The sequence below is a fragment of the Helicobacter sp. MIT 05-5294 genome (assembly GCF_000765675.1).
In the GTDB taxonomy this organism is placed as follows: Bacteria; Campylobacterota; Campylobacteria; order Campylobacterales; family Helicobacteraceae; genus Helicobacter_D.
Genome location: NZ_JRPA02000001.1, coordinates 1 through 57,444 on the forward strand (window position 1 = coordinate 1; position 57,444 = coordinate 57,444).

Sequence of the window (57,444 nt, forward strand, 5' to 3'; positions counted from 1 at the left end):
GCGAATATTTGCATATTTGCGATTCTTTTTCTTTGAAGTGCCAAAGCTAAAAAGAGAATTTAAAAATAAGAAACGAGAGAAATAGCAATCCATAATGTAAGGATTCAGAAAATTTTACAATCGTCATGGATTGCCGCGTTTGTTTCAATCACTCGCAATGGTGTAGTAGTAGAATCCCAAATGCAAATCTAGGCAAACTCCATTGGGTCTATGTCAATTTCGCAAGGAAGATTGCGCAAAGGTGAAAGTGCCAAATGCAAGTCTTTCGCGCTATGGCTACGCAACATTATCAAATAACGCCATTTGCTAGAAATGCGCATAATAGGAGCGATTCCGCTTCCGACAATCTCCACTTGCAAGGATTCTGTGTGGATTTGTGTTTGCAAACTAACAAGCCCATTTTGCATTAGGCTTTGCGCCTTTTCTTGATTTTTGTGGCTAAAATGCACCAAAGCAAGGCGCATAAAGGGAGGATATAAAGAGGCGGTGCGTAGCGTAAGTTCTTCTTGTAAAAACTCTTCATAATCGCCCAAAAATCTTTCAAAAAAGTCTTGGTGCAGGGTTTGCACTAGCACCTTGCCATTTTCTTTGCGTCCGCTTCTGCCAGATAGCTGAAACATCAGCGACAAAGCCTTTTCGCGCGCCCGATAATCACTGCTATATAGCAAATAATCCAAGCCCAACACCACACTTAAAGCGACATTGTGGTAATCATGTCCTTTGGAGAGCATTTGTGTGCCAACTAAAATATCAATTTTATGCGCATTAAACGCTTCTAGTGTGCGTTTAAGTTGGGTGTGCGTTGTGATAGAATCACGGTCAAAACACGCGATATTGCTTTGTGGCAAAACAGCTTTTAAATGCTCGGAAAATTCTTGTGTTCCCATACGCAAACTTTGCAATGCACCTCCGCACTTGGGGCATTCGTTTGGAATCGTTCTTGTGAAATGGCAATAATGGCATTTGAGACTGGAATCTTTCTTATGCAAACTTAAGCTAATGCTGCAATTTGGGCATTCTATGCTTTCTCCGCATTGATAGCAGAGTAAATGTTTGAAATTAGCGCGTGTAGGCAAAAACACAATGGCTTGTTTGGAAGCGCAAAAATTTTCTTTAAGCGCATCAAAAATATGAGAATCCAAAACCTCGCTACTCGTGCAGAAAGAAAAGCTTTTCTTGCCGCCAAAATATGTGCCTTTGAGGCGGAAGAGCGCGTTTTGTGCCTTTGCTTTATGATAAGTGCTAACAAGGGGCGTGGCTGAACCTAGCACGATTTTAATTTTTGCAATTTTGGCGAGATATAGGGCGACATCACGCGCGTGATAGCGCGGGTTTGCATTGGACTTGTAAGCGTCATCGTGTTCTTCATCAATGAGAATCAAATCCAACTTTGCAAGAGGCAAAAAGAGTGCCGAACGCGCACCGGCTAGGATTCGGACTTTGCCGTCTTTTAGGTCTCGTAGAATCTGCTTTTTGGCTTTTTGGGAGATTTTAGAATGCCAAAATGCAAGACAATCCCCAAAAACCGCGCACAAACGCTTTTCCATTTGGGGTGTGAGAGAAATTTCGGGCATTAAAAAAAGGGCGTTTTTGCCAAGACTTAGAGTTTGGTTTAGCAAATGAATGTAAATCTCTGTCTTGCCACTTCCTGTATCGCCAAAAAGCAAGGAAGTTTGCCGTGCATTGATAAACTCTAAGGCTTGGTTTTGTTGTGCATTTAGGGGTTGGAGTGTGAAATTTAGGCGTGGGAAATCTTGAATGGAATCGTTTGCAAAAGGAGTAAAAATGCTAAAACTAAGCGAATGTGGGGCGCAATAATAACTTGCGATAAAGCTTGCAACTTGACATTGCAAAGGCGAGAAGTAAAATCCCAAATCCAAAGCTTCCTTGCATTCAAACTCGGGCTTTTCGCATGGTTTTAGCACGATTCCTTGAATCTGTTTAGTTTTTAATGGAATCTCTACTAATGTGCCAATTTCTAGCGGTTTTTGGCTACAATAAGTGAGGATTGGGGAATTGTGCTTTAGTGTAGCAATATGATAAAAAAAGGGGGGTGGATTGTGCAAATTAATTGGATTGTGTTTGGATTGGATTGGAATCCTGCGCGGATTCTTGCGATATTTTTTGTGTTTGTGATTCTATATTTTCTAGTTTTTGGTTTGCGTTTGCAATTTCGTTTTTGAGTAGATTGTTGATTTCAGAGTATTCTAAAAATACGCGCAAAAGGTCGCGTGGGTTGATATTGTTGGATTCATCAACTAGACTTTGCAAACCTTGCAATGTCGCATTTGAAATTTCGCTTGTAGGAATGTCGTAATAGCGACCCATAATGCAAACGCGAAAAATATCAGCCATTAGCGACCAAGAACATTTTGGATTTTGCTAAGCACATTTTCTAGCTCACGCTCTTTTGTGCCGATTTCATCATAAAGCGAACTGATTTCGCTGTTTTTTGCTTCATTTTCTGCTTTTAAAAGCACGATTTGCTGACGCAATGATTGGTTTTCATCGCGTAAATTTTGTAACTGCTCTATCAGGGAGTCAATGCCTTCTTGTAGTTTGTTTGAGAGATTTTTTGCTTCTTCCATTCCTTACTTCCTTGCCATTTAAAAATAGATTTTAATTTTAGCATTATTTTAAGCATTTTAACAAAAAAACGCAAGATTTCTAAGGAATCTTATGTTAAATTTAGTTTTAATTTAGCTTTGAGGTGTGATTTATGTTTCAACTACACTCTTCTTTTAAACCCTCTGGCGACCAACCAGAAGCTATTAAAGCATTAAGCGGATTCATCAAAAGTGGCAACCAATACCAAACGCTTATTGGCGTAACCGGTAGTGGCAAGACATTTTCTATGGCACATATCATAGAAACTCTGCAAATGCCAACTTTGATTATGACGCACAACAAAACCCTAGCTGCGCAACTTTATAGTGAGTTTAAGGGATTTTTCCCAAAAAATCATGTGGAATACTTCATCTCGCACTTTGATTATTACCAGCCTGAAGCCTATATTCCGCGCCAAGATTTGTTTATAGAAAAAGATTCTAGCATTAATGAGGAGCTAGAAAGGCTACGACTTAGTGCGACAACTTCGCTTTTGGCTTATGATGATAGCATTGTGGTGGCTTCTGTTTCGGCAAACTATGGTTTGGGGAATCCTAAAGAATATTTGGAAATGATTGAGAAGTTTGAACAAGGAAAGCAATATCATCAAAAATCGCTTTTGTTGCGCCTTGTAGAAATGGGATATAAGCGCAATGACAATTTTTTTGATAGAGGGGATTTTCGCGTTAATGGTGAAGTAGTAGATATTTATCCTGCTTATAGTGAAGATGAGGTGTTGCGTTTGGAGTTTTTTGGCGATGAGTTGGAATCCATAAGTCTTTTGGATTCTGTGGATAAGAAGCTAATTAAAAATTTAGAATCTTTTGTGCTGTATGCGGCAAATCCCTTTATTGTAGGAGAAGAAAGGCTTAAAAGTGCGATTAAAAGCATTGAAGAAGAGCTTAGCCAAAGATTGGCATTTTTTAAAGCACAGGGCAAAATGGTAGAATATGAGCGTTTAAAGTCGCGCACGGAGTTTGATTTGGAGATGATAAGTGCGACTGGAATCTGCAAGGGAATTGAAAATTATGCGCGACATTTAACAGGCAAAAAACCCGGTGAAACGCCTTATTCTCTGCTAGATTATTTCGCACAAAAAAACCAACCCTATTTGCTTATCGTTGATGAAAGCCATGTGAGTTTGCCACAATTTGGCGGAATGTATGCAGGAGATAGAAGCCGCAAAGAAGTGTTGGTAGAATATGGATTCCGACTTCCTAGTGCGCTAGATAATCGTCCGCTAAAATATGAGGAATTTATCACAAAAGCCCCGCATTTTCTCTTCGTCTCTGCGACACCTGCACAAAAAGAGCTAGATTTGAGTGGTGCACACACTGCTGAACAGCTTATTCGCCCCACAGGCTTACTAGACCCAACTTATGAAGTGCTTGAAGTTGATAGACAAGTAGAGATTCTGCACGATAGAGCTAAAGAAGTCATTGCTAAAGGTGAGCGCGTGTTGGTAACTGCATTGACTAAAAAAATGGCAGAGGAACTCACGAAATATTATGGTGATTTGGGGCTAAAAGTGCGCTATATGCACTCTGATATTGATGCAATTGAACGCAACCAAATCATTCGTGCTTTAAGGGCGGGGGAGTTTGATATTTTGGTAGGAATCAATCTTTTGCGTGAGGGATTGGATTTGCCCGAAGTTTCTTTGATTGCGATTCTTGACGCGGATAAGGAGGGATTCTTGCGTAGTGAGACAAGTTTGATTCAAACCATGGGACGCGCCGCTAGGAATCTCAATGGGCATGTTTTGCTTTTTGCCGATAAAATCACGCCTTCAATGAAAAAAGCAATGGAGATTACGGATTATCGTAGAGCCAAACAAGCTGCTTACAACCAAGAACACCATATCACGCCACAAAGCGTTTCAAGAAAGCTTGATGAGGATTTGAAGAATCAAGATTTAGGAGTCCTCTATGAAAAAGCCAAAAAAAGCAAGGATAAAATGCCAAAAAGCGAAAGAGAAAAACTCACCAAAGAGTTAAGCAAAAAAATGCACGAAGCCGCGAAAAAGCTAGAGTTTGAAGAAGCGGCAAGGTTGCGTGATGAGATTGCGCGGTTAAGGAGTTTGTGAGGCAATGGATTCCGCTTTTGTTAAAGTGAAAGTTGGAATCCATTTTGTAAGATTGATTAATATTTTTTCTTGCTAATATCCTCTAAGATTGCGTCTGCGAGTTTGGCAACATCTTGGCTAATGGAGCTAACATCTTTGGCAGTTTGGTTGTTTTGTTGGGTGATTTTCTCCACTTCAGCGATAGACTGCGTAATTTCTTCTATCGCACTTGCTTGGTGGTTAATGTTTTCTCCTGTTTGGTTGATGGATTGCACAAGAGTATTGGTATAAGCTTCAATCTCGCTTAGGCTTTTTCCTGTGCGTTCGGCTAGTTTTCTTACTTCATCGGCAACCACAGCGAATCCTCTTCCATGTTCCCCCGCTCTCGCTGCTTCAATAGCGGCATTTAATGCCAACAAATTGGTTTGGTCAGCGATTTCTTGAATAATCTTTAAGATATTTTTGATTTCATCGCTTTGCCTTGCGACTTCTTTAATCATCGTATTGCTTTCTTGCATATCTTGAGAGATTTTGGACATAGTTTGTGTGCTAGTTTGCAAAGATTGTGCTTGTAAATCAGATTGCTTGGCAAGGTTTGCTAAAAAGTCCTTTAAATCATTGCTTTTTTCGTGCAAAGTATTAGAACATTGTGCGTTAAAGCGAAGCATATTGGAAACTTCCTCGCCTAATTTGTTGGTGATGATTTCCACTTCGCCTTGAGGATTTTCTAAAGACTTTGTGAAGTCTAGTTTGGCAAAGGATTGATGCACTTGTGCGATTTTTTCAAGGCTAGAACCAATGTGGTATTGCAAAGAATCTAGCATTGTATTTAAAACCCCTTTTAATTCCAAAAGATTTGGATTGTTTGGATTTGCTTCAATGCGCACACAAAGGTCTCCTTGCTCGACTTTTGCAGCAACAGATAAAGAATCTTTGATAGCGATTTGGTCTTGCTCTAAGCCAAATTTGATATTTTGGGCATTTTGGTTGATGACTTTGCCCATCATTCCTAGCTCATCATTGCAAATTATTGGAATGTCTTGGAAGTTTTCGCTTTTGTTGTTGAGATAATCAAAAAATCCCTGTAAGCCTAGCTTGATGAGATTTAGTCGTTTGTAAATAATATGCCCGACAAAATACATTGTTACACAAATCAACACTAAAACCAACAAAGAGATAGTCGCAGCAAAGGCGCGATTTTCTTTCGCGGTTTTTAGCATTTCATCTAATGGGATATTGGCAAAAACCGCCCAACGAATCGCATTATTGCCCGTGCCAAGCGTAAGGGATTCCATAATCGTTGTAATAGGTGCTTTGGTGTTGGGACTAATGCGGTCAAAAATCACTTCTTTGCCCTTTAAGACTTCTTGTAAATGTCTGTTTGCGCCCTTATCTACATTTTCCATTTCTCGGTTAAATAAATGAAAAAATTTGTGGTGCAAAACAACGCTATCTTGGGAAAGCATAACAATAAAACCACTTTCTAAAATTTTAATTTGCTTGATTTCTTTCCCTAACTTTTTCAAGTCAAATAGGATTCCGCTAACGCCGATAGTTTTGGAATCATAGACGATTTTGTTGAGCAGATAGACAGGCGCATAAAGAGGAGTTTTGTCTGCGCTATCTTTTGGTTTTGGTTGTAGTTTTGGGATAAAAATCGCTTGTGTGTTGTTGCCTTGAAACAAGGATTGGATTTCATCGTCTTTTGGTAGCGCAAAAGTTTCTTTGGCGGTTTCTGATAATGCTATGTGAGTTTCGCCATTATAAAATCTCACAAATGCGGATTGGTAGAGGCTGCTTTGACTGATGATAGATTGCAAGTAGCCATCAAGAATCGCAGAACATCTAAAATCACAAAGAGAATCTGGGCTTGAATTTTTTAGGTTTTGTAGGCTTTTATTTGCCAAAGTAGCGATATTTGCAGCATTTTCAAAGCCTAAATTGATTTTCCCCTCTATTGTCCTTGCTTGATTTTTGAGGATAGCTTGTGCGTATTTTGTTGTGGTTTCTTTGGCGAAATCAAAATTTTTGTTTCCGACCAATATAACAACCAAGGCAAGTCCAATAAGCGCAACCGCAAAACTTGCAAAAATGATTTTAAACTTCAAGCTCACATCTTGAATCTGCGATATAAACTTCTTCAATAGTGCCTCCTTGATTATAATCAATATATTATAACCTAGAATATTCTAAAGAAATGTAACTTTATCACTTTAGAATACAACTTATCTTTGGTTAATTTTTGCTATAATAATAAATCTTAAACTTTAGGAGTGAATTATGAAAAAGTTGTTTTTCGGAATTTTGCTTGTGTTAGGAGTGAGTGTGGCAGCTTATGCGAAGCCAAATATCGTAATTTTAGCGACAGGTGGGACGATTGCCGGGGAGGCGAAAAGCGATTTAGCGACCACAGGATACAAAGCGGGAAGTCTTGGGATTGAAGTGCTAATTAACGCAGTGCCGGAGTTAAAAAATATCGCAAATATTAGTGGTGAGCAAGTGGCAAACATTGATAGCTCTAATATGACAGATGAGGTTTGGCTAACTCTTGCGAATAAAGTCAATGTGTTGCTTGGGGATTCTAAAGTTGATGGAATCGTAATCACACACGGAACAGATACAATGGAAGAAACTGCGTATTTCTTGAATCTTGTAACTAAAAGCAACAAGCCCGTAGTGCTTACAGGTGCGATGAGACCAGCGACTGCAATCAGTGCTGATGGACCAAAGAATCTTTACAATGCAGTAGCACTTGCCGGAGATAAAAACGCTAGAAATAAAGGCGTAATGGTGGCAATCAATGACAAAATCTACTCCGCTAGAGAAGTGAGCAAAACACATACTTTAAATGTAGAGACTTTCAAAGCACCCAATAGCGGAGAAATCGGCTATATCGTAGATGGCAAGGCGTTTTTTAATTCTGTGAGCGTCAAACCACATACTAAAGACGCGCCTTTTAATGTTAGGAATCTTAAGAGTTTGCCAAAAGTAGATATTGTTTATACTTATTCTAATGATGGCTCAAAAGTCGCTGTGGAGGCATTTGTAAATGCAGGAGCAAAAGGCTTAGTTGTCGCAGGAAGTGGCGCGGGAAGCATTCATGAAAATCAGAAAAACTATTTGATTGATTTGTTAGAAGCGAAAAAACTCGTAGTTGCCAAAAGCTCACGCGTTGGTTCAGGATTAGTTCCGCTTAGCGAGGAAGAAGTGCAACAAGGATTTGTGAGCGCAAATAATCTCAATCCACAAAAAGCAAGAGTGCTTTTAATGTTGGCTTTAACCAAAACAAACAACCCAAAAGAGATTCAAAAATATTTTGACCTCTATTAGTTGGATTCCGCGCAATGGCACATTGCCATTGTAGGCGGTTTTTCCTCCTCTTCTTTTTAATGCAGAATCCTTAATTTACATTCATCTTTGCAAAGCGTTTAGAATGTGATTTTATCACACTGCAAATCTTGACTTTAGGCTATAATTTTGCCATTGAATCTTATGATTTAAAGGGCTGAAAAATGGAGATTCCACACCAAAATATAGAATCAGAAAATACGCATTCGTGGCTTTTGCACTTCCCTGTGATGTTCTTTGCCGCGGTTATGGGGATTGGCGGATTTACGCTTGTGGTTGGGAAAGCATTAAGGGTTTTTGAGTTATCTCGTTATGTTTGGATTTTTGACGCACTTACGATTCTAAGCGTTGCGTTGTTTTGTGGAATCGTCTTGATTTATTTAGCAAAAATAATACGGCATTATTCTGCTTTTTTACAGGAATTAAAACACCCGGTGCGGATTAACTTTTTTGCCGCGATTTCTGTATCTACCTTGATTGTGCTTATGTTGTCGCGCTCACTTCCGCTAGGATTTGCGCTTGGCTTGTTTTATTTTGGCGCATTTTTGCAACTTGTTTTTAGCTTGTATGTCGTGCGGTTTTGGTTTGTCAATGAAATGCAGCAAAAAATGGCGAATCCCGCGTGGTTTATCCCTATCGTCGGCAATCTCATCGTGCCACTTGCGGGAATGAGTTTGAATCTACAAAATCAAAATGAATCCTTGATTCCTCTTGAAATCTTGATTTTTTATTTTGGAATGGGAAGTTTCTTTTGGATTCTGCTCAATGCAGCTTTGCTGATTCGGCTTGTCTTTGGTGAGAATCTCCCGCAGAAGTTTTTGCCGACCTTATTTATCTTTATCGCGCCTCCTAGCGTGTTTGGGCTAGATATTTTGGTTTTATTTGAAGGATATGCTAGATTTGCCCCTATCTATGGAATCGTAGAGGAAAGCGTTTATTTTGGTTTTGCTTATTTTTATGGAATCGCGAGTGCGAGTTTTAGCGTCGCGTTGTTTTTTATGCTTTTGATGATAAGCCTTTTTAGGGTATTTACGAAGCTCAAATTCGCACTTTCTTGGTGGGCTTTTACTTTCCCAACCTCTGCCTTTACGCTTTGTGCTTTGGAGCTTTTTGTGCAAGGAGGTTCGGCATTTTATATGTATTTGGGATTCTTTGGCGTTGTGTTAAATGCAATCATCGTAACTATCGTGGCTTGGCATACTTTCCTTGCGATGAAACGAAAGGAAATTTGCGTATTAGAGCAATGATTTTGCATTAGGAATCTTAAAGGGATTCTGCTTCTGCGTCATTGCAAGAATTGCAACGCAATTCGTGGCAATCTATAATTTTAACAACCTGCGATTCTTCTTTTGTCCTTGCAATGACGCTATGCAAGGGAAGCGTTGGAGATGCGTCGCTCTTGCTAGAGTTTTATCCAACCAAATTTACAAAAGGTAGAATCGTAGGGTATCGTTTGGTTTTTCTAAACATTAGCTTTCTAAGCGAGTTTCTTATCTCGTTTTCCATAGCTTTTTGGCTGTTATACAATTCTTTTTTACAAGTTTTGACAAACAGAGTGAAAAACTCCTCAATCTCTTTATTAAAACTCATCGTGTCTTTGTTGGCAACAATCCCCATACTTTGGATACGCGGTTTAGAAGTCAATGTGTTTTTTGACTTACTAAGTTCTATATGCACGACAAGGATTCCGTTTTCTGCGAGATTTTGTCTATCCAAAATCACATCATTAGCGATTGTGGAATTGACTTGATTATCAATGTAGGTTTTGCCTGTTTTCACACTGCGCACTTTGCGTAAGTAGTTGTGCGCAATCTCCATTTGGTCGCCATCTTCCATAAGATAGATATTACGCTCCTCTACGCCACAGCTAATTGCGGTCTCTTTGTGCTTTAAGATGTGGTTGTATTCTCCATGCACAGGCAAAAAGAATTTTGGCTTCACAAGGCGCAACATTAGCTTTTGTTCCTCTTGGGCTGCGTGTCCGCTCGTATGAATCTCGCTAAAGTCTTGGTAATAAACTTTCGCACCTGCTTTGTTAAGGAAGTTTAGGATATTAGACACAGAGCCTTCGTTGCCCGGAATCGCTTTAGCAGAGAGGATAATCGTATCGCTTGGCTTGATTTTGATATGGCGGTGTTCGTCTGTCGCCATACGATAGAGTGCGCTCATTGTCTCGCCTTGACTTCCTGTGGTTACGATTAGCACTTCTTCATCAGCGTATTTTGCGACTTCGTGGGCTTCAATGAAGATGTTTTGGGGCAAATCAATATAGCCCAAAGTCCTCGCAATTTCTAGGTTTTTTTCCATAGAACGCCCGATAACTGCGACTTTACGCCCATATTTAAGCCCGTGATTGATGGCTTGATAAACGCGGTGGATATTGGAGCTAAAAGTGCTCATAATCACACGCCCTTTAGCGCGAGAAAAAAGTAAATCAAATGCCGGTCCTACACTTGCTTCGCTTGGAGTGTAGCCACTTTTGTGCGAGTTGGTGGAATCGCTAAGGAGCAACAAAACGCCTTGCTCACCATAATGCGCAATTCGGTTTAAGTCTGTGGGATAGCCATCTATTGGCGTGTGGTCAATCTTAAAATCCCCGGTGTGGAAAATCAATCCCGCTTCTGTTTTAATCGCTAGTGCGCTAGAATCCACGATAGAATGTGTGATATGTATCCATTCAATTTCAAATTCCCCGATTTGAATGGGTTTGCGCTTCTCTACCGCGCGGAAAAGGGAGCGGAATTTTTTAAGCCCGTGTTCGTCAAACTTTGAGCCAATCAATCCTAAAGGCAAAGGTGTGCCATAGATTGGGAATTGGTATTTTTTAAATAAATAAGGCATTGCGCCGATATGGTCTTCGTGCGCGTGTGTGATGAGGATTCCGGCGATTTTGTCTTTGATGACTTCAAGATAGCTAAAGTCTGGCACTAAAATATCCACGCCGTGCATACTATCATCAGGGAAGCTCATTCCCGCATCAATAATAATCGCGCTATTTTGCGTTTCAATAATCGTCATATTTCCGCCAATTTCTCCTAAGCCTCCCAAAGGAGTAATGCGCACCTTGCCATTGGGATTGACTTCCACTTGCGAATGCAAAGTTAGTGCGTTTTCATGCACTTTTGCGTTGAGTTTTACGGCTTTGCGCAATTCCAAATTAGACGCATTGACTTCTTTGTTTCCATAGTTTTTATCAAATTTATTGTGGTTGCTTCTAGCGTTTCCTCTTGGATTCTCCCTTGTTTCGCCATTTGGTTTATTTTGGGGATTTTCTTGTTTTTTGAATCTTGGATTATGTGTTTTGCGATTCTGTGGTTTTTGGGCATTTCTTGGTTTGTCTGCCCCATTGTTTTCGCTAGTTTCTTTAGGCTGACGCGGTCTAAAATGGCGTCTATTAGGTTCGCGATTCTCTCTTTTTTCTCCCCTTGCTTGGGATTCGTTGCTTCTTTCTGAAGCCCCCTCTGCGCTTTTGGCTGTGGGATTTGCTACGCGCTTTTGGCTCGTTGGGTTTTGGTTTTCATTGATTTCTTTTTTTTCCATAAGAATTTCCGCCTTTTATAAAATTTTCAAAAGTCGGTGATAATTAGTCGTATCAATCTCATGAGGTCGTTTAGTTGGAGACATTTCCAACAATGCTAAGGCGTTTTGCGCCCTTTCTTTGCCATAGACTTTGCTTAAATTGTTTAAAATCGTCTTTCTTGGCGCACTAAACGCAGCCTTTAGCAACTCCTCCAAAGCGTCCCAATCTATGGTTGTTTGGGAGGAGGCAACAGATTTTTCTAGCAAAAATACGGCGGAAGTTACTTTAGGTGGTGGGATAAATGCGCTTGGAGGCACACAAAAGAGCAGTTTTGCCTCTCCGACGCTTTGCGCCAACACACTTAAAGCACTAAAATCACTTTGTCCGCATTGCGCACAAAATTTGAGTGCCACTTCCTTTTGCGTCATCACGACGCAACCAAGAGCTAGAGGGTCTTTAATGGCTTTGATTACCAATAAAGTCGCAATATAATAAGGCAAATTAGACACAAGAAAATAAGGCTTTTCTCGCAGACTAATGCCTTCCCACCTCTCTAGCACATCTCCTATTTCAAGATTTAATTGCCCACAATCTAGTGCGGTCTTGAAATGCTTTTGCAAATAAGGAATCAAATCCTTATCAACCTCATAAGTAGTGATATTCCCTAAGCTTAGTAGCTTATTTGTTAGATCACCTAAGCCAGTCCCAATCTCTACGAGTTCTACTTCTTTGTCTCTTTTGGGAATGGATTGGATAATCCTCTCTAGCACACTTTCGTCGCTTAAGAAATTCTGCCCGAAGTGTTTTTTGGCTAGATTCTGCTTTTGTTCTACTTTAATTTTGCGCCCCGAAAATAAAATGCCAAATTGTAACACAATTTGAAATTTTTTTCAGTATTTTTTAGTGATATTGCGAGATTTTCAAAAAGTATATGCAAGATTGTCGCAGAATCCTTTTATGCAAAGCCATAAACCAACACAAACGCGCTAACATTTTAACGACAAATAAAATCCCACAACCCCATTAAGAAGATTTGCGATTCCACAAAAGCGCAAGAGTGAAGCAATAAAATCACAAAACAATGTTTTAAATTTTTGTTGTTCTAATCGCATTTTTTGATGATTCCGCTTTCTAAAATGCAAATCCCGACGCTTTTTCCGCTACTGCCTCGCAACTCCAAACGCACCGCCCCATTTGGCAAACTCACTTGTTCGTAGGGTTTCTTGCAGCGCAAAAATCCCGATTCGTCAAACATAATCCTGCCACCCTCGCTTTCTCCGCAGCCCCCGCTCATTTTAACTTCTTGGATTCCATAGCGTTTGGCTATTGCCAAATCTCCCGCACGTAAGGCATTGGCAAATTTGGAGTTGTCGTAGTTGTAGCTGTTGAGGTATTTGTTATCCAAAGGGTCGCGCGCAATTTCGTGCGCATCGCGTGGGCGGTCGTCAAAGTGCTTTGTGCTAACCGCACGCGCGGAATCGCTAAAAATATAATACGCATAGCCGACATCTTGGAGTTTGGAAAATTGTAATCTCCAAAGCGATTCGCTCCATCTTTCGCGTTCAGACTTGCAATGATCGCTTTGACAAAATGCTCCTTGCGTGATTTGTTTGACGCTATTTAAGCTTAAAAAGCGTGTGTAGTTTAAATGCGCGATAATTTGCTCTTGTGCTAAATGGAGTTTGGAATCAGGAAACCAAACAAAACCAAGTGTTGCTAATGCGCTAAGGATTCCAAGCGTGAGCAAAACTTCTAGCAGACTAAAAGCGCGTTGCATTAATGGAGTTTAGAATCTTGGAGATAAAACGCCATAATGGGTTTGTCGTAATAAAGAATAGGAATCTTTGAGGCGTTTGGAAGTGGATTACTTGTAAGCAAAGGAGTGCCTTTAGAGATTCCATAGAATCTTAAACGCTCTTGTAGTCTTTCTGTGGTTTGCACCTTATCAATCCCTTTAGCTTTGAGAGAAAGGGCGAGTTCTTTGGCGATAAAATGCCGAAAGGCAAAATGCTCGTTTGCTTGAGGAAAGAGAACAAAAAGGGGCTTGGATAAAAACAAGATTCCATTACAGCTTAGCAAAATCAAAAAGGTCGCTAAAAATGGAATCGTATAACGCGCCCTAAATTGAGGCAAACGCACACGAAGCCCGGAAAAATAGAGATTCACCATTAAAGGAAGTGCCAAGATTAGCAAAGGAGCGAAAGATTCCGTCTGCACGCGTTGGCGCATAGAAAGTAGCCAAATAAAGCCAAGAGTTGTGCTTGTGATATACCACGCTAGAGGCTTTTTGTTTGTGTTGAAATAACGATAAAGCGTATAGAGAAAATACAAAAACAAAAGCGGAGAAAAAATCAACAGCAAATGCCCATTGCTATCCAAAAAATAACCGCTTGGGTGTCCGCCAACTTCTAGCCCAAAGCAATACATATTTAGCGCAAAAAGCCCCAAAGATACGAGGATAAGAAATGTTTGTTTGCGCTCCATTCCATAAAAAATCAAGGCGACAAATACGAGCGCGAAACTTTCATCTGCAAATGCCATAACCAAAAGAAGGAGATAAGGAATCTTGCTGCGTTTTTGCACCCAAATGCACAAAATAAGGCTTAGCGCAATCACGATTCCACTATTTGAAACAAGAAGTGCGGCGGCATTAACACCCGGAATTAGGAGAAACAAAAAGGCGCACATTAGCGCATCACTAGGACGCTTTAAAAAGCCTTGCGCGAAAAAAAACATCAAAAACGCATTTAAAAGGTGCAAGAGCAAAAAAGGCACACGTAATCCCCAATCGTTTTGCCCGAAGATTTGTGTGCTAAAATATCCTGCAAACCCGCCAAAACTGCGCGGGTTGAAAAACTCCTTTGCCTCATTATAGCTAATGCTAAGTGTGTTGAGCAAATAAGATAACGCGCCCAAACTTAGGCAAAGAAGCAAACAAAGCCAAAGCAGGTTGCGCGTTTGTGGTTTCATTTTGGGATTCCTTAAAGTTCTGCGAAAACATAACCTTGTTTTTGTAGTTGCGAACGAATCGCATTTTGGTGTTCTTTGCCTTTGGTTTCTAGCACCATTGTGATATTGGTATCGCCAAACGCGGCAGAAGTGCGGTCAAAGTCTATTTTGACGATATTTGCACCACCAGAAGAGAGCAAATCACTAAGCTTTTGTAGGCTTCCGGGTTTGTCAATGAGTGTTACGCAGATTCGCATTTTGCGGTGGGAGCGCACCAAGCCTTTTTCAATGATATTGCCAAGCATCGTTACATCAATATTTCCTCCACTAAGCACCAATCCTAAAGATTCGTTTTCTCCAATGGCAAATTTGTGATGCAAAACCGCCGCGACAACACTTGCCCCTGCGCCCTCCACAACTAATTTTTGGTTCTCCAACAAATACAAAACCGCGTTGGCAATCTCTTCATCATCTACCATAACAACTTCATCAACGGATTCCAAAATATATTCAAAATTCTTAGGATTCACATCACGCACTGCAATGCCATCAGCGATTGTGCGGACAGATTGTGTGCTTTGAATCTCTTTTTTGTGGTAGGAGTGATACATACCCGGCGCACCCTCTGCGACAACGCCGATGATTCGCACTTGGGGCAACATTTGTTTGTAAGCTGCTGCGATTCCAGAAATCAGCCCACCCCCGCCAATAGGCACGACAATCGTCGTAAGATGGCTTTGGTCTTCAATCATCTCTAAAGCCACTGTGCCTTGCCCTGCGATGACTTCTTCATCTGCGAAAGGGTGGATAAATTGTAAATTATGAGTTTTAGCGTATTCTAAAGCATAGGAATAAGCCTCATCGTAGTTGTTGCCCTTTAAAATCGCTTCTGCGCCGAGTTCTTTGACTCCCATAACTTTAAGCAAAGGCGTTGCTTCAGGCATTACAATCACGCCTTTGATTCCATAATGCTTTGCGCTGTATGCGACGCCTTGCGCGTGGTTTCCAGCACTTGAAGCAATCACTCCACAAGCGCGTTCATCGGGATTAAGTGAGGAGATTTTATTGAACGCCCCGCGCAATTTAAACGAACCTGTGTTTTGTAGGTTTTCTTGTTTGACATAGACTTTTGCTCCGCTAATTTGGCTAAGTTTGGGGGCAAATGCTAATTTTGTGTGTTGCACAATCCCCTCCAATCGCGCTTTGGCGTCCATAATTTTAGAGAGTGGAATCATTTAATAGCCTTTCATATTCAAGTTTGATACATAAATCTTCAACATACATTATATTGGCTTTGCGGATTGTTTGCTTTGCCTGTGCGCTTGTCAATCCTAACTGCACCCAAACGCATTTGGGTGGGTTTTTGAGTTGGAGAATTTCCTCTGCAATTTGAGGCAGAGCTTCGCTTTTGCGGAAAATATTTAAAATATCTATTTTTACTCCCGCTTTGCTTTGGGATTCAAAGGCAGCTTGTAGGGTTTGGTGGGCAATCTCTCCTAAAATTTCTCCGCCTTTGGGATAAATAGGGAGGATTTTATAGCCTTTAGACTGCAAAAATTGCGCGACTTTAAAGCTTGGTTTGTCGGGATTTGGAGAAAGCCCAACGATTGCGATGACTTTAGAATCTTGCAGGAGGTTTTTTAAGGTAGAATCTTGCACTTTTGCCCTTTTGTTTTATTTTGGATTTGGGAATTTTAACAAACTTTTAGAGGATTTTACCATAAAGTTCCCTTGCTTTGTGGCGAGATTTTAAATGCGGAATCTAAAATCCCACTACCATTGTAAGCAACAAGCGTAAGTAAGACGCAACTCAAACTACTAACGCAATGTGCGCCACGAGATTCTAGCGAATCTCTCGCAATGACGACTTGCTAATCCAAGATTCTACTATTTCTGTCATTGCGAGGCAATGCTAAAGCAATCCACGCATGAAATCTCGCCCTAAAGGATTCTGCTTTATTATTTGGGATTCCGCGTTCAACCGCAATCCTAACCAAAGACTAATGCAAAACTCACAGACAAGAAAAAAGCAACCTTGATTTTCTCTAAAACAAGTTTTAGGAAAATCTTTCCTTATTGCCTGTTTGTCTTGCATTAGTCTTTGCCTTTTCTCGCAATGACGACTTGCCAACCTACGATTCTACAATTGCGCAATTTCGCATTTAAAACAAGTGATTTGTTGGTGCGCATTTTGGCGCATTAATAAAAATTAAACATTAAAAAGTTACAATACAGCTTAAAGGAGCTAAAATGATTGCTTTGCTAAGAGATAGCGATTTGGATTTTGAGACGAAATTTAAAGCCTTGCTTGAGCGTGGTGCAATGGATATTCAAAGCGTTGAAGAGCGCGTAAGAGAGTTATTAGAGGGCATTAAACAGCAAGGACAAAATGCGATTATAGAGCAAGTTGCGCGGTTTGATAATTGGAATCCTAAGAGTTTTGAGGATTTAAAAATCACCCAAGAACAAATGCAAAAAGCCTATGAAAGCTTGGATAAATCCTTGAAGGATTCCTTGCAACTCGCTTATGAGCGCATTTATGCTTTTCATTCCAAACAAAAGCCTAAAACTTGGTTGGATTTTGAGGAAAACGGGAATATTCTAGGACAAAAAGTAACCCCTATGGATAGGGCAGGATTGTATATTCCCGGTGGCAAGGCGGCTTATCCAAGTTCTTTGCTGATGAATGCGATTCCAGCACTTGTTGCAGGAGTGAAAGAAATCGTGGTTTGCACCCCCACTCCACAAAACGAACCCAATTCTTTGTTGCTTGCGGCAATGCACTTGTGTGGCGTTAAAGAAGCTTATAAAATTGGAGGTGCGAGTGCCATTGGCGCGTTGGCTTTTGGCGCGTTGGATTCTAAAGGCAATGGAATCGCTAAGGTTGATGTGATTACAGGTCCGGGAAATATTTATGTCGCAACTGCGAAAAAGCTTGTATTTGGCGAAGTCAATATTGATATGATTGCAGGACCTAGTGAGATTGGAATCTTAAATGACGGAGAAGCAAAGGCAGATTATCTTGCGTGGGATTTGCTTTCTCAAGCTGAACACGATGAAATGGCAAGTTCTATTTTAATCACGACAAGCCAAAGCCTAGCATTAGAAGTTTCTCGCAAGATTGAAGAGTTTTTGGATACTTTAGAACGCAAAGAAATCACGGCAAAATCCATCAATGAACGCGGAGCAATTATTGTTACAAGCAGCCTTGAAAAAGGCATTGAATTGATGAATCAAATTGCGCCCGAACATTTGGAGTTATTAGTAAAGAATCCTTTAGAGATTCTGCCACACATTAGACACGCAGGGGCGATTTTCATCGGCGAAAACACGCCAGAACCCATTGGGGATTATATTGCAGGACCGAATCATACTTTGCCAACAGGCGGAAGCGCGAGGTTTTTCTCTCCACTTTCCACAGAACATTTTATGAAAAAATCCTCTATCATTGCGTTTTCTAACAAAGGCATTTGGCAAATGGGCAAAGAATGCGGAATCCTAGCGCATACAGAGGGGCTAGATGCACACCAAAATGCCGTATTGGCACGATTAAATCATAAGGAACATTAAATGGAACATATTTTAGAAGGCTTACCACAAGAAAAATGGATTGATATTATCTTCAACGCTTCGCAAGGCTTAAGCGCAAAAGAACTTACGCGTTTGTTAGAGCGACAAGGAGCAATGGAGATTCTGCTTGAAAAGCGTTTGGGTGAAATGTGGGAAGAAGAATTAAACTATCTCATTCATAGCGAAGAATCTTCAGAGGAGATTCACCATAGAGTGCAAAATATCGCGATTGAATCTATGGGCAATATTCTAACGCAAAACGAATAAATGCGCTTGAATTTGGGCGTTAAGAATCTAAATAAATGGAATCTTAAATGAAAATATTGCGGGTTTTAGGCTTATCCATAATCCTAAGCGCAGCCTTTGGGCTTTCAAGCTTGTTTGCGCCGCCTGTTTGGAAAAGCGAACGATTCTTGGAGCTTAACAAAGATGAGTTTTATTTGCTTACCTTACAGGCAGGGGATTCTGCAAAAACCCTATTTTTTCGTTGGACGCTACTTAAAAATGAGGGTTTAGTAATGCACTTAAATTACGATTCTTTTCCGCACCAATTTATTCTTTACCAAGATTATCAGCGGAGTTGTTATAAAGTGCCTTTGCTTAAGGCGGAACAAAAATATTACAGCGAAGAGCCGTTTTTTTTGTTGTGTTTTAAAGATTATCATCGCACCAAAAAAGTTGCGACCTTGAAATACTATCTTTTTCAAGGCAACAGAGATTTTAATATTATAGATGAAAGGAAAGTTCCCAATGGAGGCTTTAGCGCACATTGAAGCAAAGATTAATGAGTTTTTAAAAGAGTTGGAATCCCCTCTTGTGTTAGCCTTGAGTGCGAATTTGCAGCGGGGCAAAATGTTGCGTTCTAAACTTGCATTGCAGATTGCCGGAGAAAGCGAGGAGTGCCTCTTGCTTTGTGCGATATTAGAGATGATTCAAAGTGCTTCACTTTTGCACGATGATGTGATTGATGACGCACTTACAAGGCGTTCGAAGCCCTCTATTAACGCGCTTTTTGGCAACAAAAATGCGATTATGCTAGGTGATGTGTTTTATTCCAAAGCCTTTTGTGAGCTAACAAGATTTGCTAGTAAATATCCAGAGATTCCGCGCATTATCGCCAATGCTGTAAGCACGCTTGCAGTTGGAGAAATGGAAGATGTGGAACTCGCAAAAAGCTTCAATGATGAGGAAGCAAAGTATCTTACGATGATAGAACATAAAACCGCCGCGTTGATCGAAGCTGCCGCTTACGCAGCGGCATTTTTGGCGCACAAAAGCCGAGAAGTAGCGGAGGATTTCCGCATTTATGGGCGGAATCTTGGAATCGCATTTCAAATCATTGATGATGTGTTGGATATTATTTCAGATTCCAAAACTCTAGGTAAACCCGCTTTGAGCGATTTTAAAGAGGGCAAGACGACTTTACCTTATATTTATTTGTATGCTAAACTAAACGATTCAGATAAAATGCGTTTAAAAAATGCTTTTGGGTGCGATTTATCGCCAATGGAGCAGGATTGGATTTTAGAAAATCTTCAAACACAAGGGGCGATTGCACAAAGTATCGCGTTGGCAAAATCTTTAGGCAATTGCGGGATTGAAGCGATAGCTAATCATTCTTGTGATAAACTTATACAAATTATGCGCGAAATGATAGAGCGCGACTTTTAAGGAAAGCAATGGATTATTATCTCTTAAGCTACTCGCATAAAAATACCGATATTGCTATGCGGGAAGCTTTAAGCTTGGATTTAAAGAATCCTGCAACCAAGGATTTTTTGTTGGATTTGGTAAGCAACAAATTTATCGGGGAAGCGGTGATTCTTTCTACTTGTAATCGGATTGAGTTTATTTTGAATGTTCAAAATGCCGAAAAAGCAGAAGAATTTTTGTTGGATAAATTAAGCAATTATTCCAAGATTCCTTTAGAAGAGTTGCAAAAACGCGCCGATAGCTACGAAAATCTAAGCGCGATTCATCATCTCTTTAGCGTGGCAAGTTCATTAGATAGCTTGGTTGTGGGTGAGACGCAAATTTCAGGACAACTTAAAAGTGCCTTTAAATATTCCTATGAATTGGGCTGTTGTGGCTTGTTTCTCTCTCGCGCGATTCATTTTGCTTTTCGTTGTGCAGCAAGTGTGCGCAACTCTACAAGCATTTCGCAAAACTCTGTTTCTGTGGCAAGCACTGCGGTTGCAAAAGCAAAGGAGATTGTGGGAGATTTGAAAGATAAGTTTGCGTTGGTCGTGGGTGCAGGAGAAATGAGCGGAATCTGTGCGAAACACTTAATCAATGCAAATTGTGAAGTTTTGATTCTAAACCGCGAGATTGCAAACGCCCAAAAAATCTGTGATGAGATTCTCTCACTCCACCCAAATGCCAAAATCCGCGCGGAAAGCTTCAAAGACATTAGCACTTATATCAATGAGATTCCGCTTCTTTTCACTGCTACAGGTGCGCCGCATACGATTATCACACAAGATATGGTAGAGGTGAAAGATTGGAATCGCTATTGGTTTGATTTGGCAGTGCCACGAGATATTGAACGCGAGATTATGGAAAAAAGCGAGAGAATCCATATCTATGCCGTAGATGATTTAGAAGATATTGTGCGCAAGAACTTGAGCCTACGCGAGGAACAAGCTAAGATTGCTTATGGAATCGTAGGACGCTCTACGCAGGAATTTTTTACTTGGCTACAAACGCTTAATGTAGAACCTTTGATTAAAACGATTCGCACATTTGCCAAAGAAGCAGCGACAAAAGAGTTGCACAAAGGAATCGCAAAGGGCTATTTGCCACAAGAGTATGAAAAAAACATTGAAAAAACTCTACACAATGCGTTTAATGTTTTCTTGCACGATTTAACGATAAATCTTAGGGCAGTTGCCAATACGCCTAAAGGCGATAGCGTGGTAGAATCTTTGCGATTCCTTTTTCAGCAAGAGAATCAGGACAAAATGTTAGAATCCTACAAATGCGAATATGCAGAGGATAAAACTCTACACTAAACAAAGGAAAATAATGCGATTTTCAAAATTCTTTATCCCCACTTTCAAAGAAGCTCCTAAAGATGTCGTGCTAAAAAGCCACGAATACCTAATCCGCGGTGGATTTATCCAGCAAATCGGTAGCGGAATCTATAATTTCTTACCGCTTGGCAAACGCGCCTTAGACAAAGTGCGTCAAATCGTCAAGGAAGAAATGGATAATGCTGGAGCAAACGAAGTCGCGCTTGGTTTTGTAACTCCCGCAACCTTATGGCAAAAAAGCGGACGCTATGAGAGATATGGCAAGGAACTTTTGCGATTCAAAGACAGAAAAGATAATGATTTCGTATTGGGTCCAACGCACGAAGAAGTCGTTACAGAATTAGTCAAAGCAAACATCAGAAGCTATAAACAACTTCCCTTGCATCTCTATCAAATCAATCTTAAATTTCGCGATGAAATGCGCCCAAGATTCGGGCTTATGCGTGCGCGAGAATTTATTATGAAAGATGGTTATAGTTTCCACGCAAACGAGGAAGATTTGAAGCGGGAATTTGATTTAATGGAATCCACTTATAGTAGAATCTTCACGCGCTTAGGGCTTGATTTCCGCGCAGTTTTCGCAGATAGCGGGGCGATTGGCGGAAGCGGGAGCAAAGAGTTTATGGTGTTAGCCAAAAGCGGCGAGGATACGATTTGCGTGTGCGATTCTTGTAGTTATGGTGCGAACTTAGAAGCCGCGACGCGCGTTAAGAAACTTCCCAACTCACAAGCTCCACAAGCAGAATTTGCGAAATTCCATACGCCTAATGTCAAAACGATTGAAGATTTGTGTGAATTTTTCAAGATTGAAGCTTTTTGGACGCTTAAAGCAGTCGTAAAAAAAGCCCTTTTTGATGAGGGGAAAACCGCATTGGTGTATTTCTTTTTGCGCGGAAGCGATAGTTTGAATGAAACAAAAGCCCTCAATGCGATTGCGGGGGCGAATGAATTGCTTGATGTGAGCGAAGAAGAGATAGAATCAGCGGGGTTAAAAGTCGGGTTTATAGGACCTTTTGCGTTGCGTAATATCACTTCTAGCCCTTATATTTATTTTGACAAAGAGTTAGAAAATGCCAAAAACTTGATTTGTGGCGCAAACGAAGTAGATTATCATTTCGTGGGTGTAGATTTGGAATCCTTTGAGGGCTTGGAGTTTAAGGATTTAGTGGAAGTGCAAGAGGGGGATTTATGCCCGATATGCGGGGATTTGACAAAAGAAAACTTCAAAGGCGGTAAGCTGTATTTCACTAAAGGCATTGAAGCAGGGCATATTTTTCAGCTTGGCACGAAATATTCCAGCGCGATGGAAGCGACATTTTTAGACGAAAATGGCAAGGCTAAGCCTCTGATTATGGGTTGTTATGGGATTGGAATCTCACGATTACTTAGCGCAATTATTGAACAACATCACGATGAGCGCGGAATGATTTGGACGCCAACTACCGCGCCTTTTTGCGTGGAGATTATCGTCTCTAATATCAAAGAAGAATCCCAAATGCGCTTTGCAGAGAAGCTTTACGAATCTCTTAAAACTGCAGGAATTGAATGTTTGTTAGATGATAGGACGGAGCGGTATGGCGCGAAGATTGCGGATTTTGAATTGGTTGGTTTGCCTTTTGGAATCGTGGTTGGCAAGGGCTTAGAAAAGGGCGAGATAGAGTTAATTAGGCGCAAAGATTTAAGCAAAGAGATTCTCCAAGTCCAAGACTTTAATGCGCTAGTTGAAAGTTTGCGTGAGGTTTTTTTATGCCATTAATTTTTGGTTTCATCTATCTGTTTTTAGAAGTGTTGATTACTTATGAAATCATTGATAACATAGGCGTTTTGGGATTCGTATTGGAGATTATTTTAAGTGCGCTTTTTGGATTCTTTATTTTAGTGAATTATCGCTATTTTTTAGGTGAGGCTTTAATGCGCGTGAAGCTAAGAGAAATCAGCTATGAAGCGTTTGTGAGTTCTAATGTTTTTAGAATCCTTGGGGCGATTTTGCTAATAATGCCGGGGGGATTGACGGATATTTTGGGGATTTTAATGCAGTTTAGCGCGTTAGGATTCTTGCTCTTTAAGCCTTTTATCAAAAAGCCCCCTGTGGATTCTCATTCTCCTAGCCAAACCCAAAATGATGAAATCATTGATGTAGAAGTCATTGAAAATAACAAACAAGGATAAACAATGCAACAACTCACTATCGGCACACGCGGAAGCGTGTTGGCACTCTGGCAAGCAAATCATATCAAGGATTGTCTGCAAACCCAATACCCAACGCTTCAAGTGGAAATTCAAATCGTCAAAACCAAAGGGGATAAAATCCTTGATGTGCCTTTGGCGAAGATTGGTGGTAAAGGGCTATTTACTAAGGAGCTAGAAGAGTTGCTCTTAAATGGCACGATTGATTTGGCGGTGCATAGTCTAAAAGATGTGCCTGTGGATTTCGTAGAGGGTTTGGGGTTGGTCGCAATCACGAAGCGCGAAGATGTGAGAGATAGTTTTTTAAGCTTCAAATATCCAAGCTTAGAATCCCTGCCCAAAGGAGCGCGGGTTGGGACGACTTCACTAAGGCGCACAATGCAGCTTAACGCATTAAGAGGGGATTTGGACACACAGAGTTTGCGCGGTAATGTCCAAACGCGCTTGAAACGACTAAAAGATGGCGAATTTGACGCAATTATTCTCGCACAAGCGGGGGTGAATCGCTTAGGATTGGGCGAAAAAGTGCCTTACATTGTGCCACTAGATTTTATGATTCCTGCGATGGGACAAGCAGCACTTGGCGTAGAGTGCAAAATGGGAAGTGAAGCCCAATTGCTCTTAGCGTTTTTGAATGATTCTAAAGCCACCTTTGAAACTGCGTGCGAACGCGCATTTGTCCGCGCACTCAATGGGGGTTGCCAAGTGCCTATTGGCGTGAATGCTTCCTTAGAAGAGGGAGTCTTAAAGGTGCGTTCTATTTTGGGATTGCCCGATGGCACGAGAATTTTGCGCGAATGTTTGGAGGTGCAGGTAAAAAGCGTGGAGGATTGTGAGCGCATAGGTGTGCAAATGGCGCAAAGTTTCATCAAGCAAGGCGCACAAGAGATTCTACAAATGGCGCAAAATTGGGAGTTTCAACCCGAGTAATCCTTTAAAGTGAAAATGCGCAAAACAGCTCTTAAAGCCCAAAACCGCTACGAATCTTAAGCTCCATTGCGTCATTGCGAGAGATTCGCTAGAATCTCGTGGCAATCTATAATATTTAGTTTAAATAGGATTCTTCTATCACATCATTGCAAACGAGCATTTGCGAGTGCGGCAATCCATAATTTAGAAGACCAAAGATTCTTAATGTCAAGCGAAATTATTGGATTTTGCGGAAACTTAAAGCCTCTAGCAAATGTTCCTTTTGGATATTTTGTGAGGATTCCAAATCCGCAATCGTCCGCGCCACGCGTAGAATCTTATCATACCCTCGTTTGGAGATTCCAAAGCGATGACAAGCGAGTTCTAGGGTTTGAGAAGTTGCAGAATCTAAGGCGCAGTATTTCTCCAAATCACTCCCATCTAATCGCGCATTAAAGCAGTTTTGCCCCCGTTTCTTTTGGAATGCAAAGCCCTTTAACACAGAATCTTGCAGGGTTTTAGAATCTATGCGGTGGGTGCTTTGTTCGCCCTCTTGCATTGCGACAAACAAATCCAATCTATCCCAAAAAGGCTCGGAAATTTTGGATTTGTAGGCATTGATTTCTTTTTGGTTGCAACGACATTCTTTGCTGAGGCTTAAAAGATTACCACAAGGGCAAGGATTCATCGCACCGACAAACATAAAATCTGTCGGATAAGTGATTTTGGCATGTAAGCGCGAAATGGTGAAATGGTGGTTTTGCAAAGGCTCTCGCAGGGATTCTAAAATGCTTTTGGGGAAATGGGGCAGTTCGTCCAAGAACAAAACCCCGCCATTTGCCATACCGATTTCACCGGGTTTTATGCTTTGCCCAACCGCACTTCCGAGTATTGCGGCTTTGGTTGCGCTGTTGTGGGGATTGCGGAAGGGTCTGTGGGGAGAAATCTCTAGCGTATTGGCAGCCATTTGCAGAATCTCATAGAGGTTTAGAGGCGGCAAAATATAAGGAATCCTTGCCGCAATCATACTTTTGCCACTTCCCGCACTCCCTTCAAAAAGGATATTGTGGAATCCACAAGCGGCGATTAATGCGGCGCGTTTGGCGCGTTCTTGCCCGAGAATATCGGCAAAGTCAAGTGGAAAGCTTTGTGTGTAATAATACTTCTCTTCGCCGAAATTTTGGCAAGGAAAGGGCAAGTCTGCGCAATGGGATTCTATTGCGGGTGGGTTTTGTAGAATTTCTATTGCTTCTTGGAGACAATCCACATAATACGCTCTTAAATTGGGGAGTTTGGAATAAAAATCCTGCGCGACTTTGGGGAGCAAAAAGAGGGAATGGCACAGCTCTTGTTGGCTTAAAAGAGAAAAAAGCAAAGGATAAATCGCAGGGCTGTCTTTGACGCGCCCATCAAGCCCGAGTTCGCCAAATGCGAAGATTTTTGCAGGTTTGGATTCTATGTTTTGTGTGATTTCGTTGAGGTTGCAAGTCTGATTAAGCGCAATCAGCAAGGCGATGGGCAAATCATAAAAACTGCCTTGCTTAGGAATGTCTGATGGGGAGAGATTGACATTGATTTTGAGCGGTGGGAATTTGAAGTTGTTAGCTAGGAGCGAGGATTGCACACGCCCTTTGGATTCTTGAATCGCATTTCCCGCAAGTCCTGTAATACTAAAAGAGGGCAATGCGCGTGTGAAGCTGACCTCCACTTCTATGATTCTCGCTTCAAGCCCAACGAAAGCCGCACAATAGAGTAGGTTCAATCCCATTGTTTTTCCTTAATTTTTTCGCAGTTTATCGGAAGTTTGCAAGGATTGTTGCAAGAATCGCAAATAAAAACGCAAATCTTGCAAGATTCTTTGCAAAAGAAACAAAAAGTAACATTCTAGGCTCATTTAATGAATTATTAAGCGGGGGGCGTTATTACGATTATTTTAATTGTAAGGAGTAAAAATGAAAGTTCTTAAGGTGTTATTGTTGGTGGGCGCGTTGGCGGGAATCGCGTTTGGAGTTGGTCAAGAGATTAAAAATGACATCAAAAATAAAACAAAATCCGCAGTGAGACAAGAAGTGCAGTCTGCTAAAGAAAATGTAAAAACAAAAACGCAAATCAATCCAAAGGAAGCGTTGGCGATAGGGCAGCAAAAAGTGCGGAAAATGTGGCTGACAAAGCCGCCAATAGGGCAGTCAATAAGGCTTTGAATAAATTTTAATTATTGTGGAATCCTAAAGGGATTCCGCTACTGCACCTCTGCGATGATGAAATGGTTGTCCTCGTGTCATTGCGAGAGATTCGCTAGAATCCCGCGGCAATCTACAATGTTGAACACCTAAAAGTGTTGCAATGGAATCTCTGAAAGAGAGATTTCACATTATGGATTGCTTTGTCCTTGCTCCTCGCAATGATGAAGTGGAAGTCAATAAAAGATTATGCCTTATCGCTTCGCTCACTCGCAATGACAAGTTAATAAGTCTTGGGTTGTTAAGATTGTGGATTGCCACGAAAATTTTTCAAATTTGTGTAAGTATGATGGGTAAATTGCCATACAATGCGCCTCGCAATGACAGCGGGGCGGAATCACAATAACGCAGTAGTGGAATCGTGTAAGCGCAAACAGCGCAAAAGCACATTGCGTTGTTTGAGGTTTGTTAGATTTTAAAAGGGTTTTCTACTACTCTTTTTCTATCTACAATATAAGGAATCAACGCCATATGTCTTGCGCGTTTGATTGCGACTTCTACGCGTTCTTGCCATTTTTTTGAGTTGCCTGTAAGGCGGCGTGGCATAATTTTGTAACGCTCGGAAAGCGAGTGCTTGAGCATTTCTACATCTTTGTAGTCAATAAAATCAATCTTCGCCTCTGTGTATCTGCAATATCTTTTAGAGTATCGTTTTTTCTCTGCCATAGTTTTGTCCTTTAAAATGGTATTTCTTCATCATCAATGTCAATCTCAGGAATGTCGTTTTCTTTGGGTTTCTGTGGTTTTGGCGCACTTGGTTGTGTGTTTTGGTAGCTGCCGTAGTTGTTGTAGCCACCATTGTGCATATCGTTATAGCTATCGTTTGAGTAGCTATTGCCATAGTTACCATTGCCACCACCATTTCCAGCGTAATTCCCACCTTCGTTTCTTGAGCCCAGCATTTGCATAGTTTCAGCTGTAATGCTGTGTTTGCTTCGCTTTTGTCCGTTATTATCTGTCCAACTCTCTAGCACCAAACGCCCTTCAATCAGCACAGAAGAACCGCGCTTTAGGTATTGGTTTGCCACTTCAGCAGTTCGCCCAAAAAGATTCACATCAATATAGCATACTTCATCGCCTTGCGAACCATCTTGCTTTTTGAAGCGACGATTGACGGCTAGTCCAAGCTTCGCCAATGCAGAACCGCTCGGCAAGTAGCGCAACTCCACATCTCGCGTTAAATTTCCTACTAAAATGACCTTGTTAAACATATAATATCCTTAAAGTCAGCCCTTATTCTTGAGCGACTTTTTCTTCCGCTTCTTTTAGGGGAGCAGATTTTTTGTTGTTAATTGCTCTATCTACCAAAGTTTCCCATGCTTTTTGCTCTTTTTTGCTTTCGTATTTGATAACGATAAAGCGCAAAATATCCTCGTTAATGCGGTAGAGACGCTCTAATTCCAAAACAAGTTTAGGTTCTGCTTTAAAATAAATAACAAAATAATAACCACGCTTATTTTTCTTGATTTCATAAGCAAGATTCCGCATACCCATATCTAAATTCGCACTGATTTCTCCGCCATTGTTGATAATAGCAGCTTTGTAAAAATCAATTTTTTGGGTGATTTCTTCTTGTGTCAAAGTGGGTTTAACCACAAACATAGTTTCATAAAAACGCATAAAGTCTCCTTATGGATTTTGCCCTTTTGGATTCAAAAGAGCAAGGAATGGTTGTTTTTATTTTTACAGAAGTAAAAGTTTTGATTCTATCTTAAGATTGCTTGGATTTTCATTAAAGCACTTAAAAATCCATTGCCTTTATTGATACCTTTAAGGGAATCCTCGCGCCAAGCATTTAGGATATAAAAGATAGATTCGTATTGGGATTCTTTGATGAGAATCGCAAAATGTTTTTTTTGTTCTAGGAGTTGCGGGGGAAGTTTATAGCCCAAAACATCTTGAGATGAGGCTTCCCCATAAATTCTAATATGACTTGAAAACAAAAAAAGAACGAAGAAGTATTTTTGGATTTCATTAATCAAAGGCACTTCTTCAAAGCCTTGTTCTAAAAATTGCGATAATTTATCAAAATAAGGTTTTTTTAGTAGTAGGGATTCTAAAATCTCCTCTAGCTTTACACTGCCAAGGCTAAAGCCTAAACCTTCGACAATTTCACTATTAATTTCTTGGTCAAAAATCGCGTATTTCCGAAGCTCTGCAAGGCTTAATCCCAAATCAAAATTTTGCTGTTCTAGGATTTGGCGCAAATTAAAATCAGAAATTTGCACTTTGAGATTCTGCGCGGATTCTTTGAGAATCATCATCGCTTCTCCAAGATTGGGCGCAAAGAATCGCACTTCAAACACGCCCTCTTTGGCAAGGCTTGAGGGGAAACTCGCACTCATCGCACGCGCATCAGCTGCGTATTCTCCCGCACTTTTATTTTCTGCTTGATAAAACTCCACAATCAAATAGCCACCATTTTGCAACAAAGCCTTAATCAAAGAATCTAGTTGCTTTTTTGGAATCTTTTTATCTGTTTTAATCCACACTAACGCTTCATTACCAAAAAGCGAACCTTGAGAGAAGCAAGAAAGCGCGTTTTGGAAATCAAATTCGCCAAAATAAAAGCTGTTTTTTTCACAATCTTTTTCAAGAATCTTTTGTGCGATTTTCTGCCCATAATAGCCGATTAAAAACATCGCTTCGCCATAAAGCAAAATGGAGCGAATCTCTGCTCCTTTGGCGAGTTTGGTATCTAGCTCTTTTTTATACATTATTTGCCTTTGCGTTTATGGCGTGGAGTAAATTTGGCGCGAGGAGGGCGACTTTGTTTGTTGTGTTTGATTTTTTGCTTCATATTGTGTGCGTTCTCTTTGGCTTTTTGCGCCATTAGTTTATTTTTCTGTGCCATTTTAGCAAAAAGATGTTTAGAGATTTGCTCACTTGCGATTCCAAGACTTTCGTTATAACTCTCTACAATCCAGCCATAAATCTTTGCAGTTGCGAGATTGACTTCTACAATCACAACGCGCACCTTTTGGTATTTCACGCCATTGCCTTTGAGACAAACCACACGCGCACCTTGCAAAGGAGGAGTGGTCAAAGAGACAATCTCGGGCTTGTAGTCGTTTGAAATGAATCCCAAAAAGCTTTGCCCGATTCTTTGGCTTAAGTATCTCGCGAATTTGCGGTCTTTGAAATCCATTTCTACTTTCGCGCTTTCCCGCTCTTTTTGGCTTAAATCCTCACAAAGCAAAGGCAAGGATTCTTTTGTCGCGCAATCCTCGCAAAGCTTGATTTTTGATTTTAGGATTCTATGAAGCAGCAAATCACTATAACGACGAATCGGAGAGGTAAAATGACTATACGCTTCAAACCCTAAGCCAAAATGCCCGATATTATGACTCGCATAAAATGCTTGTGGCATAGATTTGATGATGAGTTTATCTACTTGCGATTCTATTTTATAAGTTTTTGCTTTGCGCTGCACTTCTAAAATCGCTTTGTGAAAGTCTTTTGGGTTTAGCGGAATCGCCTTTTGCCAAACTCCTAAGGCTTTGAGTTCTGCAAATAATTCTACGATTGCGTCGGGTTTTGGCTGTGAATGGACGCGGTAAATGCCGAGCTTTAAAGTCTCGTCTTGAAGATTGCTTTTTTGCGTTTGCAGTTTCGCGCTTTCTTGATTGGCAAGAAGCATACATTCTTCAACGAGTTGGTGGCTTGGAGTTTGGGATTCTATTTTTAGGTTTTGGAGTTCTAGGTTTTCATCTAAGCACATCGTCTTTTCATCACCCAAAAAATCAAAGCCGCAATTCAAACGCTTTACGCGAAGTTTTTGTGTCAGCGCATAGAGGTTTAGAATCGGCTTTTTAAGAGTGGTTAAAATGCGTTTGCTCGTGCCATTTATAAGGAGTTCATCGACTTCTTCGTAGGTGAGTTTTTGGCGCACTTTAATCACTGCTTCAAAAAGTTCGCTGCTAAGCACGGCTTTGGTGCGTTTGTGTAGGCGTATTTTCCAAACCATTGCAAGGCGCAGTTTTCCCTCACGAAGCGAACAAAGATTCTCGCTTAAGGCGCGTGGAAGCATCGGGATTGATTTATGTGGGAAATAAATGCTAAATCCGCGATTCTTAGCCTCCAAATCTAGCGGAGATTCTTTTGCTACATAGTGGCTCACATCGGCGATTGCCACATAAAGCATAGAATCAGACGCGTCAAAATAAATCGCGTCATCGTGGTCTTTGGCGTCCTTTGGGTCAATCGTGCAAAAGGGCAAATGTGTGCAGTTTGTGCGTTCTTTGAAATCTCGCAAACGCGCTTCTTGGAAGCTTTCAGATTGGATTTGTGCGCCCATGCTAAAGGATTCTTGTCTATCATAAAGGCTAAGTGAAAGAATCTCATCAATTTTTGGGTCTTCTAATGCGCCTAAAATTTCTAGGATTTCGCCATTTTGTGGATTGAGCTTGATGAGAGTTCGTGCGGGTAGGGTTTTGAGGGATTTTTGACTTGCTTTGATTTTGTAAGGAATCTCATTGGGGATTGAAATCGCAATGCAATCTAGTTTGTATTTTTCTAAATAGCAAAGCGCGAATTTTTCTTTGGATTCTAAAATAGCAAGAATCTTTGCGCGGATTCTATTGGAATCGTGAGGATTTTTGCTAAGCCTAGCTAAGACAATATCGCCTCTTTGTGCGCCTTTAAGTAGGGATTTTTCTACTAGCCAATCTTGCTTGTTTGCGTGTGAGAGCGGAATCACAAACCCATAACCTGCGCGGGTTAATTCTAATCTACCAATGCAGAATCGCGCGTTTAAAAAATAGCGGTTTTTGCGTAAAACTAGCGCGTCAAAATGTAAAAGGGATTCTAAAATCTGCTTGAAAGAATCCGCGATTTTTAGAGGAAGCGGAATCCCCTCACGCAAAAGATTTAAAAACTCATTCATCAATTAAAGAATAATCCGTGTTTGTTTCATTGGGCTTGGATTCTAAATTAAGGTGCATATTTTCTAAAGTCGTATCAAATCCTTGCAAGTCTAAATGATACTGCTCCACTAGATTCCTTGCCTCTACAATTTGCGCTTGTTTTGCGATTTCATAGGGAGTAATCAGAGTGTTTAGCACTCTTAGAGGATAGATAAAGCAAAGCAAATCTTGCGGTGGATTTGGGTCGTTGAGGTGGCGCATTACTTGAACCATAGTTTGTTCAAAGCCCCAATGTTCAAATAAATGCCCTAAGACTTCAAATTGGTCGCAGCCTAAGATTTCTTGTTCAATCTCCAAAAATTGACTCGCGTTAATTTTGGACATAAATTCTTCTTGTTTGTGTGCGAGTTTGAGGCAATTAGAGATAATAACCATTCCAATGTGCATTGTCAAAGCACAGGGGACAAGAATCCCGAGCAGTTGAATGTCTTTTTGTAGCCAACGACATAAAAAAGCATTTTTGATATTGGAAACATCTACAAATTGGCTCACTTCTAGTTTGTAGGGCGTTAAATCTATCACAAATTTCGCTTTTATGGCACTTGCGATAGCCAAGCCTTTAGCAGTGGAGATTCCAAACATAGAAACGGCTTGTAAGATAGAGTTAATTTCACGATGATAACCATAAAGCGGAGAATTTGCGCTTTTAATCAAATCCATTGTCAAAAAGGGGTCTTGTTCAATCACATTGGCAACTTGTTTTATGCTTGAGTTTTCATAGGAGCAAACCCTTTGTAATTCAACAATAGTTTGTGGCAATGGTGGCAAAGCATCAATCTCGCCAATCAAAAAGTCTTGCATGGTATTTTCTAACATTATCAAGCTCATTAAATCCGAAATAAAAAATGTGAAATCATAGCATAAACTCGGTTAATTTTGGATATGTAACAAGATTTCGCTAGGGAATCTTCAAGTCATTATCCCATTAAACTTAGAATCTTGGAATCGTAATTTGGCATAATGGCGCAATCGTAGAATCCTAAAGCCTCTTTTGTGTTCATCATAATGAGGAATTTTAAATAATTTTGATAAAATACCTTATCTTATCCAAAAATAAGGATTCTACAATCCCAAAAGGAGATAACTTGCAATATATTGATGATTCACTAAAGGGCAAACGCATTTTAATCACAGGAGGAGCGGGATTTATTGGTTCAAATCTTGCGCTTTATTTCCAAAAGCACCATAAAGACGCGGAAGTCGTGGTGTTTGATAGTTTTAGAAGTGAAATGAGATTCGGGAATGGCAACTTTAAATCTTTGGGGCATTTTAAGAATTTGCTTGGGTTTAATGGAGAAGTGATTGTCGGGGATATTACAAACAAAGAGGATTTATCAAGACTAGAGAATCGTAAATTTGATTATATCTTCCACCAAGCCGCAATTTCAGATACCACGGTGCGGAATCAAGAAGCGATTTTACGCGCGAATGTGAATGCTTATAAAGACTTGTTGGATTTGTGTGTGCGAAGCAATGCGGCGATGATTTATGCTTCAAGCGCGGGGGTTTATGGCAATAGTTCTGCGCCTAATAGCATTGGTAGCGGAGAGATTCCAGAAAATGTCTATGGATTTTCTAAATTAATGATGGATAATTTGACCTTTAAATATCTCAAAAACTTCCCGCTTTTGCATATTGTGGGGTTGCGGTATTTTAATGTTTATGGCGAAAATGAGCTTTATAAGGGTAAAACCGCTTCTATGATTTTGCAATTAGGCTTGCAAGCGTTGGAATCTAAAAAAGTGCGCTTGTTTAAAATGGGCGAACAAAAGCGCGATTTTGTGTATATCCAAGATGTGATTGCCGCAAATGTCAAGGCAATCCAAGCCCAAAAAAGTGGCGTGTATAATGTCGGCAGTGGCAAGGCGCGAAGTTACAATGATATTGTGGATTGCTTGAAGATGGATTTGGGAGATTTTGAAGTAGAATACATTGATAATCCTTATGAGTTTTTCCAAACTCACACTGAAGCCAATATTGTTTTGACGAAGAAGTTTTTGGATTATCAGCCGCGATTCTCACTAGAAGTTGGAATCAAAAACTATCTCAAACAAATCAAAGAAATCCACAGCAAAGGCTTGTGGCAAAAACTTGCAAACGAGCATTAAGGAAAATAAGTGAAACCAAATATTCTAGTCGTGGGAGATTTGATTTTAGATCATTATATTTGGGGGAATTGCGAACGCATTTCTCCAGAAGCTCCTGTGCAAGTGGTGGAGGTTAAACGCGAATCCTTAAGCCTTGGCGGGGCTTGTAATGTCGCTAATAATCTTGTGAGTTTGGAATCTAATGTGTGGATTTGCGGAATGATAGGCTGCGATGAAGCGGGGGAAACTTTGAAAAAAGAGTTGGAAAATAGAGGAATCCATACGCGAGGAATCTTCCACAATCCTGCGCGTCCCACGACACAAAAATCCCGCTTGATTGCTTCACACCAGCAAGTCGTGCGCATTGATAGAGAGGATAAAAGCCCAATCTCCAAAGAGGGCGAAGCATTTATTTTGGATTTTGTTAAACTTGTATTAAAGGAATCCCAAATCCAATGTATCGTGCTAAGTGATTATCAAAAGGGCGTTTTAAGCGTTGATTTGACGCAAAGTTTGATTGCACTTGCCAAAGTGGAGGATATTAAGATTCTAGCAGACCCAAAAGGCAAAGACTATCGCAAATATAAAGGTGCGACGCTTCTTACGCCCAACAAAAAAGAAGCAAAAGAAGCCACAGGAATCGCAATTACAAGCGAGGATTCTTTGCGCGAATGTATCGTGGAGTTGCAAAGATTATGCGCATTAGAGATTCCATTAATCACTTTAAGCGAAGATGGAATCGCATTTGCCACGACTGCAAGGGATTCCCTGCAAAGCAAAGATTCTGCGCAAACGCAGGATTCCAAGCCTCATCAAATAAAAATAGAGAGAATCCCAACGATTGCAAGAGAAGTGTTTGATGTAACGGGCGCGGGAGACACGGTGATTGCCTCTTTGGCTTATGCGTTGGCATTGGGCGAGCCTATTTTACAAAGCGTGTATTTCGCCAATGCCGCCGCTGCGGTGGTGGTGAGCAAAGTGGGTTCTGCGACTGCAAGTAAGCAAGAGATTCTAGCTTACTTGAAGCGCAATAATCTTTTGGATTCTGCTTTGGCAAATTCACAATTTCTAAAAATCTTTGGCACACCTTTAGAGAGGGATTCTAACGCATTAAATGCGCAAATCTCTAAAATCTTGAAGCGACAAAAGCCTAATTTGTATTGGGATAAATGGGTTGGAGCGCAGAATTTAGACGCGTTTTTGGAATCCTTAGCGCAACTCAAAAAAGAGAATCTTCAAGTGATTTTTACTAATGGTTGTTTTGATATTTTGCATTTAGGGCATATTGATTATTTGCACAAAGCACGAGCTTTAGGAGATTTGTTGGTTGTGGGTTTAAATAGCGATGCTTCTATCAAGCGTCTTAAAGGGCAATCACGCCCCATCAATCAAGAACACGATAGAATCGCAATGCTTTGTGCTTTGGAATGTGTGGATTTCGTGATTGTGTTTGATGAAGATACGCCACTAGATTTAATCGCCAAGATTCGTCCAAATATCCTAGTAAAAGGTGCGGATTATCAAGGCAGAGAAGTCGTTGGAAGCGAGTTTAGCGAAGCGGTGCGCCTCATAGAGTTTGTGGAGGGCAAAAGCACAACCCAATTAATCCAAAAAATAAAGGAATCTTGAGAATGAAAAAAGTGATTTTAGCGGAGATGAATGCGCATTTAAAGACCGCGCAAAAAATGGAATCTCTTGCAGAGGATTTGCAAAAAGCCGCCCAAATGGCAATCCATACGCTAAAAAATGGTGGCAAGATTTTATTGTGCGGCAATGGAGGAAGCGCGGCAGATAGCCAACATATCGCCGCAGAACTTACGGGAAGATACAAAAGAGAGCGCAGAGGTTTATGCGCAATTGCGCTGACGACAGATACGAGTGCGTTAAGTGCGATTGGCAACGACTATGGCTATGATTTTGTGTTTTCGCGTCAATGTGAAGCACTTGCGCAAAAAGGAGATTTGCTATGGGGAATCTCTACAAGTGGCAATAGTCAAAATGTGCTTAACGCCCTAAAAGTTGCGCGTGAAATTGGGTGTGCGACTTTGGGATTCAGCGGACGCGATGGGGGAGCGATGCGCACACTTTGCGATGTGTTGCTTATCTCTCCAAGTGAAGATACGCCACGAATCCAAGAAATGCACATTTTAATGGGGCATATTTTGTGTGATTTGATTGAAAGGGAGTTTTAGTTGCAAGAATTTTTCACAAAAATGATAGAAGCGTGTGAAAGTCAGAAGTTTAGTCTAAATTCCGCGCTTTTTGCGCAACTCCAAAGCGAGGGAATCCGCGCGAATTTCGCGGATTTACGCGCAGATGAGAGAGGGATTTATTTTGGTTTTTCTAATGGCAAGTTTTGCAAAGTAATGCTTTATCAAGCACGAATCCAAGAATCTACTTTTAGGGCTAAAGGCGACCCTTTCGTGCACCTGTGCGCGTGTGAGGAGTGTTTGGAGAATCTTGCTAATCCCGATTTTATCGCCACCATTTCGCTAAATCTCCGCTTCTTTTTGGGGATTTATTCTCATAAAGTGCAGACGAAGTTTTTTAACGATAAACCTTTGAATCTTTGCCCAAAATGCGCCAAAACCCTAGCGGAGCATTTCAAGGGTGATTTAAGGGTGTTTTTTGGGAGTTAAGGGGGTTCGACTTAAAATTGCCTTTGTTGATATTGCGGGATTCTACATTGTTAAGAATCGCATTTAGTAGCACTGCATATTTGGGATTTTATTGTGTTTCAAATCTCCCGCCACCTTCACAAGGAAAAGCAATCTAAACCTAAGAATTTCGTGCCTAAAAGGATTCCACAGCAGGAATCCCAAAGTTAAAAACGCGCAAAAAGCATATAGAGCTACAAGTAGCAATCAAAGCTATCCGCGTGATGCCAAATATTCCTCATAATTTCCGCGAAAATCTATAACTTCGTTGTTTTCTTTAAACTCTATAATCCGATTGGCATACGCGTCAATTAGTTCTCTATCGTGGCTTATGCAAATCACATTGCCATTGTATTTATAGAGTGCTTCGCCAAGTGCGATAATCGCCTCTAAATCTAAATGGTTGGTGGGTTCATCAAGCACGAGGAAATTCCCACTCTCTAGCATAAGTTTGCTTAGCATTATGCGGTGTTTTTCGCCTCCGCTCAAACTCCCCACACTTTTTTCTTGCTCCTCGCCATTAAAGAGCATTCGTCCAAGTGCGTTACGGATTTCTCCCGCTTCTTTTTTCTTATCAAAGCCTCTTAGCCATTCATAGAGGGTTTCAGTGCCTTGAATCTTATCGGTTGTGTTTTGCGGGAAATAACCGCGTTCAATCGTCGCGCCCCACCGAATGCTTCCTTGTTGCGGGGTGAGATTCTCACAAATTAGCTCACAAAAGGTTGTTTTTCCGATTCCATTGCGCCCAATGAGCGCGATTTTATCACCGGGCAGAATCGTGAGATTGAGTGCGTTAAAAATACGCAAATCCCCATAACTAAAGCTAAGATTTTCTATATTTAAGGCTTCGTTGCCAATGTTGCGGTTGGATTTAAACACGATGCTCGGGTCGCGGCGGCTTGAGACTTCAAGGCTTTTAATGTCTAGCTTATCTAGCTGTTTTTGCCTTGAAGTGGCTTGTTTCGCTTTGGAAGCATTTGCGGAGAATCGCGCGATAAAAGATTCCAATTCCTCTTTTTCTTTAAGCTTTTTGTTGCGCTCCATTTCTTGTTGTTTGGCAATCAAAGTCGAAGCGATATACCAATCATCGTAATTTCCACTAAACTCACGCACATTTTTAAAATCCAAATCCAAAATGTGTGTGCAAACGCTATTTAAAAAGTGCCTATCGTGCGAAATAACAACCAAAGTGCCTTCGTGTCGTTTAAGTTGCTCCTCTAGGTATTCAATAGCTTTTAAGTCTAAGTTGTTGGTTGGCTCATCTAAAAACAAAATATCTGGCTTAGGAAACAAAACTTGCGCCAAAAGCACCTTGAATTTATCTCCTCCCGTTAAGGTTTTCATCGGCTCTTCGTGAAGCGACGCGGGGAATCCCAAATCTTCTAAAATTTTTTCAATCTGCACATCGTATTCATAAGTCGGGTCTTCCTCGCTGCAAATCATTTCTAGTTCGCCCAAACGCATATTGACTTCATCGCTGAAATCCCCGGCATTATAAAGCGATTCCTTTTCTTTGATAGCGTCATAAAGCCGCTTGTTACCAAAAAGCACACAATCTTTAATGCTAAAATCTTCAAATGCAAATTGATTCTGCCCCAACACGCCAAGCCTCGCATTGGGGTCAAAAGAAATCTCTCCGCTTGTGTGTTCAATCTCTCCACTAAGGATTTTTAAAAAGGTAGATTTACCCGCGCCATTTGCGCCAATCAGCCCATAACGCTTACTCTTATCTAGCTTAAGATTCACATTTTCAAAAAGTTTTTTGGTCGCATATTGCATTCCAAGTCCGGTAATTTGAACCATATTTGCCTACTTTCTTTGAGATTAAAATTTTTGTGATTTTAATTAAATTTTGCTTAATTTATTGTGGGATTTTGCGCGAGTAGAATCGTGGTGCGTAATTTGTGAAACAAATTTCACCTACACTTGCAAATCTATAATATTGAATTTGAGAAAATGTGCAATGGAATCCTAAAGGGATTCTGTTACTTTGTCATTGCGAGTGAGTGAAATAAACGCGGCAATCCACGCTTTGCATACCAAAAAGTATATGACGCAATCTTTAGCGAGATTCTAGATTATGGATTATTTCGCCCTTGTTTTCCTTGCAATGACGCCATAGAATCCTAAAGTCTTATTGGGATTTCTTGTGCCTTTAAATATCGCTTCAAGTCCATAATATTAATTTCTTGATAATGAAAAATAGAGGCGGCAAGTGCGGCGTCCGCGCCATTTTCAAAGGCTTGTAAGATGTGTTCTTTGTTTCCCGCGCCACCACTTGCGATAAGCGGAATCCCAACGCTTTTAGAAATCAATCTTAACTGCTCCAAATCATAGCCTGTTTTTGTGCCATCGCAATCCATACTAGTAAGCAGAATCTCGCCCGCCCCACGATTATAGGCTTCTTTTGTCCATTGCAACAAATCAATCCCGCTATTTTGTCTTCCGCCATGCGTATAGACTTCCCAGCCTCCTTGCCGACTTTCGCTATTGACGCGCTTCTTTGCGTCTATTGCGACGACAATACATTGTGAGCCAAAGCGTTTTGCGCTTTGTGTGATTAAATCAGGATTCTTGATTGCCGCAGAGTTGAGGCTGATTTTATCGCAACCAGCGTTAAGCAAATCATAAATTTGCTCCAAACTTCCAATGCCCCCCCCCACGGTGAGAGGGATAAAGATCTCTCTAGCGACAGAACGCACCATTTCTAGCATAGCTCCTCGCGCTTCAATCGTTGCGGTAATATCTAAAAAGGTGAGTTCATCTGCGCCCTCGTCATTATAGCGTTTTGCCACTTCTATGGGATTCCCCGCGTCTTGAAGTCCCACGAAATTCACTCCCTTAACCACGCGCCCGTTTTTAATATCTAGGCATGGAATAATGCGTTTTGCTAGTTCCACAACAATCCTTTGCAATTTTTGTGGAATCTTAACAAAATCCACTTTAAACAACGCGTTTTTTGTGGTTTTCTAGTATAATTGCGCACAATTAACCCAAATAAATAGTGATTTTAGTCAAGAAGGAAACCAATGCAACAAAGCAAACCGCGTGTATTTTCAGGGATTCAACCCACAGGCAATATTCATTTAGGCAATTATTTAGGAGCGGTGAAAAATTGGGTGGATTCGCAAGATAGTTATGAAAATATCTTCTGTGTGGTAAATTCTCACGCAATTACGATTCCGCAAGACCCTAAGATTCTGCACCAAAAAACTTATGATTTGTGTGCAATGCTTCTAGCGTGTGGAATAAATCCCCAAAAATCCACGCTTTTTATTCAATCCACAATCCAAGAACATACTTCTTTAGCGTGGTTGCTTACTTGCATTACGCCAATGGGGGATTTAAGTCGTATGACACAATTTAAAGATAAAAGCCAAAAGAATCCCAAAAATATTTTTGCCGGGCTTTTTAACTATCCTAATCTAATGAGTGCGGATATTTTGCTCTATAAAAGCAATTTTGTGCCTGTGGGAGAAGACCAAAAGCAACACATTGAATTGGCGCGGGATACCGCGATGCGCTTTAATCGTGATTTTGGGGAAACTTTTGTCGTGCCTGAACCTCTAATCTTAAAAGAAGGTGCGCGCATTATGGGCTTAGATGACCCGAGCAAAAAGATGAGCAAAAGCTCAAGTGATAAGCCCAATCATTCTATCGCGCTCATTGATGCGCCCGAAGTGATTGTTAAGAAATTCAAAAAAGCCACGACAGATAGCGAGGGAATCATCGCATTTGATAAGAAGCGCGCGGGAGTTTATAATCTGCTAAACATTTATCAATGCTTCACCAAAGAATCGCAAGAGGCGATAGAAGCGGAGTTTTTCGGGCTTGGCTATGGGAAACTTAAAGAAAGAGTAGCGGAAGTCGTAGTGGAGGGATTGCGCCCGATTCGCGAATCCTATGAGAAGCTCATCAATCAAAAGGATTATTTGCATAAAATCCTAGAAGAGGGAGAGAAGTGCGCCCGAGAAATCGCCACTGCAACTTACAAGGAAGCAAAAGAAAAAATGGGGCTTGTATAGGCTTGTGTAAAGGTTGCTTGTGGAATTCTAGCGCATTGCGAGAATGAAAGTGTGGCAGTTCGCGATTCTGCTAAGGCATTCTTGTGAGAGATTCGTAGGGAATGTTGGCAACTTTTGATTTTGTAATGGAATCTTTTTTGACGAGGTTCTATGTTATGGATTGCTTCGTTCTTGTAGTCCTTGCAATGACGGCAGGGTGGAATTGCAATGTGCTACTTCGTCATTGCGAAGATTCTGCGATAGTAGAATCGTGGCAATCTATAATCTAAAATCTCGCCATTGTGGAATCCGCTTTTATTTAAAATTATAGATTGCCACGAAAATTTTTCAAATTTTCTCGTAATGACGCATAGTGTGTGAATCTCTGATATTGGGTTCAAGAGAAATAAGCAATAAAATTTCTAATGCAAAATTCTTATGCTTGGATTGTTTTGTCTCCCCATTTTATTTGCTTTGCGTAATGACAAAATGTCTTGCAAGGGCGCAAGGCAAGGCAAAATGCGCAGAATCCCTATTGTGTGCGGAAGTCTTTATATTCTGTGGGAATGAGGCAATCTTCAACGCTTAAAATCTGCGAGTAGATTTTATGGTCGTAGCCGATTTTAAAAAGTGCGTTGATTGCTTTAAGCTGGGTTTCGTTAAGGCTTACAGAATCTTCGTTGGCGTAGAGGTTGAGATAAGTTTCTAATTGTTTGGAATCCACGCGGATAAGGTTTCTTTCTTGGAGCATGGAAGAGAGCAAGGGTTTGTTGTGGAGCGCGACTTCTACCGCTTTGGTGAGCATTTCCTCGCAAGTAATAGCAACGCTTAAAGGCAAGGAGCGGCGCAAACACATTCCGCCTAATGGCAAGGGAAGATTTGCTTGGTTTAGTTCGCACCAAATATCCCAAATTTCGCGTTCTACTTCCAATCTATCATCAAAAGTCAAGATAGATTCGTGAATCAAAACCCCTGCATCAACTTCGCCATTAAGCACAGCATTTTCAATTTCAAGGAAGTTTTTATAGACGATTCTAGCCTCGGGATAGGCAATCCTAAAAAGCATTGCATTGGTCGTATGTGCGCCACTTAGAGCGACTTTGAAGTTTCGTTTTAGGTTTTTGCCTCTAGGCTTAATGAGTTTAGGACCATAACCTGCACCAAAGCTCACGCCGGTTCTTAGGAGGCATTGTTCTAATGCCAACAAGGGATAAACGCCAAAGGAAATGGCAGAAATGTCTAATTCCCCTTGCAATGCTTTGAGGTTCAGCGTTTCAATGTCCAAAGCGCAGGATTCAAAGCGAATTTCGGGATTCCCAACCCAACCAAAGTTAATCGCATAATACATAAATAAATCGTCTGCATCGGGCGAATGTCCGACTTTTAGAATTCTCATAATGGCTCACTTGTATTTTTGTTGGATTGTATTTCAAGTTTGCTTATAATGGATTGAATTTTGGCAATCACGAGGTTTGGGGTGAGATGACGCATACAAGCGTGGAATCCCGCAGAATCTTTAGGCAAGGGGCAAGTCCGCTTCATACAAGGCGCACATTGGAGTGGCTGCCCTAAAGTTTCAAGAGACAAGATATGGGAATTTTCGGCGTTAAAAGGGCAAGTCTCTCGTGTGTTTGTGGGTCCAAAAAGCGCGAGAGTTGGAATCCCAAACGCACTTGCGATGTGCATAGGACCGCTATCGTTGGTGAGCAAAAAATCAAGCTGCACAAAATAAGCCATAAGGCTTTCAATCGTAGTTTTTCCGCTAAGATTAAGGATATTTGCTTGTAGATTTTGTGGGAAATGCGGAATCTCTTGCAAGGATTTTAGAATTTTTTCGTTGATTGCGTTTTCGCTTTGGACGCCAAAAAGAATCACTTTAAAATCAAGGCGCAACAAAAACTCTATCACAAGGGCGAAGTGGGATTCCTCCCAACGCTTTGCCGCTCCAAATGCCGCTCCCGCATTGATTCCTGCGATTTTGGAATCTTTGAAATGTTGCGGTAAAACAGCCTGTGTAATGGCGTGTTTGGGTGGAGGGTTGAGGTAGAGTTTGGGCGTGGGGTTTGGAATCGCATTAGAGGATTCTAGGGCATTAGGGTCGTTGTGTTGGACTTGAAATTTTTGAAATTTTGGTGCGTGGAGGGTGGATTCTATCAAAGTAGAGAAGCGCAAAGCCTCGTGGAGATTCTTTGGCTTTTGGGGGTGTAATGTGAGTAAAAAGCTGCGCATTTCTGTGCTAAATCCAACGCGAAATTTTGTGCGATTAAAGAAAAGCAAAAGCGCGGAAAGCAGGTTGTTTTGGAAAGTAAATCCCAAATCACAAGGTGGAATGGATTTGGCAAGAGAATAGAGGTTTGGGATTCTAAACTTTGCCTTTTTGCTTCGGTCTTCTATCACGCTTACACGCGGATAATGTGCAAAGAGTGCTATGCTGACGCCACTTCCAACAAGATAAAAATGCGCATGGGGGAATCGCAAAAACAAAATTTCAAGCGCATAAGTTGCCATAACCGCGTCCCCAAGCCAATTTGGGATTCTAACTAAGATATTCATTGTTTTAGCTCATTAATGATTTGCAAGGTTTGTCGGAGATTGTTTTGAATGCTTAGGTGGTGAACCGCGTTACTACAACTTTTTTGCGATTCTTCTAGGAGATTGGGATTGCTTAGCAGTTGGGTTAAAATATCCCCACCTTTTATAAAATCTTGCGGCGAATCTAGTAAAAATTCTTGATTAAATAACTCTCCCGCTCCATTTTGTTTGGTGGTTATAATCGCATTGCCAAAACTCGCGGCTTCTAGGGTTGCATTAGAACATGGCTCATAGGTTGTAGGAAACAAAAAAATATCACTTGCAGCATAAAAGGGTGAAACTTCTGTTTGCGCACCTAGAAATAATACGCTTTCAAGGATTCCTAATTCTTTTGCAAGGTTTTCATAATGCTTTTGGTGCTTCTCTTTGCCGACAATCAAAAAATGCCAATTCTTATTAGAAATGCGAGAAAGCATCAAAAGAGATTCCTTTACGCCTTTTCTTGCATAACCACTTCCGACAAAAAGCACAAGTGTTTTGTGGGCTAATATTGGGAATTTTTGACAAAGATTCGCTTTAGCAGCGGTTTTGTCAAGCGGGTTTGGCAGAGAAATGCCATTATAAATGACACGAATTTTTTGCGGAGGAATCCCGAACCTTTCTATTAAGGAATCCCGAATCATTTTGGAGTTTGTAATGATGATTTTAGCATTTGCAAAAAGCCTAGATTCCACAAAAGTATAAATGGGATTCATTGGATTGAAATAGGATTTGAATTTTAGCCAAACATTGCCCTTAGCTTTGATTTCTAACCATTGCTTGTGGATTCCATCACCTGCACGGTAAATATCGCAATGTAAAACTCGCTCTAAGCTAAAATAAATAGCATTAGGGTTTTGGCGATAATGTTTTTCGTAAGAAAAAAGAAAGAAAAGGAATCTTGAAAATGCAGGGAAAAAAGAGGGCAAAATAACGCGAAATTCTGGAGATTGTCCATAATCACCACTAGAAAAAACTTCAATTTTCGGCGGTGTTTGTTTGGAATCTTCGCCATTGGAAGCGGATTCTTGTTCTGTTTGTTCTAGGGCATTTTTTAGCCTTGTTAAGTATTTTTCTGCGCCGCCAACTTTGGAGTTTTTGAATCTAACAAAAACGAGATTCATAATCTCTCCAATATTTCTTGCGTGATTGTGGAAATGCTTTGATTGGCGTTAATAATATAATGTGCGCAAGATTGATAGTGTGGAAGACGCTCGTGATAGAGTTTTAGAGCTAAATCGTAATCTTGAAATAAAGGACGCTTTTCTCTTTGCTCTGCGTCAAGCCTCTCTACGATTCTATCAAACTCTAAATGCAAAAAGAAAACCTTACCCATTGAGCGGACATCGCAAAACAGGGGCATTCCGCCACCTGTAGAGACGATTGCGTTTTGGATATTGTGCGCGACGAAATGGCAGAATTTGCGCTCCAAATCCCTAAAATAATCTTCTCCAAAAGAATCAAAAATTGCTTTGATACTCAAATCCTCGTTGGATTCAATCAAGGCATCACTATCTAATACCAATGCGCCTTGTGCGCGGTGCAAAGCCTTTGCAATCGTGCTTTTGCCACTCCCCATAAATCCAATTAAGACGCAATTAGTAGAGTTCAATTTGGAAAACCCCTCCGTCTTTTTGTTTGAGCGTGTATTTGTATTGCCCATCAAGATTTAGCGTGATACGATAAAAATCCAAATGTGTGCTTAAAGAAACTTTTGGGATTGAGGGAATTTGTGTTTCAAAGGTTTCTTGAAGCTGTGTTTTGTCGGGTGCTTTGAAATCTAGCACTAAGCGTGTGGGCGAAGCAAGTGTGAAATCACGGAGTAGGCGTAGCGAAGAAGTGAGGCTGATGGTGTTTTTAGTGATTTCAAAATCAAATAAACCACCTAAAGCGAAGCCTTGCAAATCTAAAACTTCGGGAGATTTTGGCTGCACTTCTTGGCTTAAAATAAGCGGAAAATGCCAATCAATATCGCCTTCAAGATTCTGTTCAATGCTTGTGATAGAACCATTAAGGTTTTGGTATTCTACAATGATTTTTTTGATTTTTCTTGCAGTAGAGGGCAGAATCAGCTCGGTTTTAGTAAATAAGTCTAGCTGTGGGGCATTGCCGATTTGTCCGCTTTCTTTGGGTGTAATAATAGGCGTGAAAGGGTCGCGACTTCTTTTGGTGGCATTATTTTCGTCTGCTTTGCTTAAAGGCGTTTGGTCGGGTTCTAACGCATCTTGGGATTGCGCAGGTTGTGAAGCATTTTGGGATTCTTTTGGTGTTTGGGTGAGATTATTATTTCGCGTATGGGTATTTTGAGATTCCGCAGTTTGTGTATTTGAGGAAGATTGTTTTTGTGTGTCAATGTTTAGGGTTGGAATCTCGGGCAATGCTTCTAGTTTGTTTTCTTGAGCAAATGCCACACTTGCAATCATCACACCGAAGATTAAGGTTAAATATTTCATTGGGGTTCAAGTCCTTTCAATTCAAAAAGTTCTTTTTGTAGGTTGGCGTTTTCGTGCATTAAGCGATTTACTTCCGTGCTCATTTGGGATTCCTTATCCTTAAGTCCCATAAGCACACTTAAAGAGTTGTTTCCAAAGAGGAGATTGCCAAAATAAACTCCTACAAGGCAAATCAACAAAACAAGGCTTAAAAAGGGCAAAAGCTTGTAGAATCCACCCTTTTTAAAGGTTGGCGGTTCCATTATTTTGCAAAAAGCTTTTTACCAAGATAAACAGGGAATCCCAACTCGTTTTGAATTGCTAATAAGCGGTTGTATTTCGCCATACGCTCACTTCTTGCTGTGGAGCCTGTTTTGATTTCACCTGTATTTAATGCTACGGCAAAATCAGCGATGAAGCTATCCTCGCTTTCTCCGCTACGATGGCTCATAATGCAGCGGTAATTGTTGCGTTGTGCAAGGCGGACGGTTTGCATTGTTTGGCTGACCGTTCCGATTTGGTTAGGTTTAATCAAAACTGCGTTTGCAATATTTTTCGCAATTCCTTCTTCTAAAATCTTAGCATTAGTTACAAACAAATCATCCCCTACAAGTTGCACCTTGTTTCCGAGTTTTTGCGTGAGTTTGCTCCAACCCTCCCAATCGTCTTCGCTTAAGCCGTCTTCAATGGAGACAATAGGATATTTTGCGATGAGTTTTTCGTAATATTCAATGAGTTCTTCACTGCTTAGGTTTTTGCCCTCACCTTTGAGGCAATAAATGCCTTGTTCATTGACAAATTCGCTACTTGCGACATCAAGCGCGATGGCGATTTGTTCGCCCTCCTTATATCCTGCTTTTTTGACGGCTTCAAGAATAATTTGAATCGGCTCTTCATTGGTTTTTAGATTCGGTGCGAATCCTCCCTCATCGCCAATGCTTGTAATGTGTTTGGAATCCTTGAGAAGCTTTTTAAGATGTTGGTAAATCTCCGCACTTGCGCGTAGAGATTCGCTAAAACTTTCAAATCCCACAGGCATAATCATATATTCTTGAAAATCCACCGTGTTATCTGCGTGGCTTCCTCCATTGATAATGTTTAGCATCGGGATAGGCAAGGTCAATGCGTTTGCTCCGCCTAAATAACGATAAAGCGGGAGATTTAGGCTCTTAGCTGCTGCTCTTGCAACCGCCATTGAGACGCCCAAAGCTGCGTTTGCACCTATGTTTGAGAAGTTGTCCGTCCCATCAATTTCTATTAAAAGATTGTCAATTGCCGCTTGATCAAAAGGGCTTAATCCGGTAATAGAATCGCAAAGGATTGTATTAATGTTTTCACACGCTTTTAAAACGCCTTTACCTAAGAATCGCTCACCGCCATCGCGCAATTCTAAAGCCTCTCTTTTGCCCGTGCTTGCACCACTTGGCACAATCGCACTTGCCACGCTCCCATCACTTAAAAGAATCGTGGCTTTCACCGTTGGGTTACCTCTGCTGTCTAATACTTCTTGTGCGTTTAACTCGTCAATGTAAATCATTAGTTCTCCTTATTTGATGCGCTAGATTGTTGGGAAGATTTAGAATCATGGGATTCTTGTTTTGTTTGTGGGTTGCTCTCGTTAGGTTTGCTTGTCAAAGAAGCCTTATCCTCTTCGCTTAGCGTAAAGCCTCCTGCGCCTGAAACCATACAGCAAGAATCCTCGTTAGCTAAAAGCATTTTAGGGATTCCAAACAAAGCCACCGCTAGAGTGATTGTCAAGATTTTTTTCATCATTTACTCCTTAGGATTCTACTTCATCGGAATCATCACTAGATAAATCATCAGAGATTGAAATAGACGCTTTGATTTTCTCGCCAATCTCTTGGGCAATCTCTGGATTCTCTTTTAAAAAAGCCTTTGCATTTTCTTTGCCTTGCCCAAGTTTTTTGTCTTGATAGCTTAGCCACGCGCCGCTTTTATCCACAATATCTAGTTTGACGCCATAGTCAATTAGTTCTCCCTCTCTGCTGATTCCCTCACCAAACATAATGTCAAATTCTGCGCCTCTAAAAGGTGGTGCGACTTTGTTTTTAACAACTTTAGCTTTGACGCGATTCCCGATATTTTGTTCGCCTTGTTTGAGCGTTGCGATTCTACGCACATCAATCCGCACACTTGCATAAAATTTTAGTGCATTTCCACCTGTGGTGGTTTCGGGGCTTCCATAGCCCATCATACCGATTTTCATACGAATTTGATTGATAAAAATCACGGTGGTATTCATTTTGTGAATGACGCCGGTTACTTTTCGCAATGCCTGACTCATCAAACGCGCTTGTAGTCCGACATGCTGGTCTCCCATATCGCCATCAATCTCGCTTTTTGGTGTGAGTGCCGCCACGGAGTCAATCACGATTAAATCTACGCCACCGCTTCTCGTGAGCGTTTCTAAGATTTCTAATGCTTGTTCGCCAAAATCTGGCTGGGAAACAAGCAGATTTTCTACATCTACGCCTAGTCGTTTAGCATAAGTAACATCAAGTGCGTGTTCTGCGTCAATAAAAGCACAGATTCCGCCTTTTTTTTGGCATTCCGCGACAATCTGCAATGCCAAAGTGGTTTTACCCGAGCTTTCTGGTCCATAAACCTCTATAATGCGCCCTTTTGGCACACCACCGATTCCAAGTGCAATATCAAGCCCCAAAGAACCTGTGCTAATGGAATCAATTTTTTCTACCGGTTTGTCGCCAAGCCTGATTAATGCGCCCTTTCCAAAGGCTTTATCAATTTGCTTAATGGCAAGTTCAATCGCTTTTTGTTTGTTTTCGTCCAACGCCATTTTTTCTCCTAAAAATTAAAACTTTAATTGTAGCCAAAAAACACATAAAATTTCAAAATTCTAATCTAGTCTGTTTGGAATCTGTGGTTGTTTTTGTGAATTTTTGGGTTTGAAATGAGCGGGGTGGAATCCCAAAATAGCTTTGTGCTTTATGTTTTAATGCAATTAGAGGCATAGAAGACTAAGGATTTTCCCATTCGTTTTTAAAATCTTTATTTTTTGATTTGCAAATTATTATAGAATTTATTTGATGAGGCATTTTGAAAATTCAAAAAAGAATCTAAGCAAGGTATGTTTTAAAAGTGCAGTTTATATCAAGGACGATTATCTAAAGTGTTTTTGTTTGATGTGGTGTCCTCGATGCGATTCGAACGCATGACCTCACGATTAGGAATCGTGTGCTCTATCCTACTGAGCTACGGGGACAATAGCAAAGCAGTCTTGAGAAAGCCCAACGCGAAAAGTTGGGCATAAAGAAGTTATTTTTTGCCTTTTTTAGCTGCAGCAACTGCGTCTTTAAGACCTTTTCCAGCTTTAAATTTAGGCACGAATTTATCGCTTGTTTTGTATTTTTTAGTTGTTCCGGGAACAACACCTTCTTTACCTTTTTGAAGCACGGTTTCGAATTTACCAAAACCTACAAGTTCAATGCTTTCTTTTTTAGCAAGTGCCTCACTAACCGCAGCTACAAAAGTGCTGATTGCTCTTTCAGCTTCTTTTTTAGTCTCATACTCTCCGACTTTTTTTACCAAGTCAACGAATTCTGATTTGTTCATTTTGGAAACCTCCATAAAAAGTTTAAAAACGCGTTATTGTAGCATAAATTTGCGATTGTCAAGACTTTTTCTTAAAAAAAATGCAAATTTTGCCCTATTTTTCCACAAAACCCTATGCGCTTTTGACTTAATCACTTACTTTTGGGCTGATTTGTAAGATTCTTTGTTTCTCTTTTAAGAATCACTCAAGGAAGTTTTAAATAATATTTTGGCAATTTTAAATTGATATATTTTAGGTTAAGGAGAAAGAATGGCTCTTAAAGTCGCAGTTAATGGAACAGGAAGAATTGGTTTGTGTGTGTGCAAGATTTTAAGTGAGCGCGAGGATTTGGAGCTTGTCGCGCTGAATACTACAATGCCCATAGATACGCTTATTCATCTGCTAAAATACGATTCAGTGCAAAAAAACAGCGGGGTAGAAAAGCTAAGCGAAAACAGCATTAGAATCGGAAAACAAAAAAATATCCAAATTATCAGCACACGCGAGATTAAAGAGCTAAATTTCGGCAAATTCGGCGCAGAACTTGTGATAGAATGCACCGGGGCTTTTAATGATATAAACAAAGCAAGTGCGCATCTTTATGGTGGAATCAAACGCGTTGTAATTTCTGCCCCTGCAACCGACGCTCCAACTTTTGTTTATGGCGTCAACCACAAAAGTTATCAAGGCGAATCGGTGATTTCTAATGCAAGTTGCACAACTAACGCGCTTGCGCCTATTGCTAAAGTTTTGCATGATAATTTTACGATTTTAAGCGGACTCATGACAACCATTCACAGCTATACCAATGACCAAAATCTGTTGGATTCTAAACATAAAGACTTGCGACGCGCCCGTGCTGCAGCTTTGAATATGATTCCAACTTCCACAGGAGCAGCGAAAGCTATCGGGCTTGTAATGCCCGAGCTTAAAGGTAAGTTGAATGGATTTGCGATTCGTGTGCCAACTCCCGATGTGAGCGTTGTGGATTTGACTTGTGTTACCAAACAACCCATTACAAAAGAATCCGTAAATGAAGTTTTTGAAAAAGCCGCACTTGGCGCATTTAAAGATTTGATTTTGGTAGATAATGAAAAACGCGTTTCAGGGGATTTTATCGGAAGCACATATAGCAGTATTTTTATCCCAGATTGCACGGTGGTAGTTGGCGAAAATCAGCTAAAAGTTGTTGCTTGGTATGATAATGAATGGGGTTATTCTACGCGCTTGGTGGATATGGCAAGTTTCGTGGGTGCTAGTATTTAAGGAATCTCTGCTATGCTTACTTTGACAAATACTTATGTGCGTTTTTTGCAAAACTATCCTAATTTTTTTGATAAGAAAAATTTGGATTTGTTTTTCCAAAAAGTCCTTGTAGAGCGTGATAGTCAGCTTAGCGGATATTATGATCTTCCTTTTGCCAAAAACGAAGCGATTTTTAGTTATTTAAAACGCAACAAAGCCTTTTTGGATTCTATCTCTAATGTCGTGATTGTAGGGATTGGCGGTAGCTCACTTGGGACAAAAGCTATTGACGCACTGCTGTCCCACCAAAACAATCGCAAAAAAATCAAATTGCGATTCTTGGAACACACAGACCCGATTATTATTCGGAAAGACTTGCAGAGAATCAAATATGAAGATACGCTTTTTATTGTGATTTCAAAATCCGGACTTACGATTGAAACCACTTCGCTTTTTAAGTATATTTTAGCGCGTTTTTCTCTGCTTAAACCAGAGCGCAAAAAACACTTGCTAACCATTACTGATGAGGGTTCACCACTTTTTAAATGGAGCCAAGAAGAGCGTATAGAATCTGTAACAATTAAACCTAATATCGGAGGGCGATTCTCGGTTTTAAGTGCGGTAGGATTGTTGCCTTTGGCGATTTTGGGCTATGATATTGGGGCGATTTTAAAGGGAGCAAGTATCATTAGCAACAGATTTTTTAAAGAGCGCAAAGACAATGTGCTGAAAAAAGCCTTGTTTTTGGCAAGAAATGAAAACAACTTCCCAATTAATGTATTGTTTTCTTATTCTAGTGTGTTTCGTCATTTTAATGCTTGGTATGTGCAGTTATGGGGAGAATCTTTGGGTAAATTAGATATGTATGAGCAAAAACGCGGTTTAACGCCTATCGCGCTTATTGGAAGTATTGACCAGCATTCTTTTTTGCAACTTATTATGCAAGGACCAGCGAATAAAACCGTAACCTTCCTAAGTGTGAAGAATCTCTCGCAAAAGCCCCTTTATATCCCAAATGTGAAGCTAAAAGGTTTGGAATCTACGGATTTTGTCAATCAAACTTCATTTAACCAGCTCCTCAAATTGCAATGTATTTCAACAAAAGAAAGCATTATCTCGCAAAATGTGCCGGTGGATTCTATTGTGCTAGATTCGCTAAATGAACAAAATGTGGGCGCACTCGTGCTTTATTATGAATTGCTGACTTCTTGCGTCGGAATTTTGTTGCAAATTGACACTTACAATCAGCCCGGTGTAGAGTTTGGTAAAAAAATATTAAGGGAAAAATTTACACACTCTTAAAATTTTTTTTACCTTTTTTATCTAGTTTATACATTACTTAGCCTAAAAAATCTTACAATAGATAAAATCAACTCAAAAAGGATTCCTATGGGTTTTATTCAAACAATCAAAGAAAAGGCTAAGGCGAATTTGCAAACCATCGTCCTGCCAGAAACAAATGATATGCGCACTTTGGAAGCCGCTCATATTGCACTACAAGAAAAAATCGCCAAAATCATCTTGCTTGGTGAAGAATCCGAAATCAAACAACGCGCCAAAAGCCACAATTTGGACTTAGAAAATGCAGAATTTATCAATCCAGCAAGTTGCGATGCATTAGAATCCTATGTGGAATTGTTTGTCAAGCTTCGCGCACATAAGGGTTTAAGCGAAAAATCCGCACGCGCACTTTTGCTTGAAAATCCGCTTTATTTTGGTGTCGCACTTGTCAAGTCAAAAAGGGCAAATGGTATGGTGGCAGGAGCGATAAACTCCACTTCTGATGTGCTTCGCGCCTCATTGCAGATTTTAGGTACAAGAGCGGATTCTAAACTAGTCTCTGCGTTTTTCTTAATGGTCGTCCCAAATTGTGCTTATGGCGAGAATGGAATCTTTATCTTCTCTGATAGCGGTTTGGTGCAGAATCCCAATGCGCAAGAACTCGCTTCTATTGCGATAGATTCCGCTAAGAGTTTTGAAGCACTAGTCGGTAAAAAGGCAGTTGTCGCAATGCTTTCGCATTCCACTAAGGGAAGCGCGAAACACCCCGATGTGGATAAAGTGATAGAAGCTACGAGAATCGCCAAAGCACAAGCACCCGAGATTGCTTTAGACGGAGAATTTCAACTTGATGCTGCGATTGTCCCAAGTATCGGGAAATCCAAAGCACCCGATAGTCAGATTGCAGGAAGTGCTAATGTGCTTGTTTTCCCGGATTTGGACGCGGGGAATATCGGATATAAACTTGTTCAAAGACTTGCTAATGCAGAAGCTTATGGACCTATCACGCAAGGAATCGGAGGGGCTGTCAATGATCTCTCTCGCGGTTGTAGCAGTGAAGATATTGTCGGCGTGATTGCGATTACAGCTCTTCAAGCTCAACAAAATAAGGAGTAAATTATGGATATTTTAGTTATTAATTGTGGTAGCTCTTCGCTCAAATATCAACTTATCAATACCAATACAGAGGAAGTGTTAGCGTCGGGTTTATGCGATAGAATCGGCATTGATGGCGGACAATTTAGCTATAAACCAAATAAAGGTGAAAAAACAACAACCAATGTCGCGATGAAAGACCACGAAGTCGCGATTCAGCTCGTGCTTGAAGCACTTGTTAATCCCAATGATGGAATCATTAAGTCTTTGGAAGAAATTAAAGCCATTGGACATAGAATCGTGCATGGTGGGGAGCATTTTACGCATTCAGCATTAATTAACGAAGAAGTCATTTCACATATTGAAGAATGCTCGGATTTAGCACCTTTGCACAATCCCGCGCATTTACTAGGAATCAAAGCCTGTAAGCATTTAATGCCCAAAACTCCTATGGTAGCGGTTTTTGATACAGCATTTCACCAAAGTATGCCTCCACACGCTTATATTTATGGTTTGCCTTATGAGTATTACGAAAAATACAAAATCCGTCGCTATGGATTCCATGGCACAAGCCATAGTTATGTTTCCAAGCGCACTGCGGAGTTTTTGGGAATTAACCTGGAAGATTCCAGAATCATTACTTGCCATTTAGGCAATGGTTCAAGTATTTGCGCGGTTAAAAATGGCAAAAGCATTGATACAAGTATGGGTTTAACCCCGCTAGAGGGCTTGGTAATGGGAACGCGTAGCGGAGATTTAGACCCTGCGATTATTGATTATATCGCCCAAAAAGAAAACCTAAGCACAAAAGAAGTGTTAAATATCCTTAACAAAAAATCCGGGGTGCTTGGAATCTCTGGAATTTCTAGCGACTTTAGAGATTTACTCGCCGCCGATGAAGAGGGGAATCTCAAGGCGCGTTTTGCAAGAGAAGTTTTCGCTTATCGTGTGGCAAAATACATCGGCTCTTACACTGCGGCATTGGTGGGCGTCGATGCGATTGCGTTTTGTGCGGGTGTGGGAGAAAATGCTAAATTTATTCGCGGCAAGATTGTTTCGCATTTACATTTCTTAGGAATTAACCTTGATGAACAAGCAAACCTTGAAACCGTCGGCAAAGAGGGCATTATCTCCACTCCTGATTCTAAAGTCAAAGTCTGCGTAATCCCAACCAATGAAGAATTAATGATTGCTAGAGACACACGCGAAATCGTCTTAAAAGCACAAGAACATTAGGGATTCTACTTATTTTGCATTTCCTCGCGGTTGCGGGGAGTGGCGAATCTAATATCAATATCTCATTAGCTTAGTTGGCATATTCTTTGTAATGGTGTAAGAATCTTAAAAGCCATAAAAAGAATCCCAAGTGTAATGCAGTAGCAACTTATTTTAAAGCTTTCCTTGCAAGATTCCATATTATGGAATCTTAACAAGCGTGTAGTTATAAAATCCAAAATCCTAGACTTTTAAAAAGCTTTGCAAAGGACATCTAGGCGCAAAGCCTAAATGTTTATTTTGCGTTGCGACTTAGGTAATCGCCTAAAAATTTTAGTTCCTCATCATTAATCTCTGTTTTGCGAAAGAAAGGCATAGAGTGTTTCCCATAGCGCACAAAGGTGCTTACCAAATCCGCGCTTAAGTCTGTCCTTTCCTCTATGAGTGCAGGAATCCCTAATCCCTGATAAGCGACTGCTAAAGCATTTGTGCCGGGCATTCCCTCTCCATGGCAAGGTAAGCACCATTTGCTATAAACTTGTTGCCCTTTTTTCTGTGAGTTTGTGAGTGTTTTGGGATTGATAGTAGAATGCGCCGCAGGAGAGTTTGGCGTATTTGGCATATATTCAAACACGCCCACGCTTTGTCCTTTGGGTAGCCATTCTTTGGAATCCGCATTTGCTATGCCAAAGCCTAACAACATAAGTGCTAAGAATGAAAGGATATTTTGCTTCATACTCTTCTCCCTAATTTTAGATTTTTGAGCGCGAGTGCGTCAAGTTTTTTGTTGGCAAACCTTTGTTCTCTCGCGTTTTTAGGATAGATTCCACCGCGTCCGGGAGCAAGGATTCCATTGGGGTCTACACAATCCTTAAGTTGCTCGTTAAAGCGACGCAATGCGTGATTGTTGAAAGAATACGCGTCCATCACATCATCTTGAAAAGTCGGTGCTGCGCGATAATCTCCCCAACCATTTTCCGCCGCTACCTTTACCATTGTGCGGTAAGCGTGGCGCATTTTGAGGTTGGATTGTCGGTCGGTGCGTGAGTTGTTGAACGCCAACATAAAGCAAAATGCGCGATACATCCAACTCCTTGGGTGTGCAAAAGGTGTGATAGGGGATTCTATACCCAAATCGCGGAAGACTTGAATATAAACATCTTGACACTTCAACAATTCCTTGCCATCACGCGGAATCACAGGTGAGAACCAAACATGCCCATCGCTAGGCTCTAAGGATTCTCCGCGTGTGCTAAGCCAAAAGATTTCCATATTTGGAATCCCTAAGCTGACTTTGTGCTTGAGCGCGGTTTTTTGCTCTAAATTCATCGGCAAGGCAAATTCTTGAATAATATCAATCTTGGCGTCTTTGATGACTTTAAATCGTTCTTGCACATAGTGCATATTCGCATAACAAGTTTCTTTGCAGCCATAAATTGGAATATCAATTTGCCAATACGGAATCTCGTTTTTGATTGCGTAATTTTGGATTTTGTTCAAATCCGGCATTCCGTGCTTAGAAGTGAGATAGCCTTTAAGCTCGGGATTCATGGCTTTACCATGTGGCGGATTGAGCGGACTACGATAGAGGGGCCACCCGACGATAAAACTATCTTCTAAATAGTTTAGAATCTCTACAGCTGGAATCAAATCTTCGCGCCTTTTCATTTTGAGCGACAAAAGCAAATAATATTCGGGTTTTGGCATCATCCAAAAGCCCATTTTGGTTACGATTCCAAAGTTGGATTGCGAAAACAACCCATCAATATAAGGTCCATAACCATATTTGTTTTCGGCAAATGTTTTAGCTCCGGGTAATGCACCCATTCCGGTGCGCAAAATCTCACCATTTGCAAGGACGACTTCCATTCCGCAATGTGAGCCAAAATGGTCTCTATACATTCCCATTGTGTATCCCCAACCATGATCTAGTGCGTTGCCCACAGGAGAACCCCAACCCGGGTCAGGAATATCCAAAAAGACATTGAGATTGTGTTTTTCTACATATTCATACAAATCAAAATAGCTCACGCCGGGTTCTACAATGCAGAAATTGCGTTTGTCATCTACTGCAATGATTTTATTCATTCGTTTTAAATCCACGACCACATCTCCCCTGCGGTTTGGTGCAGAGCTTCCATAGCCAAGATTCTTGCCCGTAGAAATAGGGAAAAGCGGAATCTTAAATTCATTGGCAATTTTTACAATAGCTTGAACTTCTTGTGTGTTTTTGGGTGCTAATGCAAGAGAGGGAATCGGCTCATCTTCATCGTCCCATTGCGCACTATATGCGTCTCTATATAATGCTAAATCTGCTTCATCGCTAAAAACCCATTGTTTGCCGATAGCTTTTTGAAATTTGTTACACGCAGCAATAAAATCTGCTTCTTTGACATTGAGAGGTAGAATCATAATGCAACTCCTTTTGGTGCGAGAATCCAAGTGCGCACATTGTTGGACTTCGCGCTATAAGCAACGCGTAATCCATAATCTGCCGCCATTGTGCTAAGGACAAAAAATGTCGCCTCACTACTGATACTTCCAATGATTGCGCCACTTTGTAGGGCGAGTTTTAAATCGCCATAAATTGCGCGAATATCGCCATTGACTTCTAAAATCTTGTCTGCTTGTAGGTTGCCTAAATCTACATTGCACATAGAATCCTTGATAAAATATGTGAATCTAAGATTTTCTTGTTGCGGAAACTCTAGCATTTTTGCGTCTAAATTTGAGATTCCAAAGGCAACGACAGCCGAGCTTTTTAGAAAATTTCTGCGAGAAATTTCTGACATAACCGCTCCTTATTGAAACTAAAATAGAGCAAAGAGTTAAAAAAAATTTAACTAAATGCAAAAGAATTATAAAACTTAAATCTTAAAAATAAATTATTGACTTGGGAGGGACTATCACTAGGATTGCCTGAAATACAGAATTTTAGATTGCTAAGGCTAATGGCTAGGATTCTGCATAAGCTTGATGATGAGAATAGAATCGTAAATTTTGGAATCTTGTGTAGTTTCGGATTTAAAATCAAAGTAGGTAGAATCTGTTGGATTCCTTGTAATACGCAGTATAATGCGTAAGTTGGCGCAATGGTATGCAGTGCGGGATTTCATGTTAGTGGATTTGGATTCCATATTAGAATCCCACACAAGCAAACTTGCTAAAGTTTATTGCATAATGCAAATGAAATGCGATTCTATTAAGAATCCCATAGTGCCAAACCCACCGCATATTAGCGACATTGTGGCGGGTTGGTGGCAAAATTTATTTTTTCTCTTTCTTTTTGTCCTTATCTTTTTCTTTTTCTTTCTTCTTCTCTTTTTTGCCAATTTCATCGGTGCGTTCTTTAGAAAATGCGCGCACACTAGAATAATAGCTCACAATGCCCGGGTCAGCTAACAAACACACATTTTCCGCGTCTTTGTCCTCATAGTCAAGTTTAGAAAGCAAGATTCTAGCTAGATTAATCCGTGCGCGTTTTTTGTCGTTAGAGTCCACAATAAGCCAAGGCGAAAAAGGCGTATGGGTGCGTGAAAACATTTTTTCAAACGCTTCAGTGTATTCGTCCCAAAGATTCAATGATAGCTCATCAATCGGGCTTAGTTTCCAACGCTTTAATGGCTCATCTTTACGGCTTTCAATGCGTTTTTTCTGCTCCTCTTTCCCAACATCTAAGAAGAATTTAAACAAAATATATCCGCTTTCAATGAGCATTTGCTCTAAGTGAGAGACTTGGATAATAAATTCGCGGTATTGTTCGTTGGTGCAGAAGCTCATTACCTTTTCAACGCCTGCGCGATTATACCAACTGCGGTCAAAAAACACGATTTCACCGCCATTTGGCAACTCATCAATATATCTTTGAAAATACCATTGGGTGTTTTCTACATCACTTGGCTTTTGTAGCGCAACAACTCTCGCGCCTCGT

At 40.7% G+C, this 57,444-nt stretch carries 58 protein-coding genes and 1 tRNA gene (1 of these 59 only partly in view); 23 read left to right on the forward strand and 36 right to left on the reverse strand.

Annotation, left to right across the window (positions count from 1 at the left end; all coding sequences use genetic code 11):
- Positions 1–188: 188 nt before the first annotated feature.
- From LS69_RS00005 to LS69_RS00015, 3 genes are read right to left on the reverse strand one after another with little or no spacing between them, the layout of a single operon-like run.
- Complete coding sequence (locus LS69_RS00005) at positions 189–2,066, reverse strand: primosomal protein N' (RefSeq protein WP_138121351.1); 1,878 nt, start codon at positions 2,064–2,066, stop codon at positions 189–191.
- A gap of 1 nt (position 2,067) precedes the next feature.
- Entirely contained in the window at positions 2,068–2,355 is a 288-nt protein-coding gene (locus tag LS69_RS00010) for a hypothetical protein (protein ID WP_194145348.1), read from the reverse strand.
- On the reverse strand, positions 2,355–2,588 hold the full coding sequence (locus LS69_RS00015) for a hypothetical protein (RefSeq protein ID WP_138121352.1): 234 nt from the start codon (positions 2,586–2,588) through the stop codon (positions 2,355–2,357). The genes LS69_RS00010 and LS69_RS00015 overlap by 1 nt, the downstream gene beginning before the upstream one ends.
- Positions 2,589–2,719: 131 nt before the next feature.
- On the opposite strand from LS69_RS00015, the gene uvrB reads away from it, so the two are divergent.
- Positions 2,720–4,693 carry an excinuclease ABC subunit UvrB gene (gene uvrB / locus LS69_RS00020; RefSeq protein ID WP_138121353.1) on the forward strand — a complete coding sequence of 658 codons (1,974 nt, stop codon included), beginning with the start codon at positions 2,720–2,722 and terminating at the stop codon, positions 4,691–4,693.
- 56 nt (positions 4,694–4,749) lie between these two features.
- On the opposite strand, the gene LS69_RS11000 is transcribed toward uvrB, so the two are convergent.
- Positions 4,750–6,816: a methyl-accepting chemotaxis protein gene (locus LS69_RS11000; RefSeq protein ID WP_275050943.1), complete on the reverse strand. Its 2,067-nt coding sequence runs from the start codon at positions 6,814–6,816 to the stop codon at positions 4,750–4,752.
- Positions 6,817–6,952: 136 nt separating this feature from the next.
- On the opposite strand from LS69_RS11000, the gene LS69_RS00030 reads away from it, so the two are divergent.
- Positions 6,953–8,002 carry a type II asparaginase gene (locus LS69_RS00030; protein WP_138121355.1) on the forward strand — a complete coding sequence of 350 codons (1,050 nt, stop codon included), beginning with the start codon at positions 6,953–6,955 and terminating at the stop codon, positions 8,000–8,002.
- Positions 8,003–8,184: 182 nt separating this feature from the next.
- Complete coding sequence (locus tag LS69_RS00035) at positions 8,185–9,267, forward strand: SLAC1 anion channel family protein (protein WP_238699032.1); 1,083 nt, start codon at positions 8,185–8,187, stop codon at positions 9,265–9,267.
- A 163-nt stretch (positions 9,268–9,430) separates the two neighbouring features.
- Here LS69_RS00035 and LS69_RS00040 read toward each other — a convergent pair whose 3' ends face one another.
- The 7 genes from LS69_RS00040 to LS69_RS11005 all read right to left on the reverse strand — a co-directional run bounded on the left by LS69_RS00040 (position 9,431) and on the right by LS69_RS11005 (position 16,486).
- Positions 9,431–11,560 carry a ribonuclease J gene (locus tag LS69_RS00040; protein WP_138121356.1) on the reverse strand — a complete coding sequence of 710 codons (2,130 nt, stop codon included), beginning with the start codon at positions 11,558–11,560 and terminating at the stop codon, positions 9,431–9,433.
- A gap of 15 nt (positions 11,561–11,575) precedes the next feature.
- Entirely contained in the window at positions 11,576–12,415 is an 840-nt protein-coding gene (gene rsmA, locus LS69_RS00045; RefSeq protein WP_238699033.1) for a 16S rRNA (adenine(1518)-N(6)/adenine(1519)-N(6))-dimethyltransferase RsmA, read from the reverse strand.
- Between the two features lie 227 nt (positions 12,416–12,642).
- Positions 12,643–13,317, reverse strand: coding sequence for a type II secretion system protein (locus LS69_RS00050; RefSeq protein WP_138121357.1), 675 nt, complete (start codon positions 13,315–13,317; stop codon positions 12,643–12,645).
- Complete coding sequence (locus tag LS69_RS00055; RefSeq protein ID WP_138121358.1) at positions 13,317–14,510, reverse strand: hypothetical protein; 1,194 nt, start codon at positions 14,508–14,510, stop codon at positions 13,317–13,319. The genes LS69_RS00050 and LS69_RS00055 overlap by 1 nt, the downstream gene beginning before the upstream one ends.
- Positions 14,511–14,521: 11 nt before the next feature.
- A complete protein-coding gene (ilvA, locus tag LS69_RS00060; protein WP_138121359.1) occupies positions 14,522–15,724 on the reverse strand; it encodes a threonine ammonia-lyase in 1,203 nt (400 codons plus the stop codon).
- The gene (locus LS69_RS00065; protein WP_138121360.1) at positions 15,708–16,148 is read right to left on the reverse strand and encodes a CoA-binding protein; all 441 of its coding nucleotides are present in this window, start codon (positions 16,146–16,148) and stop codon (positions 15,708–15,710) included. The genes ilvA and LS69_RS00065 overlap by 17 nt, the downstream gene beginning before the upstream one ends.
- 212 nt (positions 16,149–16,360) lie before the next feature.
- A complete protein-coding gene (locus tag LS69_RS11005) occupies positions 16,361–16,486 on the reverse strand; it encodes a hypothetical protein (RefSeq protein ID WP_275050944.1) in 126 nt (41 codons plus the stop codon).
- Between the two features lie 253 nt (positions 16,487–16,739).
- Between LS69_RS11005 and hisD the strand changes: the two genes are divergently transcribed.
- From hisD to hemC, 8 genes are read left to right on the forward strand one after another with little or no spacing between them, the layout of a single operon-like run.
- Entirely contained in the window at positions 16,740–18,059 is a 1,320-nt protein-coding gene (gene hisD, locus LS69_RS00070; RefSeq protein WP_138121361.1) for a histidinol dehydrogenase, read from the forward strand.
- A complete protein-coding gene (locus LS69_RS00075) occupies positions 18,060–18,326 on the forward strand; it encodes a DUF2018 family protein (protein ID WP_138121362.1) in 267 nt (88 codons plus the stop codon).
- A gap of 47 nt (positions 18,327–18,373) precedes the next feature.
- Positions 18,374–18,832, forward strand: a complete 459-nt coding sequence (locus LS69_RS00080; protein WP_138121363.1) for a hypothetical protein — start codon at positions 18,374–18,376, stop codon at positions 18,830–18,832.
- Positions 18,810–19,730, forward strand: a complete 921-nt coding sequence (locus tag LS69_RS00085) for a polyprenyl synthetase family protein (RefSeq protein ID WP_138121364.1) — start codon at positions 18,810–18,812, stop codon at positions 19,728–19,730. The genes LS69_RS00080 and LS69_RS00085 overlap by 23 nt, the downstream gene beginning before the upstream one ends.
- An 8-nt stretch (positions 19,731–19,738) precedes the next feature.
- The gene (hemA, locus tag LS69_RS00090; RefSeq protein ID WP_138121365.1) at positions 19,739–21,070 is read left to right on the forward strand and encodes a glutamyl-tRNA reductase; all 1,332 of its coding nucleotides are present in this window, start codon (positions 19,739–19,741) and stop codon (positions 21,068–21,070) included.
- Positions 21,071–21,083: 13 nt separating this feature from the next.
- Positions 21,084–22,847 (forward strand): proline--tRNA ligase, encoded by a 1,764-nt coding sequence (locus tag LS69_RS00095; protein ID WP_138121366.1) that lies wholly within the window; start codon positions 21,084–21,086, stop codon positions 22,845–22,847.
- Positions 22,838–23,260 carry an FxsA family protein gene (locus tag LS69_RS00100; RefSeq protein WP_138121367.1) on the forward strand — a complete coding sequence of 141 codons (423 nt, stop codon included), beginning with the start codon at positions 22,838–22,840 and terminating at the stop codon, positions 23,258–23,260. Before LS69_RS00095 ends, LS69_RS00100 begins: the two co-directional genes overlap by 10 nt.
- 3 nt (positions 23,261–23,263) lie before the next feature.
- Positions 23,264–24,208, forward strand: a complete 945-nt coding sequence (hemC, locus tag LS69_RS00105) for a hydroxymethylbilane synthase (protein ID WP_138121368.1) — start codon at positions 23,264–23,266, stop codon at positions 24,206–24,208.
- 217 nt (positions 24,209–24,425) lie between these two features.
- On the opposite strand, the gene LS69_RS00110 is transcribed toward hemC, so the two are convergent.
- Positions 24,426–25,955 carry a YifB family Mg chelatase-like AAA ATPase gene (locus LS69_RS00110; RefSeq protein WP_138121369.1) on the reverse strand — a complete coding sequence of 510 codons (1,530 nt, stop codon included), beginning with the start codon at positions 25,953–25,955 and terminating at the stop codon, positions 24,426–24,428.
- A gap of 184 nt (positions 25,956–26,139) precedes the next feature.
- On the opposite strand from LS69_RS00110, the gene LS69_RS00115 reads away from it, so the two are divergent.
- Positions 26,140–26,388: a hypothetical protein gene (locus tag LS69_RS00115; protein ID WP_138121370.1), complete on the forward strand. Its 249-nt coding sequence runs from the start codon at positions 26,140–26,142 to the stop codon at positions 26,386–26,388.
- Between the two features lie 142 nt (positions 26,389–26,530).
- A complete protein-coding gene (locus tag LS69_RS00120) occupies positions 26,531–26,773 on the forward strand; it encodes a hypothetical protein (protein ID WP_138121371.1) in 243 nt (80 codons plus the stop codon).
- Between the two features lie 62 nt (positions 26,774–26,835).
- Here the strand turns inward: LS69_RS00120 and rpsR are convergent, their stop codons facing one another.
- From rpsR to LS69_RS00150, 6 genes are all read right to left on the reverse strand, one after another.
- Entirely contained in the window at positions 26,836–27,093 is a 258-nt protein-coding gene (rpsR, locus tag LS69_RS00125; RefSeq protein ID WP_138121372.1) for a 30S ribosomal protein S18, read from the reverse strand.
- Positions 27,094–27,104: 11 nt separating this feature from the next.
- Positions 27,105–27,638, reverse strand: coding sequence for a single-stranded DNA-binding protein (locus LS69_RS00130; protein WP_138121373.1), 534 nt, complete (start codon positions 27,636–27,638; stop codon positions 27,105–27,107).
- Between the two features lie 22 nt (positions 27,639–27,660).
- The gene (gene rpsF, locus LS69_RS00135) at positions 27,661–28,047 is read right to left on the reverse strand and encodes a 30S ribosomal protein S6 (RefSeq protein ID WP_138121374.1); all 387 of its coding nucleotides are present in this window, start codon (positions 28,045–28,047) and stop codon (positions 27,661–27,663) included.
- Between the two features lie 86 nt (positions 28,048–28,133).
- A complete protein-coding gene (locus LS69_RS00140) occupies positions 28,134–29,144 on the reverse strand; it encodes a DNA polymerase III subunit delta (RefSeq protein WP_138121375.1) in 1,011 nt (336 codons plus the stop codon).
- Positions 29,144–31,312: a ribonuclease R family protein gene (locus tag LS69_RS00145; RefSeq protein WP_138121376.1), complete on the reverse strand. Its 2,169-nt coding sequence runs from the start codon at positions 31,310–31,312 to the stop codon at positions 29,144–29,146. The genes LS69_RS00140 and LS69_RS00145 overlap by 1 nt, the downstream gene beginning before the upstream one ends.
- Positions 31,305–32,168, reverse strand: coding sequence for an HDOD domain-containing protein (locus LS69_RS00150; protein ID WP_238699034.1), 864 nt, complete (start codon positions 32,166–32,168; stop codon positions 31,305–31,307). The genes LS69_RS00145 and LS69_RS00150 overlap by 8 nt, the downstream gene beginning before the upstream one ends.
- Before the next feature lie 269 nt (positions 32,169–32,437).
- Between LS69_RS00150 and rfaD the strand changes: the two genes are divergently transcribed.
- From rfaD to LS69_RS00170, 4 genes are read left to right on the forward strand one after another with little or no spacing between them, the layout of a single operon-like run.
- Complete coding sequence (rfaD, locus tag LS69_RS00155; protein ID WP_138121377.1) at positions 32,438–33,460, forward strand: ADP-glyceromanno-heptose 6-epimerase; 1,023 nt, start codon at positions 32,438–32,440, stop codon at positions 33,458–33,460.
- 9 nt (positions 33,461–33,469) lie between these two features.
- Entirely contained in the window at positions 33,470–35,068 is a 1,599-nt protein-coding gene (gene rfaE2 / locus LS69_RS00160) for a D-glycero-beta-D-manno-heptose 1-phosphate adenylyltransferase (RefSeq protein ID WP_138121378.1), read from the forward strand.
- A gap of 2 nt (positions 35,069–35,070) precedes the next feature.
- Positions 35,071–35,631, forward strand: a complete 561-nt coding sequence (gene gmhA / locus LS69_RS00165; RefSeq protein WP_138121379.1) for a D-sedoheptulose 7-phosphate isomerase — start codon at positions 35,071–35,073, stop codon at positions 35,629–35,631.
- Positions 35,632–36,078 carry a hypothetical protein gene (locus LS69_RS00170; protein WP_238699035.1) on the forward strand — a complete coding sequence of 149 codons (447 nt, stop codon included), beginning with the start codon at positions 35,632–35,634 and terminating at the stop codon, positions 36,076–36,078.
- Positions 36,079–36,309: 231 nt separating this feature from the next.
- On the opposite strand, the gene LS69_RS00175 is transcribed toward LS69_RS00170, so the two are convergent.
- Together LS69_RS00175 and hisF are read right to left on the reverse strand one after the other, a co-directional pair.
- Positions 36,310–37,899, reverse strand: coding sequence for an ABC-F family ATP-binding cassette domain-containing protein (locus LS69_RS00175; protein ID WP_138121380.1), 1,590 nt, complete (start codon positions 37,897–37,899; stop codon positions 36,310–36,312).
- A 323-nt stretch (positions 37,900–38,222) separates the two neighbouring features.
- Complete coding sequence (gene hisF, locus LS69_RS00180; protein WP_138121574.1) at positions 38,223–39,002, reverse strand: imidazole glycerol phosphate synthase subunit HisF; 780 nt, start codon at positions 39,000–39,002, stop codon at positions 38,223–38,225.
- A gap of 123 nt (positions 39,003–39,125) precedes the next feature.
- Here hisF and trpS point away from each other — a divergent pair, with 123 nt between their 5' ends.
- Positions 39,126–40,121 (forward strand): tryptophan--tRNA ligase, encoded by a 996-nt coding sequence (gene trpS, locus LS69_RS00185; protein ID WP_138121381.1) that lies wholly within the window; start codon positions 39,126–39,128, stop codon positions 40,119–40,121.
- A gap of 137 nt (positions 40,122–40,258) precedes the next feature.
- Positions 40,259–40,390, forward strand: a complete 132-nt coding sequence (locus LS69_RS11010; protein WP_275050945.1) for a hypothetical protein — start codon at positions 40,259–40,261, stop codon at positions 40,388–40,390.
- Between the two features lie 242 nt (positions 40,391–40,632).
- Here LS69_RS11010 and LS69_RS00190 read toward each other — a convergent pair whose 3' ends face one another.
- The 11 genes from LS69_RS00190 to LS69_RS00240 all read right to left on the reverse strand — a co-directional run bounded on the left by LS69_RS00190 (position 40,633) and on the right by LS69_RS00240 (position 48,697).
- The gene (locus LS69_RS00190) at positions 40,633–41,496 is read right to left on the reverse strand and encodes an MqnA/MqnD/SBP family protein (protein WP_138121382.1); all 864 of its coding nucleotides are present in this window, start codon (positions 41,494–41,496) and stop codon (positions 40,633–40,635) included.
- Entirely contained in the window at positions 41,493–42,653 is a 1,161-nt protein-coding gene (gene waaF / locus LS69_RS00195) for a lipopolysaccharide heptosyltransferase II (protein ID WP_138121383.1), read from the reverse strand. Before waaF ends, LS69_RS00190 begins: the two co-directional genes overlap by 4 nt.
- On the reverse strand, positions 42,650–43,795 hold the full coding sequence (locus tag LS69_RS00200) for a glycosyltransferase family 4 protein (protein WP_138121384.1): 1,146 nt from the start codon (positions 43,793–43,795) through the stop codon (positions 42,650–42,652). The genes waaF and LS69_RS00200 overlap by 4 nt, the downstream gene beginning before the upstream one ends.
- Positions 43,792–44,283, reverse strand: coding sequence for a shikimate kinase (locus LS69_RS00205; RefSeq protein WP_138121385.1), 492 nt, complete (start codon positions 44,281–44,283; stop codon positions 43,792–43,794). The genes LS69_RS00200 and LS69_RS00205 overlap by 4 nt, the downstream gene beginning before the upstream one ends.
- Entirely contained in the window at positions 44,270–45,124 is an 855-nt protein-coding gene (locus tag LS69_RS00210; protein ID WP_238699036.1) for an AMIN domain-containing protein, read from the reverse strand. Before LS69_RS00210 ends, LS69_RS00205 begins: the two co-directional genes overlap by 14 nt.
- A complete protein-coding gene (locus LS69_RS00215) occupies positions 45,121–45,366 on the reverse strand; it encodes a hypothetical protein (protein WP_138121386.1) in 246 nt (81 codons plus the stop codon). The genes LS69_RS00210 and LS69_RS00215 overlap by 4 nt, the downstream gene beginning before the upstream one ends.
- The gene (gene eno / locus LS69_RS00220; protein WP_138121387.1) at positions 45,366–46,640 is read right to left on the reverse strand and encodes a phosphopyruvate hydratase; all 1,275 of its coding nucleotides are present in this window, start codon (positions 46,638–46,640) and stop codon (positions 45,366–45,368) included. The genes LS69_RS00215 and eno overlap by 1 nt, the downstream gene beginning before the upstream one ends.
- Entirely contained in the window at positions 46,640–46,873 is a 234-nt protein-coding gene (locus tag LS69_RS00225; protein ID WP_138121388.1) for a hypothetical protein, read from the reverse strand. The genes eno and LS69_RS00225 overlap by 1 nt, the downstream gene beginning before the upstream one ends.
- Positions 46,874–46,883: 10 nt before the next feature.
- Positions 46,884–47,921, reverse strand: coding sequence for a recombinase RecA (recA, locus tag LS69_RS00230; RefSeq protein WP_138121389.1), 1,038 nt, complete (start codon positions 47,919–47,921; stop codon positions 46,884–46,886).
- 349 nt (positions 47,922–48,270) lie between these two features.
- Positions 48,271–48,347: transfer RNA gene (locus tag LS69_RS00235), tRNA-Arg, on the reverse strand.
- A gap of 53 nt (positions 48,348–48,400) precedes the next feature.
- A complete protein-coding gene (locus tag LS69_RS00240) occupies positions 48,401–48,697 on the reverse strand; it encodes an HU family DNA-binding protein (protein ID WP_138121390.1) in 297 nt (98 codons plus the stop codon).
- 250 nt (positions 48,698–48,947) lie between these two features.
- On the opposite strand from LS69_RS00240, the gene gap reads away from it, so the two are divergent.
- The 4 genes from gap to LS69_RS00260 all read left to right on the forward strand — a co-directional run bounded on the left by gap (position 48,948) and on the right by LS69_RS00260 (position 53,534).
- Complete coding sequence (gap, locus tag LS69_RS00245) at positions 48,948–49,943, forward strand: type I glyceraldehyde-3-phosphate dehydrogenase (protein ID WP_138121391.1); 996 nt, start codon at positions 48,948–48,950, stop codon at positions 49,941–49,943.
- A 12-nt stretch (positions 49,944–49,955) separates the two neighbouring features.
- Positions 49,956–51,224, forward strand: a complete 1,269-nt coding sequence (locus LS69_RS00250; protein WP_138121392.1) for a glucose-6-phosphate isomerase — start codon at positions 49,956–49,958, stop codon at positions 51,222–51,224.
- 87 nt (positions 51,225–51,311) lie between these two features.
- Entirely contained in the window at positions 51,312–52,319 is a 1,008-nt protein-coding gene (pta, locus tag LS69_RS00255; RefSeq protein ID WP_138121393.1) for a phosphate acetyltransferase, read from the forward strand.
- 3 nt (positions 52,320–52,322) lie between these two features.
- Entirely contained in the window at positions 52,323–53,534 is a 1,212-nt protein-coding gene (locus LS69_RS00260; RefSeq protein ID WP_138121394.1) for an acetate kinase, read from the forward strand.
- A 274-nt stretch (positions 53,535–53,808) separates the two neighbouring features.
- Here the strand turns inward: LS69_RS00260 and LS69_RS00265 are convergent, their stop codons facing one another.
- The 5 genes from LS69_RS00265 to ppk2 form a co-directional block, all read right to left on the reverse strand.
- A complete protein-coding gene (locus tag LS69_RS00265; protein ID WP_138121395.1) occupies positions 53,809–54,249 on the reverse strand; it encodes a cytochrome c in 441 nt (146 codons plus the stop codon).
- Positions 54,246–55,925 carry an FAD-binding oxidoreductase gene (locus LS69_RS00270; RefSeq protein WP_138121396.1) on the reverse strand — a complete coding sequence of 560 codons (1,680 nt, stop codon included), beginning with the start codon at positions 55,923–55,925 and terminating at the stop codon, positions 54,246–54,248. Before LS69_RS00270 ends, LS69_RS00265 begins: the two co-directional genes overlap by 4 nt.
- Positions 55,922–56,305 carry a transcriptional initiation protein Tat gene (locus tag LS69_RS00275; protein WP_138121397.1) on the reverse strand — a complete coding sequence of 128 codons (384 nt, stop codon included), beginning with the start codon at positions 56,303–56,305 and terminating at the stop codon, positions 55,922–55,924. The genes LS69_RS00270 and LS69_RS00275 overlap by 4 nt, the downstream gene beginning before the upstream one ends.
- Positions 56,306–56,461: 156 nt before the next feature.
- Complete coding sequence (locus tag LS69_RS00280) at positions 56,462–56,650, reverse strand: hypothetical protein (RefSeq protein WP_138121398.1); 189 nt, start codon at positions 56,648–56,650, stop codon at positions 56,462–56,464.
- 130 nt (positions 56,651–56,780) lie between these two features.
- Positions 56,781–57,444, reverse strand: partial view of a polyphosphate kinase 2 gene (gene ppk2 / locus LS69_RS00285; protein ID WP_138121399.1) — the 3' portion only. The gene runs 236 nt beyond the window's last position; the window shows 664 of its 900 coding nt (coding positions 237–900); its start codon lies off the right edge, out of view — the gene reads right to left on this strand; it ends in the stop codon at positions 56,781–56,783.

Bases quoted from the DNA above. Each gene is read 5' to 3' on its own strand.
- LS69_RS00010 (WP_194145348.1), bottom strand. From the start codon at position 2,355: ATGGCTGATATTTTTCGCGTTTGCATTATGGGTCGCTATTACGACATT.
- LS69_RS00015 (WP_138121352.1), bottom strand. From the start codon at position 2,588: ATGGAAGAAGCAAAAAATCTCTCAAACAAACTACAAGAAGGCATTGAC.
- uvrB (WP_138121353.1), top strand. From the start codon at position 2,720: ATGTTTCAACTACACTCTTCTTTTAAACCCTCTGGCGACCAACCAGAA.
- LS69_RS00030 (WP_138121355.1), top strand. From the start codon at position 6,953: ATGAAAAAGTTGTTTTTCGGAATTTTGCTTGTGTTAGGAGTGAGTGTG.
- LS69_RS00035 (WP_238699032.1), top strand. From the start codon at position 8,185: ATGGAGATTCCACACCAAAATATAGAATCAGAAAATACGCATTCGTGG.
- LS69_RS00040 (WP_138121356.1), bottom strand. From the start codon at position 11,560: ATGGAAAAAAAAGAAATCAATGAAAACCAAAACCCAACGAGCCAAAAG.
- LS69_RS00050 (WP_138121357.1), bottom strand. From the start codon at position 13,317: ATGCAACGCGCTTTTAGTCTGCTAGAAGTTTTGCTCACGCTTGGAATC.
- LS69_RS00055 (WP_138121358.1), bottom strand. From the start codon at position 14,510: ATGAAACCACAAACGCGCAACCTGCTTTGGCTTTGTTTGCTTCTTTGC.
- ilvA (WP_138121359.1), bottom strand. From the start codon at position 15,724: ATGATTCCACTCTCTAAAATTATGGACGCCAAAGCGCGATTGGAGGGG.
- hisD (WP_138121361.1), top strand. From the start codon at position 16,740: ATGATTGCTTTGCTAAGAGATAGCGATTTGGATTTTGAGACGAAATTT.
- LS69_RS00075 (WP_138121362.1), top strand. From the start codon at position 18,060: ATGGAACATATTTTAGAAGGCTTACCACAAGAAAAATGGATTGATATT.
- LS69_RS00080 (WP_138121363.1), top strand. From the start codon at position 18,374: ATGAAAATATTGCGGGTTTTAGGCTTATCCATAATCCTAAGCGCAGCC.
- LS69_RS00085 (WP_138121364.1), top strand. From the start codon at position 18,810: ATGGAGGCTTTAGCGCACATTGAAGCAAAGATTAATGAGTTTTTAAAA.
- hemA (WP_138121365.1), top strand. From the start codon at position 19,739: ATGGATTATTATCTCTTAAGCTACTCGCATAAAAATACCGATATTGCT.
- LS69_RS00095 (WP_138121366.1), top strand. From the start codon at position 21,084: ATGCGATTTTCAAAATTCTTTATCCCCACTTTCAAAGAAGCTCCTAAA.
- LS69_RS00100 (WP_138121367.1), top strand. From the start codon at position 22,838: ATGCCATTAATTTTTGGTTTCATCTATCTGTTTTTAGAAGTGTTGATT.
- hemC (WP_138121368.1), top strand. From the start codon at position 23,264: ATGCAACAACTCACTATCGGCACACGCGGAAGCGTGTTGGCACTCTGG.
- LS69_RS00110 (WP_138121369.1), bottom strand. From the start codon at position 25,955: ATGGGATTGAACCTACTCTATTGTGCGGCTTTCGTTGGGCTTGAAGCG.
- LS69_RS00115 (WP_138121370.1), top strand. From the start codon at position 26,140: ATGAAAGTTCTTAAGGTGTTATTGTTGGTGGGCGCGTTGGCGGGAATC.
- LS69_RS00120 (WP_138121371.1), top strand. From the start codon at position 26,531: ATGGAATCTCTGAAAGAGAGATTTCACATTATGGATTGCTTTGTCCTT.
- rpsR (WP_138121372.1), bottom strand. From the start codon at position 27,093: ATGGCAGAGAAAAAACGATACTCTAAAAGATATTGCAGATACACAGAG.
- LS69_RS00130 (WP_138121373.1), bottom strand. From the start codon at position 27,638: ATGTTTAACAAGGTCATTTTAGTAGGAAATTTAACGCGAGATGTGGAG.
- rpsF (WP_138121374.1), bottom strand. From the start codon at position 28,047: ATGCGTTTTTATGAAACTATGTTTGTGGTTAAACCCACTTTGACACAA.
- LS69_RS00140 (WP_138121375.1), bottom strand. From the start codon at position 29,144: ATGTATAAAAAAGAGCTAGATACCAAACTCGCCAAAGGAGCAGAGATT.
- LS69_RS00145 (WP_138121376.1), bottom strand. From the start codon at position 31,312: ATGAATGAGTTTTTAAATCTTTTGCGTGAGGGGATTCCGCTTCCTCTA.
- LS69_RS00150 (WP_238699034.1), bottom strand. From the start codon at position 32,168: ATGTTAGAAAATACCATGCAAGACTTTTTGATTGGCGAGATTGATGCT.
- gmhA (WP_138121379.1), top strand. From the start codon at position 35,071: ATGAAAAAAGTGATTTTAGCGGAGATGAATGCGCATTTAAAGACCGCG.
- LS69_RS00175 (WP_138121380.1), bottom strand. From the start codon at position 37,899: ATGGTTCAAATTACCGGACTTGGAATGCAATATGCGACCAAAAAACTT.
- trpS (WP_138121381.1), top strand. From the start codon at position 39,126: ATGCAACAAAGCAAACCGCGTGTATTTTCAGGGATTCAACCCACAGGC.
- LS69_RS00190 (WP_138121382.1), bottom strand. From the start codon at position 41,496: ATGAGAATTCTAAAAGTCGGACATTCGCCCGATGCAGACGATTTATTT.
- waaF (WP_138121383.1), bottom strand. From the start codon at position 42,653: ATGAATATCTTAGTTAGAATCCCAAATTGGCTTGGGGACGCGGTTATG.
- LS69_RS00200 (WP_138121384.1), bottom strand. From the start codon at position 43,795: ATGAATCTCGTTTTTGTTAGATTCAAAAACTCCAAAGTTGGCGGCGCA.
- LS69_RS00210 (WP_238699036.1), bottom strand. From the start codon at position 45,124: ATGAAATATTTAACCTTAATCTTCGGTGTGATGATTGCAAGTGTGGCA.
- LS69_RS00215 (WP_138121386.1), bottom strand. From the start codon at position 45,366: ATGGAACCGCCAACCTTTAAAAAGGGTGGATTCTACAAGCTTTTGCCC.
- eno (WP_138121387.1), bottom strand. From the start codon at position 46,640: ATGATTTACATTGACGAGTTAAACGCACAAGAAGTATTAGACAGCAGA.
- LS69_RS00225 (WP_138121388.1), bottom strand. From the start codon at position 46,873: ATGAAAAAAATCTTGACAATCACTCTAGCGGTGGCTTTGTTTGGAATC.
- recA (WP_138121389.1), bottom strand. From the start codon at position 47,921: ATGGCGTTGGACGAAAACAAACAAAAAGCGATTGAACTTGCCATTAAG.
- LS69_RS00240 (WP_138121390.1), bottom strand. From the start codon at position 48,697: ATGAACAAATCAGAATTCGTTGACTTGGTAAAAAAAGTCGGAGAGTAT.
- gap (WP_138121391.1), top strand. From the start codon at position 48,948: ATGGCTCTTAAAGTCGCAGTTAATGGAACAGGAAGAATTGGTTTGTGT.
- LS69_RS00250 (WP_138121392.1), top strand. From the start codon at position 49,956: ATGCTTACTTTGACAAATACTTATGTGCGTTTTTTGCAAAACTATCCT.
- pta (WP_138121393.1), top strand. From the start codon at position 51,312: ATGGGTTTTATTCAAACAATCAAAGAAAAGGCTAAGGCGAATTTGCAA.
- LS69_RS00260 (WP_138121394.1), top strand. From the start codon at position 52,323: ATGGATATTTTAGTTATTAATTGTGGTAGCTCTTCGCTCAAATATCAA.
- LS69_RS00265 (WP_138121395.1), bottom strand. From the start codon at position 54,249: ATGAAGCAAAATATCCTTTCATTCTTAGCACTTATGTTGTTAGGCTTT.
- LS69_RS00270 (WP_138121396.1), bottom strand. From the start codon at position 55,925: ATGATTCTACCTCTCAATGTCAAAGAAGCAGATTTTATTGCTGCGTGT.
- LS69_RS00275 (WP_138121397.1), bottom strand. From the start codon at position 56,305: ATGTCAGAAATTTCTCGCAGAAATTTTCTAAAAAGCTCGGCTGTCGTT.
- LS69_RS00280 (WP_138121398.1), bottom strand. From the start codon at position 56,650: ATGGAATCCAAATCCACTAACATGAAATCCCGCACTGCATACCATTGC.